34 protein-coding genes are annotated in these 44,657 nt (G+C 41.0%); 14 read left to right on the top strand and 20 right to left on the bottom strand.

All coding sequences use genetic code 11. The features are described from left to right. Positions 1–145 precede the first annotated feature (145 nt). Positions 146–2,266 (bottom strand): endonuclease MutS2, encoded by a 2,121-nt coding sequence (locus tag VK664_RS23005; protein WP_461401060.1) that lies wholly within the window; start codon positions 2,264–2,266, stop codon positions 146–148. 271 nt (positions 2,267–2,537) lie between these two features. Between VK664_RS23005 and msrA the strand changes: the two genes are divergently transcribed. Beyond that, positions 2,538–3,206: a peptide-methionine (S)-S-oxide reductase MsrA gene (gene msrA, locus VK664_RS23000; RefSeq protein ID WP_461401059.1), complete on the top strand. Its 669-nt coding sequence runs from the start codon at positions 2,538–2,540 to the stop codon at positions 3,204–3,206. A gap of 233 nt (positions 3,207–3,439) precedes the next feature. Here the strand turns inward: msrA and VK664_RS22995 are convergent, their stop codons facing one another. The 4 genes from VK664_RS22995 to VK664_RS22980 all read right to left on the bottom strand — a co-directional run bounded on the left by VK664_RS22995 (position 3,440) and on the right by VK664_RS22980 (position 12,358). Further along, positions 3,440–5,854 carry an ABC transporter permease gene (locus VK664_RS22995; RefSeq protein WP_461401058.1) on the bottom strand — a complete coding sequence of 805 codons (2,415 nt, stop codon included), beginning with the start codon at positions 5,852–5,854 and terminating at the stop codon, positions 3,440–3,442. 36 nt (positions 5,855–5,890) lie between these two features. After that, complete coding sequence (locus VK664_RS22990) at positions 5,891–8,254, bottom strand: ABC transporter permease (RefSeq protein WP_461401057.1); 2,364 nt, start codon at positions 8,252–8,254, stop codon at positions 5,891–5,893. Positions 8,255–8,402: 148 nt separating this feature from the next. Beyond that, positions 8,403–10,787 (bottom strand): ABC transporter permease, encoded by a 2,385-nt coding sequence (locus tag VK664_RS22985; RefSeq protein WP_461401056.1) that lies wholly within the window; start codon positions 10,785–10,787, stop codon positions 8,403–8,405. A 26-nt stretch (positions 10,788–10,813) separates the two neighbouring features. Next, complete coding sequence (locus VK664_RS22980) at positions 10,814–12,358, bottom strand: ABC transporter substrate-binding protein (protein WP_461401055.1); 1,545 nt, start codon at positions 12,356–12,358, stop codon at positions 10,814–10,816. 115 nt (positions 12,359–12,473) lie between these two features. On the opposite strand from VK664_RS22980, the gene VK664_RS22975 reads away from it, so the two are divergent. Both VK664_RS22975 and VK664_RS22970 read left to right on the top strand, forming a co-directional pair. Further along, complete coding sequence (locus VK664_RS22975) at positions 12,474–14,183, top strand: M1 family metallopeptidase (protein WP_461401054.1); 1,710 nt, start codon at positions 12,474–12,476, stop codon at positions 14,181–14,183. Between the two features lie 57 nt (positions 14,184–14,240). Continuing rightward, the gene (locus VK664_RS22970; RefSeq protein WP_461401053.1) at positions 14,241–15,746 is read left to right on the top strand and encodes a lipopolysaccharide biosynthesis protein; all 1,506 of its coding nucleotides are present in this window, start codon (positions 14,241–14,243) and stop codon (positions 15,744–15,746) included. On the opposite strand, the gene VK664_RS22965 is transcribed toward VK664_RS22970, so the two are convergent. The 3 genes from VK664_RS22965 to VK664_RS22955 form a co-directional block, all read right to left on the bottom strand. Further along, the gene (locus tag VK664_RS22965; protein ID WP_461401052.1) at positions 15,747–16,247 is read right to left on the bottom strand and encodes a GNAT family N-acetyltransferase; all 501 of its coding nucleotides are present in this window, start codon (positions 16,245–16,247) and stop codon (positions 15,747–15,749) included. Between the two features lie 54 nt (positions 16,248–16,301). Continuing rightward, positions 16,302–16,946 (bottom strand): C40 family peptidase, encoded by a 645-nt coding sequence (locus tag VK664_RS22960; protein WP_461401051.1) that lies wholly within the window; start codon positions 16,944–16,946, stop codon positions 16,302–16,304. A 163-nt stretch (positions 16,947–17,109) separates the two neighbouring features. Then, the gene (locus VK664_RS22955; RefSeq protein ID WP_461401050.1) at positions 17,110–17,601 is read right to left on the bottom strand and encodes a hypothetical protein; all 492 of its coding nucleotides are present in this window, start codon (positions 17,599–17,601) and stop codon (positions 17,110–17,112) included. Between the two features lie 178 nt (positions 17,602–17,779). On the opposite strand from VK664_RS22955, the gene dnaE reads away from it, so the two are divergent. The 5 genes from dnaE to VK664_RS22930 all read left to right on the top strand — a co-directional run bounded on the left by dnaE (position 17,780) and on the right by VK664_RS22930 (position 25,340). Further along, positions 17,780–21,418 carry a DNA polymerase III subunit alpha gene (gene dnaE / locus VK664_RS22950; RefSeq protein WP_461401049.1) on the top strand — a complete coding sequence of 1,213 codons (3,639 nt, stop codon included), beginning with the start codon at positions 17,780–17,782 and terminating at the stop codon, positions 21,416–21,418. Between the two features lie 184 nt (positions 21,419–21,602). Continuing rightward, positions 21,603–21,920 (top strand): thioredoxin, encoded by a 318-nt coding sequence (gene trxA, locus VK664_RS22945; RefSeq protein WP_458924545.1) that lies wholly within the window; start codon positions 21,603–21,605, stop codon positions 21,918–21,920. A 220-nt stretch (positions 21,921–22,140) separates the two neighbouring features. Then, positions 22,141–23,436 carry a NupC/NupG family nucleoside CNT transporter gene (locus VK664_RS22940; RefSeq protein ID WP_461401048.1) on the top strand — a complete coding sequence of 432 codons (1,296 nt, stop codon included), beginning with the start codon at positions 22,141–22,143 and terminating at the stop codon, positions 23,434–23,436. Positions 23,437–23,594: 158 nt separating this feature from the next. After that, positions 23,595–24,719, top strand: coding sequence for an aminofutalosine synthase MqnE (gene mqnE / locus VK664_RS22935; RefSeq protein ID WP_461401047.1), 1,125 nt, complete (start codon positions 23,595–23,597; stop codon positions 24,717–24,719). 162 nt (positions 24,720–24,881) lie between these two features. Further along, positions 24,882–25,340, top strand: a complete 459-nt coding sequence (locus VK664_RS22930) for a DUF1569 domain-containing protein (RefSeq protein ID WP_461401046.1) — start codon at positions 24,882–24,884, stop codon at positions 25,338–25,340. A 123-nt stretch (positions 25,341–25,463) separates the two neighbouring features. Here the strand turns inward: VK664_RS22930 and VK664_RS22925 are convergent, their stop codons facing one another. The 6 genes from VK664_RS22925 to VK664_RS22900 form a co-directional block, all read right to left on the bottom strand. Then, positions 25,464–27,953, bottom strand: coding sequence for an ABC transporter permease (locus tag VK664_RS22925; RefSeq protein ID WP_461401045.1), 2,490 nt, complete (start codon positions 27,951–27,953; stop codon positions 25,464–25,466). Between the two features lie 166 nt (positions 27,954–28,119). Continuing rightward, on the bottom strand, positions 28,120–28,980 hold the full coding sequence (locus tag VK664_RS22920) for a sugar phosphate isomerase/epimerase family protein (RefSeq protein WP_461401044.1): 861 nt from the start codon (positions 28,978–28,980) through the stop codon (positions 28,120–28,122). A 154-nt stretch (positions 28,981–29,134) separates the two neighbouring features. Next, positions 29,135–30,835, bottom strand: coding sequence for a GMC oxidoreductase (locus VK664_RS22915; protein WP_461401043.1), 1,701 nt, complete (start codon positions 30,833–30,835; stop codon positions 29,135–29,137). Positions 30,836–30,882: 47 nt separating this feature from the next. After that, a complete protein-coding gene (locus tag VK664_RS22910) occupies positions 30,883–31,404 on the bottom strand; it encodes a gluconate 2-dehydrogenase subunit 3 family protein (RefSeq protein ID WP_461401042.1) in 522 nt (173 codons plus the stop codon). Between the two features lie 117 nt (positions 31,405–31,521). Further along, on the bottom strand, positions 31,522–33,867 hold the full coding sequence (locus VK664_RS22905; protein ID WP_461401041.1) for an ABC transporter permease: 2,346 nt from the start codon (positions 33,865–33,867) through the stop codon (positions 31,522–31,524). A 322-nt stretch (positions 33,868–34,189) separates the two neighbouring features. After that, a complete protein-coding gene (locus VK664_RS22900) occupies positions 34,190–34,456 on the bottom strand; it encodes a DUF3601 domain-containing protein (RefSeq protein WP_461401040.1) in 267 nt (88 codons plus the stop codon). Positions 34,457–34,719: 263 nt separating this feature from the next. Here VK664_RS22900 and VK664_RS22895 point away from each other — a divergent pair, with 263 nt between their 5' ends. Together VK664_RS22895 and VK664_RS22890 are read left to right on the top strand one after the other, a co-directional pair. After that, positions 34,720–35,133 carry a helix-turn-helix transcriptional regulator gene (locus VK664_RS22895; RefSeq protein ID WP_461401039.1) on the top strand — a complete coding sequence of 138 codons (414 nt, stop codon included), beginning with the start codon at positions 34,720–34,722 and terminating at the stop codon, positions 35,131–35,133. Between the two features lie 17 nt (positions 35,134–35,150). After that, positions 35,151–35,537 (top strand): VOC family protein, encoded by a 387-nt coding sequence (locus VK664_RS22890; RefSeq protein WP_461401038.1) that lies wholly within the window; start codon positions 35,151–35,153, stop codon positions 35,535–35,537. Between the two features lie 42 nt (positions 35,538–35,579). On the opposite strand, the gene VK664_RS22885 is transcribed toward VK664_RS22890, so the two are convergent. From VK664_RS22885 to VK664_RS22875, 3 genes are all read right to left on the bottom strand, one after another. Next, positions 35,580–37,007 carry an L-serine ammonia-lyase gene (locus VK664_RS22885; RefSeq protein ID WP_461401037.1) on the bottom strand — a complete coding sequence of 476 codons (1,428 nt, stop codon included), beginning with the start codon at positions 37,005–37,007 and terminating at the stop codon, positions 35,580–35,582. Between the two features lie 35 nt (positions 37,008–37,042). Beyond that, on the bottom strand, positions 37,043–37,528 hold the full coding sequence (locus VK664_RS22880) for an FKBP-type peptidyl-prolyl cis-trans isomerase (protein WP_461401036.1): 486 nt from the start codon (positions 37,526–37,528) through the stop codon (positions 37,043–37,045). Positions 37,529–37,634: 106 nt separating this feature from the next. Further along, positions 37,635–38,117 (bottom strand): hypothetical protein, encoded by a 483-nt coding sequence (locus tag VK664_RS22875; protein ID WP_461401035.1) that lies wholly within the window; start codon positions 38,115–38,117, stop codon positions 37,635–37,637. A gap of 91 nt (positions 38,118–38,208) precedes the next feature. Between VK664_RS22875 and VK664_RS22870 the strand changes: the two genes are divergently transcribed. The 3 genes from VK664_RS22870 (at position 38,209) to VK664_RS22860 (ending at position 40,442) form a co-directional block, all read left to right on the top strand. Next, entirely contained in the window at positions 38,209–39,159 is a 951-nt protein-coding gene (locus tag VK664_RS22870; protein ID WP_461401034.1) for a hypothetical protein, read from the top strand. Between the two features lie 6 nt (positions 39,160–39,165). Then, positions 39,166–39,672: a cupin domain-containing protein gene (locus VK664_RS22865; protein WP_461401033.1), complete on the top strand. Its 507-nt coding sequence runs from the start codon at positions 39,166–39,168 to the stop codon at positions 39,670–39,672. Positions 39,673–39,842: 170 nt separating this feature from the next. After that, complete coding sequence (locus VK664_RS22860; RefSeq protein WP_461401032.1) at positions 39,843–40,442, top strand: 3-keto-disaccharide hydrolase; 600 nt, start codon at positions 39,843–39,845, stop codon at positions 40,440–40,442. Between the two features lie 167 nt (positions 40,443–40,609). On the opposite strand, the gene VK664_RS22855 is transcribed toward VK664_RS22860, so the two are convergent. The 3 genes from VK664_RS22855 to VK664_RS22845 all read right to left on the bottom strand — a co-directional run bounded on the left by VK664_RS22855 (position 40,610) and on the right by VK664_RS22845 (position 43,735). After that, on the bottom strand, positions 40,610–41,350 hold the full coding sequence (locus tag VK664_RS22855) for an SGNH/GDSL hydrolase family protein (protein WP_461401031.1): 741 nt from the start codon (positions 41,348–41,350) through the stop codon (positions 40,610–40,612). Between the two features lie 375 nt (positions 41,351–41,725). Further along, entirely contained in the window at positions 41,726–43,363 is a 1,638-nt protein-coding gene (gene groL / locus VK664_RS22850; RefSeq protein WP_461401030.1) for a chaperonin GroEL, read from the bottom strand. Between the two features lie 72 nt (positions 43,364–43,435). Next, positions 43,436–43,735, bottom strand: coding sequence for a co-chaperone GroES (locus tag VK664_RS22845; RefSeq protein WP_461401029.1), 300 nt, complete (start codon positions 43,733–43,735; stop codon positions 43,436–43,438). Positions 43,736–44,022: 287 nt separating this feature from the next. On the opposite strand from VK664_RS22845, the gene VK664_RS22840 reads away from it, so the two are divergent. Further along, entirely contained in the window at positions 44,023–44,343 is a 321-nt protein-coding gene (locus VK664_RS22840) for a hypothetical protein (RefSeq protein ID WP_461401028.1), read from the top strand. Positions 44,344–44,657: the final 314 nt, after the last annotated feature.

Here is a 44,657-nt window from a genome sequence, read left to right as displayed (position 1 = left end):
AAAAGGGCCATACAGTACCAGACTCACCAGTGAACTCAAAAGGTCCATTGGGGTAAATGGTATCACTGCATGTGGCTTTTTCACAAAGTTATTAATAAGGTGATATCGATGAAACCGATCGAAGACTCACCACTCACAACTTTTTTCACGGTTCCGTTTGCGCGGACTTTTCATTCACCGCTACCAGGTCACCTAAGTCCACTGTTATCGGGATCAGCCCCAATTTCACCACGGCCTTGCGTCCTTTTATTTCAATAACCTCCCCTACCTGGTGATTCTTTTTCATCAGCACCTTCTGCCCTACCAGGATATCGGCCTCTGACTGCTCGTATTTTGAACTAATTTTTTTCTGGGCCTTATCGGTGGATTGCTGTTGTTTTTGTTTAAACAGCAGCATCTGGAGCTGTTTGATCAGTTCGTCTTTTTTATCCTGTCCCGAAGCTTTCCGCCAGTCAAAAACTATCTGCTTCAGTTTCCGCTCCATATCTTTCAGATAGGCCAGCCGATCCTCCGTGATTTTGTTTTGATGACGAAGCAGCTCCACCTGTTGATTGTGTTTTTCTTTGTTGATATAGACTTCCATCTCCTTACGCAGACGCTCGTTTTCCTTAACCTGTTTCTGCAGTTCCTTTTTTTCCTTATCGATAGTCTGCAGATCCTGTTCAGTCGTGTTAAGCAGTTTATCTAAACGGAAATGATCCTCTTCCACAAGCGCCCGGGCCCGGCTTATCAACTTGGGATCGAGACCAATTCTTTCTGCAATGGAAAATGTATATGAACTTCCTGGTTTCCCGATAATCAACCGGTACATCGGCAACAGATTTTTTTCATCAAATGCCATGGCGCCGTTCACGATCCCCGGCGTTTTGTTTGCCATTACCTTCAGGTTCAGATAGTGGGTGGTCACAATTCCATAAGAATGTTTTTTTACAAGCTCTTCCAGGATAACCTCTGCAAAGGCGCCCCCAAGGTTAGGATCACTACCACTTCCCAACTCATCGATAAAAAACAATGTCCTCCCGTTTGCTGTTTCCATGAAATACTTCATGTTTTTCAGGTGAGAACTATAGGTAGATAATTCAAATTCGAGACTCTGGGTGTCCCCGATATGAATCATGATCTGCTTGAAAATACCCATTTCGGAATGGTCCTGGACGGGCACAAGCAGCCCGCTCTGAACCATCAGTTGCAGTAAACCCACTGTTTTCAGGGTCACAGTCTTACCACCCGCATTAGGGCCTGAAATTACCAGGATACGGCTTTTCTCATCCAGGGTAAGATTGACCGGATAGGTTGGTTTTCCTGATTTCTTGTTGTAAAGAAGCAGAAGCGGATGATAAGCAGCAACAAGATGTATATGCGACTTATCAAGCAAACGTGGAAGATTTCCGTTCATGTCAAATCCAAGTTTCGCCTTTGCTTTTATGAAATCATATTCTCCAAGTACATTATGATATGCCTTTAAAAGATCAGCAAAACGGGATAGTTTTGAAGTCAGCTCCCGAAGAATGCGGTATACTTCGCGGCTTTCATCGCTTTCCAGTGAATAGATTTCATTGTTCAGTTCGATGGTTTCTTCCGGCTCGATAAAAGCGGTTTTCCGGGTATCGCTTTCGCCATGAAGTATGCCTTTAACCTGTCTTTTCTGTTCGGCAAATACGGCAACAACCCGACGTCCATTCAAAAAAGCCTCTTCTATATCAGCTATATAACCCAGCTTGCCTAGTTTTTGAATGATCTTGTCAAAAGTGCGGCGCAGTTCATTCCTCCGACGGTATAGGCTCATACGGATACGTGAAAGATCATCAGAGGCATTGTCTTTTACCTGCCCGCTTTCATCCAATACCAGGTCGATCTCGTGTATAATCAGTTTCTCGTAATATGTGTCCTTGATAACATCTGCAAGTGCGGGATAAGCGATCCTTTTTTCATTATCGAACCAACGAAATATGCTTTGAGTGTTTTCGGCCAGCTTCCTGATATCTATAAACTGATCACCAGTAAGCAGTGCCCCCGGAATGCCAAGCATTTTAAGCTCTTTTGATAGATTCAGAATATAGTCGAGCGGAAAATACTGCCCGTTTTGTACGATTATTTTGAATTCGTTGGTTTGATTTAATTCGAGTTCGATAAACTCTTTTCGTGTGTGAATGCGCAGTGAGAGACTTTTGGATTTTGCATACTCCGTCTGGCAATGTGCTTCAAGCAAAGCCTTAATTTTATCAAATTCCAGTTGCACCAATGCCGAGTCCGGGAAAGCTCTGATCATCTTAAATTCGTCCTTTTTTTGCGTGCGAAGTTACAAAAATCCGGCGTAAAAGGTGATCGTGATTTTGCCTGGGCTCCATCATGTACTGACCCCTGGGGTGAATAAAGAATCAGTAATAACGCAGTTCGAACTGTATCTGGAAAAATTTCGTATCTCTGTTAATAGTTCGATAAATAGATTAATACTCACAACCCGTAAGAAGCTTTTACTGTTTAAGTTATGCGTCTGAATGATACTAATGAATGATGCTAAAAAAATGAAAAATAAGATGAATATTATTTTAACAGGAATTCTTGCACCGGTTTTGGCGCTGTTCTCCTGTACGCAAAACGAAAATTCAAATCCAGGCATGAGCACAAAGCTATCGACGGCTGTAACGGCTTCAGAAAATTTCTCAGGGATCAAAACCGATACCGCAACCTTTGGAACGGGCTGCTTCTGGTGCACAGAAGCCATTTTTCAACAATTGGATGGGGTGCTGAAAGTAACCTCAGGTTATAGTGGCGGTCATGTAAAAAATCCAAGCTACGAACAAGTTTGCGAAGGAACTACCGGACATGCCGAAGTAATACAAATGATTTATGATCCGGCAAAGATCAGTTTCGACGAATTACTGGAAGTTTTTTGGGAAACACATGATCCGACCACTTTGAACAGGCAGGGCAATGATGTGGGAACGCAATACAGATCTGCCGTTTTTTATCATAATGCCGAACAGAAACAAAAAGCAGAAAAATACAAAACTGATCTCGACAAGAGTGGAGCATTCAGCAATAAAATAGTCACGGAAGTAACCCCGGCTTCTGCCTTTTACGCAGCGGAGAATTATCATCAGAATTATTATAATCAAAACGGATCTCAGCCATATTGTAATTTTGTAATCAGGCCGAAGATGGAGAAGTTTCAGAAGGTGTTTAAAGACAAGATCAAACATTAATCGTTGAGCGATTTGATTGATATACATTACGAAATTCCGATTCTCGTAAAGCAGAATCCCGATCCGGCTTAAATCAATTCGTTTTTCAGTCTCATGAGTAAATAAAAAGGTTGCTACTTCCGGGTTAGCAACCTTTTCCAGTTCTTATCACACCTGCATTTGTTATCATTTGAATTAGTCGGATTCTAGTTAGTCGGATTTTAATTAGTCGGATTTAGTTATTCGGATTTTAGTTATTCGGATTTTAAACTTCTGGTAGGATTTACTCTTGCTGCTTTTATCGCCTGGATACTTACTGTAAAGAAAGCTACGCCAATTGCAAAAACACCCGAGTAAACAAAGATCCAGGTATCTATTGTAATTCTATAAGCAAAACTGTCAAGCCATCTACTCATGATCCACCAGGCCACCGGCCATGAAATTACGGTTGCAAGTAGTACCAGCCGGATGAATTCGTTGGTAAGCAAAAACGTTACATTATAAACCGAAGCTCCCAATACCTTTCTAATACCGACTTCCTTGAACCGGAATCGCGCTGAATATGCAGACAGACCAAATAATCCAAGACAGGAAATAAGAATTGCAAACCCTGCAAAAACTTTGAATATTTCACTCATCCGGTTTTCGGTTTCGTATAGCCTGTTAAGTTTATCATCTATAAATACATAAGTAAACTGGCTCGAAGGGGAAAGCTGTTTTAGTTTAGATTCGAGGGATTGCAACACCTGTTTAATTCTTTCACCTTCAACTTTTACCAACAGATAATTTGCCTGGTATGGATTATATTGGATAACCAATGGTTCCACCGGTGAGTGAAGCGATGCAAAATTGAAGTCATTAACAACACCAACAATGCTACCTGTATCTTTGCCAAGAACAACTGTTGCGCCAATGGGGGAGCTCAAATGAAGCGTCTTCGCGGCTGTTTCATTTATTATAAATTCCTGGGATCTGATGTTTGGAAACTGGTTGTTGAAATTTCTGCCACTTTTTATTGATATACCAAGGGTTGACAGCATCCTGTGGTCCGACCACAATATTCTCGTCGATTGTTCGATTGCGACATTAGCCTCGCTACCTATCGTTTCAAATGATTGCATACTAAATCTTTCACCAGGTAAAGTTGAAGTTCTTGCATACCCCTTAATGCTTTTATCACTTTCAATAAAGTCTATAAGGGGTACGAAGTTTTTCCACATCTCTTCATACATCGTAACTGCCAAAGTATGTTCCCTATCGAAGCCAAGATCTTTATTATGAAACAGGCGAATCTGCCTGTATATTACGATGGTACTAAAGATCATGAAAACTGCTACTACAAACTGGAATACAATAAGAGTCTTCCGCAAAGTATTTACAGGAGTTGCATTGTTTTTTCCTCCTTTGAGTGAATTGATGGTCTTAAAATTACTGATGGACAAAGCAGGGAAAATGCCCGCGGCCAATGAGATCAATAGCACCAGTGAAATAATAATTCCAAAATAGGGAACTGTGGTTAATTCCCGGATATCAAATTCTTTCCCCGTGATATCATTGTAAAAGGGGATACTTATTTTGAAAAGCAACAATCCGATAATCGTTGCAATCAAAGTAATCAGAAAAGATTCGCCCATGAATTGTGTAATAATCTGTTGGCGGGATGCTCCAATCACCTTACGAACGCCAACTTCTTTTACACGTTTAAGTGCGTGCGCTGTAAAAATATTGATAAAATTTACGACGGCTATTAACAGGATAAAAAATGCAGCAACCGAAAAAATGTAAACATAAGTCAGGTCGCTGTTTGCATTCATTTCCTTTTCCAGCTTTGAGCGAAGATGAATATCAGTAATAGGCTGCAGGTGTAATTTCCTGCTTGTCAGGATCTCGTTGTTTGTTTCGCCTGTAGGCCCGTAAAACTTCAACATAAAATCCGGAAACCTGGATTCAACCTGGGCCTTCCGGCCCTGGTCCTTTAGTAACACATAAGTGTAAAATCCGTTCCAGGTAAGTCTTTCCAATGATTCCTTATCGAGGTAATTTTCTATTGTACCCATCGAAAGCAAATAATCAAACTGTAAGTGAGTAGGATTAGCAAAATCTTTCACTACCCCTGTTACAGTCAACGGGATTTGGCCTCTTTGATCGTTGATTATTTTTCCAATAGCATTTTCATTTCCAAAATAACGCCTTGCTGTTTTCTCGGTTAGGATAATTGTATTTTTTTGTGAAAGGGAAGTCTTCGGATCCCCACTAATATATTCAAAATTAAAAATGTTCTGAATGTTTGAATCAGCGAAAAAACCACCTTTCTCTTCAAATCTTTTTGTTTCGCCTCCTGTTGGACTATAACTAAATACCTGGTAAGGGTAAGGCCTGTGAAGCCGCGCAGTTTGTTCTATTTCATGAAACCCTTGCTTTAAAGCCGCTGCAAGAGGTGGTGCAGTCGCGGCCCAATGACGGGTATCTTTTCCCAGACCCTCCTGTGTTACCCTGAAAATACGATCAGATTGCGCAAAACTCTTATCATAAGAAACTTCTTCCTTTACATGAAATATTATGATCAGTGCGCATGCAATGCCGAGGGAAAGACCCAGGATATTTACTGACGATAACATCTTATCCTTCCGGATATTTCGCAATGCTATTTGAAAATAATTTTTGAACATATTGTGTGTTTTAACTTAAAATCTTTATTACCGCAGCTACTCAGACCTTAAACTCCTTACCGGATTCGCGACTGCAGCCTTGATAGCCTGGTAAGCAATTGTGAGCGCTGCAATGAAGAATGAAACACCAATCGCCATCAGGAATATTTTTAATCCAAAACTTACCTGGTATGCAAAGTTCTCAAGCCAGCTATGCATCACGTAATAAGCAACAGGAGCTGCTATAACAAATGCAATTAAAATAAGTATGGCCGATTCTTTGGCAAACAATGACACTATATTAAAGATAGATGCACCCAACACCTTACGGATACCGACCTCTTTGGTCCGTTGAGCCGCAGCAAAAGCAATAAGCCCATATAAACCCAGGCATCCAATTAATATAGCAATAGAAGAAAACAATTTAAATGCAGTATAAACTTTTTCTTCCTGCCTGTAAGATGCGGCTATCTTATCATCCAAAAATTCATATTGGAAAAGTCTTTCCGGAAAAAGAGCAGACCATTCTTTCTCAATTCTTTCAATAGATTGACGCAGCTGGGGTGATTGTAGTTTTACACTGACCGAATAAAATCCATTAGTATCATAAACCAGTACACAGGGTCTTCTCAGTTTATGTTTTGATTCACTTTGAAAATCCTGTACCACACCGATGATGGTAGAATACTGACCCGATTGTTTAAAATGCTTTCCGATTGCCTGTTGCGGATCCTGGATGCCAAGTTTATGGATCAGGGTTTCATTAACCACAACATTTGCAATGGTATCTCCCACAGCTTTTTTACTCACTTTTTGCCCTGCAAGTAATTTTAACCGGAACATGTCCATATACTTTTCGTCTATGAATTTTAGTTCGGTTACATCGTCCTTAGGAACCCCCAGCTCTTCTGAAGAGAAAGGAGCAAAGGAGTTATTATAAATGGGTGCCCCGGAAGAAAAACTGAAATTGGTGACAGCAGGTATAGCCGAAAGTTTTTCACCCAGTACGTCCCTCTTGTCATTGCCAAAAATACGGAAATTGATGACTGCCTCTTTATCAAACCCGAGATCCTGGTTCTTAAAAAAATCCATCTGGAGCGCAACTACCAGTGTGCCCACTATTAAAATTTGAGAAATCGCAAATTGTACCACCACAAGGCCCTTGCGAAGCGTTAGTCCTTTTAGCGAAATGGCTGATGTTGCTTTCAGGGTTTTAATTGGTGCAAACGCAGACTGCACAAAAGCCGGATACAGGCCCGCCAATAAGATTACAGAAACTATCAACAAAGCTATAAGACCTAGTACAGAACTGTTTCCTAACTGCGAAGAAGCGATTTTTACATCCAGCCATGAATTGATCTGCGGCAACATTAACCAGGCAGCCAGGGTGCCTATAATAACAGACAGCATCACCAACAGGCTGGTTTCGCCCAGGCACTGACCGATTAGTTGTTGTCTTTTTGCACCCAGCACCTTTCTTACTCCTACTTCCTTTGCTCTTCGTATTGCCTGGGCCGTTGCGAGGTTAATAAAGTTTATACAGGCGATGATAATAATCAGGAATGCAACAGCGCCAAGTGTATAATATGTTTCCCTTGATGTGGTCGGACTAAATGCAGTATGCAGATATCGCTGGTCAAAATGGATATCTTTCATTGGCTGCAGTATCAATTTTGCTTCCTTGGCGATATCCTTACCCCAGGTTTTTTCAACAAATGCGGGCAATTGTTTCTGCAACTTTTCAGCAGAATAATTTTTGGGAATTACGATATAAGTATAGCCACCGTTGATATTATAAAAATGCCTGTTTTCAACATTAAGTCTCTTCCTGATACTTTCGAAAGAGATAATAAAATTGAATGGCAGATGCGTGTTCCCGGGCAGGTCCTTTATTAAGCCGGTTACTTTCAGATCCAGCTCATTTTGAACATTTAATACTTTTCCCATGGGGTCATTATCACCAAAATATTTCCGTGCCATTGACTCAGTGAGCACAACAGCATTTGGCCCGGATAAAGCTGATTGAGGATCACCGGCCAGCCACTCATAATCAAATATTTTCATGAACTGGTCGTCGCCAAAAGCAAATGCTTTTTCAGTGTAGCGATTCTCGCCGACCTTCACCATTCCTTCCTGTTGGAACCAGAATTGGGATACATGCTCAAGCTCGGGGAAAGCTGTACGAAGATTGTGGGTAACGACCATGGATACACTAGGATTAAAATCCAGCGCGTTCATTGTTACCCGGTATGTGCGATCTGCTTTTTGATGAAAGCTATCATAGCTCAGCTCATTTCTTACGAGCAGAAATATCAACAAACAGGAAGCAACACCGAGGCTTAATCCAAAAACATTGATAAATGAATAGGTAATGTTACGGCGGATATTACGGATAGCTACCAACAGATAATTTGTAAGCATAGATGGATTTGATTGTTGAACAAATTCACGAAAGGCTATGCCAAAATCATAAGATGTTGATCTCTAATAGATTAATACAGTCACAAAACTACGAAACTGTTCGGTTACGAGACATTTATCTGGGTGAAAACGGACATTGTGCAGTTCACTATTCTGATTTTAAAGTATTTACAGGATTCATACTGGCTGCTTTGATAGCTTTAAAACTGACAGTCAAAATCGTAACTAATAAACAACCGAAACCGACCAAAATAAAGATCGGCCACTCAATGGTCGTACGATATTCGAATTGCCGGAGCCAGCTGTTTACATAAAGCCAGGCAACCGGCGCAGCTACGAAACATGATAGTAACACCAGTAACACAAACTCTGAAGTCAGCAACACCCACAAATTAAATATGGATGCGCCAAGCACTTTTCGAAGTCCAATTTCTTTACTGCGTTGTTCTGCAATAAAAGTAGTTAACCCAAACAATCCAAGCGCGCTGATTAAAATGGCAAGACCCGAAAATAATTTTGATAGTTTATTGATTTGGGATTCGTCAAAAAACTTTTTATTGTATTCATCCTCCACAAATCTAAAATCAAACGGCTGTGAGGATGTGAATTTTTTAAAAACTTTTGCAATTTCATTTACGGTTGTAACATTATCTGCTGTTTCTTTTATCCTTATAAAAAGGAAATTATCATAGCCACGGGCCATACAATATATCGAAGGTCTTACCGGCAAAAAAGGAGATTCAACAACAATGTCCTTTATAACTCCAATTACAGTAAATGGTTTTCCATGCCATCTTATTATTTCTCCAACCGGGTTATTCAGGCCCATGAACCTGACCGCGGCCTCATTCAATATAAAACCAGCTGAATCTGAAGCATAGTTCTTTGAAAAATCCCTTCCATCCAGGAACTGCCAACGCATCGTTTTTCCATATTCAACCGAAACACCAGTATTCGGAAAATCAACAACAAGTTCAGGGTCCTTATTTTTCCATTCCAATGCATTATCCGTTCCCCATACATCGGTTACGGTGCTTTCAGACATTGCTACGCTTTCTACTTTTTGCGTATTATATAGTTCGTTCTGAAAAGCGTTGAAATGTTGCGAAATGTCCTTCGCTGGCAGGTAAACCTGCAATAACTTATCCGGGTCATAGCCAATCGGCCTGTTTTTTCCAAACTGTATCTGGCGTGAAATCATGATTGTTGCAAACAGCAGACAAATACAAATAGAAAACTGGAATACGACCAACACTTTACGCGGAATTGTTGAAGATTTGCCTGCCTTAAACTCACCCTTCAAAACTTTTATAGGTTTAAAGGATGACAGATATAGAGCCGGATAACTGCCAGCAAGAAATCCGGTAGTCAGAACAACAATAAAACAAAAGAACCAAAACAATACACTGGTCCATGGAACAGCCAGATTAGTAGCCATTGCGGTATTAAATACGGGCAGGAAACTAACGACTATTAGAATAGCAAAGGCAAGAGCAAGCAGAACAATGATAAACGACTCAAGATAGAATTTTGCAATAAGCTGATAACGGTGCGATCCGATGGTTTTGCGAATACCAACTTCCAGTGCCTTTTTCCTTGAACGCGCAGTAGTCAGATTCATGAAATTTATGCAAGCAAGAATTAAAATAAAGAAGCCAATAATTGCAAACATCCGGACGTATCGGATCTTTCCCCCGTTGATCATCCCGTTTTTGTAGTCAGCATATAAATGCCATTTATTCATCGGCTCAAGGAATATTTCGGGATAATCTTTTTTAGGATTTGAATTATTTTTTTGGGCAACAAGGTGTTTTATTAACCGGGAAACTTTTTCCATGTTTTGATTTCTGGCAATCTGCACATAAGTTTGTACCGGGCTTTTATCCCAGTTGTGCATAATTGGGGTCAGCCATTTCTCATGTGCCAGGTATAACGAAAACGGCGAAATGAATTTTACATTTGCAAATGTTGAATTTGATGGAAGGTCTTCGTATATCCCTGTTACTTTAACTTCAATATTATTATCGATAAACAAAATCTTATCCATTGGGTCCTCAGATCCGAAAAAAGCTTCAGCTGCAGAAGCGGTAAGTAAAATGGAATTCGGATCCTTTAACCCATACAATGACCCTTTTATCATTGTAAGACTGAACATAATCGGGGCTTCCGGTTCCATGAATACACCCTGTTGATTAAATGCCTTTCCTTCAAAAGACAATACATGGGTCATCCTGTGAGATGATCTGATAATGTGCTTAAAATAGGGTTTATAAACGGAGCGGAGTTCATCTGCAAGTGGTAACGGAACAACTTTATCAGTTACAATATTGTTGTTTACCTTAATGTTCTGCCGGACTTTTGCAATCGTTTCAAAGTTCTCATGAACCTTGTCGTAATTTAATTCACGGATTATCCATAAACCGATTAAAATACAGACAGACATTGCAAAAGCCAGGCCTCCGATATTAATTAATGAAGCAGTTTTATTTCGCAAAATCCCACGAAATGTAATTTTTAGTGTCTTAACCGGCATATGGCATTATTTGTTTTTGAAAACGCTCATTTCTCAATCCTCGCATATCTCAGCTCAAGCAAATTCAAACCATTCGGTTCAAATCCTTTCACATTCATCTGAACTAATCTTATCACCTCATCATACCAAAGTGGTATTACCGGGGCATCATCAATCACCATCTGGTCCATCTGCTGGTATAGTTTATTCCTTAAACTATCATTGTTTTCTTCGAGCGCAAGTTCATACAATGTATTAAAAGCAGGATTGTTGTACCGGGTATAGTTTGGAGGTGCAGGGTTTTTACCATAGAAAACACTCAGGTAATTTTCGGCTTCGGGATAATCAGCTATCCAGCTACCACGGAAAAACAAAGCCTGTGATTTCGCCGTCTGTTCAAGCAACAAACTTTTCTGAATCACTTCTACCTGCACATCAATTCCAACTTCTTCCAGTTGTTTTGCGATAAAACTACCAAGATCAGAATATATAGGAACCGTGAGTAACCGAACCTGGGGCAGTCCGCGTCCGCCAGGGTAACCAGCTTCGCTCAATAGCCTGCGTGCTTTTTCCGGGTTATAACGATAACCTCTCACAATGGTGGTATCATAAGCCGGTAAACCGGCGGGAATAAAACCGGCCTCTGCTGGGATACCGATCGAATTACGTAGATAAAGCATCATCTTCCTTCGGTCGATGCCATAATTCATTGCCTGTCTCAATTTTTTCGAACGCAAAGGAGAGTTTCGTCCGAATTCACCCGAACTATCAACCATGATACCCAGGTATTCTGTATTGAGATAAGGATGTTTTGAAAGCCGGATCTTTCCCTCCCACTCTTTTTTTAAAATTCCATTTTTGCTTAACACTTCATCTTTAAATGAAGCATCCAGGTCATTTGTAAAATCAAGTTCTCCCTGTCTGAATAATAGAAATTCGGTGGCTTTATTGTCATAAAAAGTAGTCTTGATAGCGTCGAGATATGGCAGTCGATTACCTGCGCTGTCAATTTCAAAATAATTTTCGTTTTTCAGAAGCACCATCACCTGTCCTTCTTCCCAGGACTTCAGTTTAAACGGCCCCGTGCCACAGGGATGACTACGAAAATCCTTACGCCATTTCTCAACCACTTCTCTTGGCACAACAGAGCAATATTGCATACTCAACAAACCCAATATAGGAGTGAATGGACGCAATAAAGTTAAGCGGAAAGTAGAATCGTCAAGAGCCTGAAAACCACTTAGTTTATCAACCCTGTTATTGAATATCCATGCCCCGCTACTCGCAGTTGCCGGATCCATGATCCTTTGCAGGCTATAAACAATATCTGATGCAATCATCTTCCGACCCTTACCGCCTGGGAAAACTTCATTGTCGTGGAAATAAACGTCTGGCCGCAAATGAAAAACATAAGTTCGCCGGTCTTCCGAAACATCCCAACGATATGCAAGTGATGGTCCGATATTAAGATCCTGGCTGGTCTCAACCAAAGTATTGAATACCTGGTGAACCGCCCACATGATTGACTGGTTTTTTGCAAATGCGGGGTCCAAAGATGCTATCCCGGTTTGCTCGTTATACCGAAAAACCATTTTCTCTTCATTTTGCCTGTCAACACATGATATGAACACAGAACAAAAAGTCAAGACAAAAAAAGAATTAATTATACCTTTCACCCAATTTATCATATCAATTTGAACGAGGCTTATGCGGTTTAAAAATAGTAATCATATTTATGTTCCGGCAGTTATATTTTTGGTAATCCTGCAACTACCCTTTTCATCAGCACTATTTAGCCAACCCCTGAATAAAAAGAACAGTTTTACGCGCCAGGATACACTGCGAGGTTCCATAGGCCCCGAACGAGCCTGGTGGAATGTATTGAGATATGATATTGAAGTAAAACCTGATTATCTCAAAAAGGAAATCAGCGGTTACTCACAGATAAGCGCTACAGTATTAAAACCAGGGAAAACTTTACAACTTGATCTGCAGGTGCCCATGGAGATAGACAGTATCATCTATGTAAACGAAACAAATGCATCGCAGGCTAAGCTAAATTATAAGCGCGACGGGAATGCCTGGTTTGTTGATTTTGAAAACGAACTGACATCAAAATCTTTTATTATACGGGTGTATTTTCATGGAAAACCCAAAGAAGCAAAAATGCCACCCTGGGATGGTGGATGGATCTGGAAAAAAGATAAAAACGGCGCTCCCTGGATGAGCGTTGCCTGCCAGGGTCTCGGTGCGAGTGTATGGTATCCCTGCAAAGATCACCAAAGTGATGAGCCTGATAAAGGTGCCAGCCTTACGATGATTGTTCCGGATACTTTGGTCGCTGTTGGCAATGGCAGACTAAAATCGCAAACAAAAAAAGGCAAACTTGCTATCTACACCTGGGAAGTGGTAAATCCTATAAATAATTATAATATCATCCCGTATATCGGGAAATATGTTCATTTCGGTGAAATATACAAAGGTGAAAAAGGCAAGCTGGATTGCGATTATTGGGTGCTAGCAGAAAACCTTGAAAAGGCGAAGGCCCAATTTACCCAGGTTCCAAAAATGTTAAAGAGTTTTGAATATTGGTTCGGACCTTATCCATTTTATGAAGATGGATTTAAACTGGTTGAATCACCACATCTTGGCATGGAACATCAGTCTGCTGTGGCCTATGGTAACCAATATAAAAATGGTTATCTCGGTAAGGATCTTTCAGGCACCGGCGAGGGCCTTAAATGGGATTTTATCATTATACATGAAAGCGGGCATGAGTGGTTCGCAAATAACATCACTTCCAACGATATTGCAGACATGTGGATCCATGAAGGATTTACGGCATATTCTGAAACCCTGTATACCACCAGCGAATTTGGAGTAGCCGCCGGGAATGAATACGTGATCGGCACCCGCAATCACATGGATAACGATATTCCCATTATCGGTAAATATGGTGTTCAACAGGAAGGTTCCGGAGACATGTACTATAAGGGTGCAAACATGCTGCACACCATCCGTCAGATTATTGATAACGATGAAAGGTTCAGATTAATTCTGCGTGGACTGAATGCTGAATTTTATCATAAGACCGTTGATACAAAAGACATTGAAGCGTATATCAGTAAACAAGCTGGCAAAAACTTTTCAAAGGTGTTTGATCAATACCTCAGAACAACACAAATTCCGGTACTGGAATATACTATAGACAAACAGATAATTACCTATCGCTGGACCAACTGTGTGAAAGGTTTCAATATGCCGGTAAAAATTATCGGAGAAGGAAAAACACAATGGATAATACCTTCCCCTGATTGGCAAACAGGTAAACTCGGACCTGAGTTTATCAATGGAATCACAACGGATCCGAATATGTATGTAACTTCAAAAAAAGTGGACGCTAAAAGCGTTTACTGATAGAAGAATACCCATAAAAAGCGTCTAATAAAAGTAGCATAACAACTATCCCAGCCCATGAGTGATATCCGAAGGCAAAGTATTATTTCATCATTCGTGGTTTACTTCGGTTTTGCACTGGGTTTTCTGAATACTTATTTGTTTGCAAGAGAAGGCGGATTTACCCAGGAACAATATGGTCTGACGGGAATATTCATCGCGATAGGAAATGTCATGTTTTCCTTTGCGAATCTTGGCATGCAGACCTATATTCATAAATTCTACCCTTATTACAATGAAAATACCGCACCCGCCAGAAATGACATGATGACCTGGGCGCTGCTTACAAGCTTCATGGGATTTCTTATTGTAATGATTAACGGCATTATTTTTAAAAACTTTATCGTAGCAGGTTATATCCGTACTTCCCCTGAAATAGTTAAGTACTACCATTATCTTTTCCCTTTTGGTTTTGGCCTGACAATTTATTCTGTATTGGAAGCATTTGCCTGGCAATTAAAGAAAACCATATTAACAAATTTCTTAAGAGAGGTAGTCTGGCGGTTCTTGTTAACCATACTGATTATACTATCCTTCGCAAATATTATTTCTTCATTCGATTTATTCATAAAGCTATATGCGTTTACTTATCTCGCAATCGCAGCGATATTAATGATCTATCTTCTGGCAACTAAACGTGTTCATTTCACGTTCCGGCCCAGCAAAGTCACCGTTAAATTCAGAAAAAAAATACTCACGCTGATAGGATTCGTATGGGGTGGCGGGCTGATTTTCAATATTTCAAATGTATTTGACACGTTGGTTATAGCTTATATAATGCCGAATGGTCTTGCTTATGCTGGTGTGTATACACTTGCTCAAAACATTGCCAGCCTGATACAGGCGCCTCAACGTGGTGTCATCTCAGCGTCGATTGCGCCACTTTCAAAAGCGTGGAAAGATAAAAATTTTGATAAGATCAAAAGAATTTATCATAGTTCTTCTATTAACCAGTTGATTTTTGCTTCTGGCATGTTTGTCCTTATCTGGCTCAACTTCACGGATGGCATTTTTACTTTCGGCTTGAAAAAGGAATATCTTGATGCAAAAAATGTTTTTCTTTTTATTGGGCTCATGCGCATATTGGACATGGGCACCGGGGTAAATGCACAGATCATCGGAACTTCTACTCAATGGCGTTTTGAATTCTTTACGGGAATAATTTTGTTAACCTTAACGCTTCCCATTAATTATTTTCTTACAAAAACGATGGGCGTTATAGGACCGGCAATTGCTAACCTGATCGGCTTCTCAATTTATAATGGCATACGATATGCTTTTCTCCTGAAGAAATACAATATGCAGCCATTTAACAGCAAGAGTTTTTTAACCCTTATACTTTCGGGCGCAGCATACGTGGTTAGTCATTACCTGTTTCACGATAAAATCGGGTTTGGCTGGATAGTACTGAGAAGCAGCGTCTTTATGACAATCTATATTAGCGGAATATTGTTGATGAACCTGTCCCCGGATATCTTGCCTGTCTGGGCTACGATCAAAAAGAAAATAGGTATAGGTCAATAATTAAATTGAAGATTTGCAGGAGGCTGGCCGGCGCATATCATATCTATCCAGACCCTTCGCATAAAAATCCGGCGTGATCAACTCAGTTCTGAATCCAAGCCTTTCAAAGAATCCGTAAGTATGCTGTGTAGTGTCCAACACGATATCAAAATCCGGATATTCACCTTCTATTATATTTATTCTGTATAGCGACAAGGCTTTTCCAAAACCTTTTTTATGATGCCTGTTATGTACAAGACCCCAGGCAAAAACAACCTGTTTTTTTTCTTTATCAATGGCAAATCCCCCGCAGCCAACTACCTGGTCATGAGACAGGATTACATAATAACTAAGTGCCTCATCCGGGGGGGTGCCGGAAACAGCATTCCACACCTCGTTTAACCATCTGCGATAGTCCTTTGTCTCCAATTCAGTAAAAAAGGTAGGAATGTTGCTTTGAAAGCATTGAACGCAGGCATCCGCATCGTATTTATCGTATGGTCTGATATGAAAAGGTTCCATAAATCAAGTTAAAAACAAATACCAGTACACATGCATCCTGCAAAACCAGGAGCACTATCGTACTCTCCCCGAACCAGCAAATCTTCTTGCGAAATAATCATCACCCAGGTCATTGATCATCACACCACCTGAGGTAGAAGCATGCACAAATTTATTGTTCCGGAGATAAACACCAACATGAGAAATACTACTGCCATTGGTCTTGAAGAATACAAGATCACCTTCTCTCAATTCTTTCTTCGAAATTCTTTTAGATTGATTGTATTGTTCAGCCGAAATGCGTGGCAGATTTAACTGGTAGATATTTGACATCAGCGCCTGGGTGAACCCGGAACAATCTACTCCATCCTTAGAAAAGCCTCCATAACGGTAAGGAGTACCGTACCAGGAGTCAATGAAGGAAAACAATTTTTCATCGTCTACTTCTTCTACAGGTACATCCAGTAAAATCGCATATTTAAACTGAAGCTGGCCAAAGGATTTTTCTGATTTTTCGCCGCGGGAATTGTCGCCGGGAGAAGGGCCTTTTTTTACTGTCTTCCTGGGTGCCGCTGAAGGTCCATCATCATCTGAATATTTGGGTTGCTTTAAACGAACAACAGGCTGAGTTGTTTCGCCGGATGTTGACGATTTAGCTTTTTTTGAAGATGAGCATCCCGCAATAACAACAATCCCAAATACCAAGGCCAGATTTTTCAAAAGCATTTATTTAGTCCCAAAAATAGCGGCAAAGTTAAATGATCGCTTTGTTAAAACGGTCAAAAAACATGCCTTATTGCTTGTACACTCAAATGAAAACAGCTCATAGACCTCAAATGAGGTCGACTATGGGATTTACCTCAAATGAGGTTCACTATGGGATTTAATGAACAGCAAGTGCTTCTGGTATTTCTTCTCGTATCTTTTCTACTAAAGTTTTCTTTTTCTGAAGTTGTCTTTGCACAAGTCCGGCTACAATACCTCCCGCAAGGTATATTGCTATAGTGAGTATCTGCGTTTTGGTCGTGGCGTTACTATATTTTTCATCCAGTCCTAAAGGCTCCGGCAATAACAGGGCGCCCACTCCTGCCGCAAAGCCAAGGGTAGCACCTGTAACAACGGGGTTCACCGGCAATCCTCCAACCATCGAATAATACATTGCGTTACCAGCTATATCACCAGCCATGGTAAGCTGAAACAAACTGTCTTTTGATGGCATATCATGCCCTGTTGATCCAATGATTTTTTGAATGGCCTGCTCTCCCAGCCTATCCATACGTGGAGCATTTTTTACTGTTTTCCTGAACACCTGGTGCAGAAAGGTGAGCGCAATGGCACCACTAAACCCGCTGATAATAGAAGATGGTATTTTCATAATCTTAATATTTATCTAAATATTGAGTGAACTTTTTGTTTATTAAATTTTACAAAACCCGGGCCACTCCCATTCATAACTATGGTTTCATAACTCATAATTCATAATTCATAACTCTCTTGAGGATTCCTGCTCCGCATGAACTAAATTTGCAGGTACAAAACCTGTCACTTTACACATGCCAAAATTCTCTCATCTTCACGTACATACTCAGTTTTCATTATTGGATGGGGCCGCCTCTATTCAAAGTCTTTATAAAAAGTCAGTTAAGGAAGGCATGCCGGCACTGGCCATCACGGATCATGGAAATATGTTCGGTGCTTTTGAGTTTGTAGCTGAAGCTTACAAACACAAAAACGATGATGGCTCGTTAAAGGTGAAACCAATTGTTGGCTGTGAATTTTATGTTGTGGCTGACCGTCATCGCAAGATATTTACCAAGGAACAAAAAGATCAGCGTTTTCACCAGGTTTTACTTGCAAAAAACCCGGTTGGTTATCAGAACCTGATTAAGCTTACATCTCTCGGCTATATCGAAGGAATGTATAGTAAATATCCCCGTATTGATAAGGAACTTATATCACAATATCATGAAGGATTAATCGCTACAACCTGCTGCATAGGTGCGCATGTACCACAGGCGATCTTAAAAGAAGGTGAAGAAAAAGCAGAGAAGGAATTTAAATGGTGGCTGGACATTTTCGGTGAAGATTTTTTTATTGAGTTGCAGCGTCACAACATGAAGGAGCAGGAAATCCTTAACCAGACCCTGATAAAGTTTGCGAGGAAATACAATGTTCCGATGATTGCAACCAACGACAGCCATTATACTGATCGTGATGATTACAATGCACATGATATCCTCCTTTGTATCAATACCGGTGAAAAGAAAAGCACCCCCGGTTATGATGATTATGTAAACGATGATGGAAATACAAAGGACAGGCGATTCAAGTTTCCGAATGACCAGTTTTATTTCAAGAGCAAAGATGAGATGGAAAAATTGTTCCATGACATTCCGGAGGCTATTGATAATACAAATATGATAGTCGACCGGGTTGAGGTTCTTAACCTGAAAAAAGACATTCTACTTCCGGCATTCCCTGTACCAAAAGAGTTTGCTATACATAACGACTCTAATCTTAACCAGTGGGAATTACTCAAACATCTCACTTATCTCGGTGCAAAAAACCGCTATACTGAGATCACTCCTGCCGTAGAAGAAAGATTAGCTTTTGAATTGCATACTATCAAAACGATGGGTTTTGCCGGTTACTTTCTAATCGTTAGTGACTTTATTAAAGCCGGACGTGAACTTGGTGTATTTGTGGGGCCGGGACGTGGATCTGCTGCGGGTAGTGTGGTAGCTTATTGTATCGCGATTACCAATATCGATCCGTTGAAGTACAATCTGCTTTTTGAGCGTTTTCTGAACCCGGACAGGAAATCCATGCCGGATATTGATACGGATTTTGATGATGAAGGAAGACAGAAGGTGATTGACTATGTCGTGCAGAAATACGGCAAAAACCAGGTAGCACAAATCGTTACTTATGGTACCATGGCAGCCAAAATGAGTATCAAGGATGTGTCACGCGCCCTTGATCTTTCATTGCCTGAAGCCAACGCGCTGGCCAAACTCATACCAGATCGGCCGGGTATAGAACTCAAAAGAGTCCTGCACGCGCCGCTTAATCCAAAAGAAGGCGAAAAATCGCTGGAGGAAAAAGATGGAGTCGGCCCGGAGGATATGGAGAATGTAAAGAGGCTTCGCGAAATATATAAAACTACCGGGCTTGAGAGCCAGGTCTTGCATGAAGCAGAGAGACTTGAGGGTTCTGTGAGAAACACCGGTATTCATGCCGCTGGTATCATCATCGCTCCTCGGGATCTCACCGAATTGATACCGGTTTGTATTGCCAAAGATTCTCCCCTATGGGTCACCCAGATCGAAGGAAACATTATCGAAGATGCTGGTGTAATCAAGATGGACTTTCTTGGATTGAAAACACTATCAATCCTTAAGAATGCGCTTGAACTAATCCGGCAAAACCATGGTATCAGCATTGAAATTGATAATATTCCGCTCGACGATAAAAAAACTTTTGAGCTCTACCAGAAAGGCGAAACAAATGGCACCTTCCAGTTTGAAAGTACGGGCATGCAAAAATATTTGCGGGACCTGAAGCCGGATAAGTTTGATGACCTGATAGCAATGAATGCCTTGTACCGCCCGGGTCCGCTGGCTTATATTCCTGACTTCATTGATCGTAAACATGGCCGGCAGGCAATCTCCTATGATCTCCCGGAAATGGAAGACATCCTGAAAGAAACCTATGGAATCACGGTTTACCAGGAACAGGTGATGTTGCTTTCCCAGATCATTGCAGGGTTCTCCAAAGGAGATGCCGATGTGTTGCGGAAAGCAATGGGTAAAAAACAGAAGTCAGTTCTCGATAAAATGAAAGCCCAGTTCATATCAGGAGCGTCAAAAAAATATCCTGATACGGCTAAACTTGAAAAGATCTGGACCGATTGGGAAGCATTTGCTCAATATGCTTTTAATAAATCGCATTCCACCTGTTATGCTTTTGTGGCTTACCAGACCGCCTATTTAAAAGCCCATTATCCTGCAGAATACATGGCAGCTGTTCTCAACAATGCCGGCAGTATTGAAAAGATTACATTTTTCATGGAAGAATGTAAACGTATGGGTCAGAAAGTTTACGGCCCGGATGTTAATGAATCAAAAAAAGGTTTTGCAGTAAATGATAAAAGTGAGATCAGGTTTGGTCTTGGCGGATTGAAAGGAGTTGGTGAAGCTGCTGTTGAAAGCCTCATCGCTGAACGTGAAATTAATGGCCACTATCCAACCGTTTTTGATCTGATCAAAAGAATCAATCAGCGCACTGTTAATAAAAAAACGCTGGAAAGCCTTGTTTATGCCGGTGCATTTGACTGTTTCAGCGAAATGCATCGTGCCCAGTATTTCCATATACCACAGGGTGATAATACTACGGGCATGGAAAAGATAATACGGTTTGGAAATGTATTTCAAACAAATTCAGCCGGCGCTTCCAATACCTTATTTGGCGACCTTGCTATGCCTGATGTGGTACCTCCTAAAATTCCAACATGTGAACCCTGGCCGCTGGTTGAACTGCTGGATCACGAGAAAGAAGTAACTGGTATGTTTATGAGTGGACATCCACTCGATAATTTCCGTTTTGAAATAAAACATTATGGAATAACCAGACTGGGCGAATTTAATGAGATCAAAGACGCAATCAATCTTTCTCCTAATGCCGGTCGTACTTTCCGGCTCGCGGGACTGGTAGTTGATGCCCAGCACAGGCTTACAAAAACGGGCAGGCAATTCGGTTCATTGATGATCGAAGACTATACCGGAAAAACGGAATTGATGTTATGGAGCGACGATTATACACGGTATGCTGCATACCTGGAAAAGGGAAAAAACCTGTTCGTCACGGGCTCATTCAAACCTCGCTTTAACAAAATCGAGTTTGAGTTTAAGATAGAAAAGATAATATTATTGGAAAGCATTAAACAAATGCTGACAAAACAGGTTATAGTTGACATCGAAGCCAGGTTTGTAGATGAAGGACTGGTCAGATTCCTGGAAAACAATGTTAAATCGAATCCCGGAAGAACCGGTCTGAAGTTCAACATCAGCGATCCAAGGGCACAAAACAAGATCACGATGTTTACAATGGAGACCGGGATTGAAATGAATGACGAATTGGCGGCTTATTTGTATGACAAACAGGAGCTGGAAGTACAGGTTTTAACTAATTAATATACAGAAAATTAGATAGCTTTGACGTTTAAACACAGACCAAATGTCAGAAAAACAGCTCCTAAAGTTGTTATCAACATCTGTGGGAATGTCAAACATGCCGTTATTGTCGATTGGATGTAAATTTGCCCTATAGCAGCATACTGATTGAAAGAATTAGAATAATAAAATAAAATATAAAACTATGGCATCAGAATTCAATGATTCAAACTTCCAGGATAAAGTGATTTCTTCAGAAAAACTTACTGTTGTAGATTTTTGGGCAGAATGGTGTGGACCTTGCCGTGCAATAGGCCCGGTTATCGAGGAGCTTTCCAAAGAATACGATGGAAAAATCAATATCGGAAAAGTAAACGTTGACCACAATCCGCAGTTATCTGTTAACTACGGTATCACTTCAATTCCGGCTATCCTTTTCATTAAGGGTGGTAAGGTTGTAGACAAGTTGGTTGGCGCTCAACCAAAATCAAATTTCGTTAAGAAAATTGAACAACATATCTGATTCGGTGTCAACTTTATCAGCCCTCCATATAATCTGGGGGGCTTTTTTTTTGTGTAAAAGCAAGTTTCATAGAGTAAACATAAGAATGAGCTTCCACTCAATATAGCGGTGATTTGCACTCAATAAAGCAGTGATTTGCAGGAACAAATTGATAAGTTTATGAGTTCTTAGCTTTATATTGCCGGCCATTGAATCCTGTTTGTTACCAAAAACTAGCTGAATGAATCTTCACGTCGATAACCTGCTTCGTGGTCTTCTGGGAATGTTCTTCTTGATTATGGTTTGTTTTGCCCTCAGCAATAACAGGAAAGCTATCAACTGGAAGCTTGTTCTTATCGGAGTAGTTGCACAGATCTGTTTTGCACTTGGTGTATTGAAGGTGAATTTTGTAAAGATCTTTTTTGGATGGTTATCAGCCAAATTTGTTGAGCTTATAAATATCGGGCATAAAGGCATCGAATTTATCTTCGGTAACCTTGCCGACCCTTCTGGTCACTGGGCCTATATTTTCGCCGTCCAGGTTTTACCAAATATTATATTTTTCTCGGCTTTGTCGGCTATGTTGTATTATCTCGGCATCCTTCAGAAGATAGTTTTTGTTTTTGCCTGGATGTTGAAAAAAATCGGGATCTCCGGCCCGGAAAGCGTTTCAACAGCAGCCAATATTTTCCTTGGACAAACTGAAGCTCCGCTGATGATCCGGCCTTTTCTTGATAAGATGACCCGGTCTGAAATTCTATGTATCATGGTTGGGGGTATGGCGAACACCGCGGGTAGTGTGCTCGCGGCCTATGTAGGATTTCTCGGTGGGAACGACCCGGATCAGCAAAAATATTTTGCGTTACATATGTTGAGCCAGTCAATTATGAGCGCACCGGCAGCAATAGTTGTGTCAAAGGTATTGTTTCCTCAAACTGAAAATGTGATCCGCGAACTCCATGTACCCAGGGAGAAAATCGGTGATAATTTCCTCGATGCAATTTCACTTGGAACTACGGATGGAATGAAACTAGCGGTAAACGTTGGGGCCATGCTGATCGTTTTCACTGCTTTGATGTATCTCTGTAACTGGATACTTGGTTCTGTTGGATACTGGTTCAGTATTAATGATGATATCGCCCGGGCAACAAATGGCCGTTATGATTCTCTCTCATTACAGATGTTACTCGGATATATCTTCTCTCCCGTAGCATGGCTGATAGGTGTAAATTCTAAAGAGATGGTTGCGGTTGGCCAGTTGCTTGGTGAAAAAACGATTCTAAACGAATTTGTTGCTTATGTTTCTTTTGGGCAGATGAAAAACGCCGGTACAATTGCTGATCCGAAATCCATCCTGATTGCAACTTATGCTTTATGCGGTTTTGCAAATTTCGCTTCAATCGGGATCCAGATTGGTGGGATTAGTCAGATTGCACCTTCGCAAAGAAAAAATTTAACTGAGCTGGGCATTCGAGCATTGATTGGTGGTACTATTGCTTGCCTCATGTGTGGCTGTATTGCCGGAGCCTTGTCTTAGTCTTATCTTAAGATGCCAAACATTACCAATTCAGTCTGTCCAATAATCCCAATTCAGTCTGCCTAACATTCCCGATTCAGTCTGCCCAACATTCTCTGTTCAGGCTTGTTATTCTGTAATACCTTTGCAACCGATTTTGTGACTGAACCCTCATTGAAATGAAAGAGAACATACAGGCAATAACAGCCCGGGAACCGAATAAAGCAATTGCCGCAATAGCGGAAAAAATAATAGGAAAACAGCGGATTAGCCCTGCCGAGGGATTAATGTTATTTGAGCATGGCAGCCTCCCGTTTCTGGGAGCATTGGCTAACCTGGTCCGCGAGCGGCTTCATGGTAATACCACCTATTTCAATCGCAACTTTCATATCGAGCCGACAAATGTTTGTGTGTTTTCCTGTAAGTTTTGCTCCTATTCAAAACTCTATGCTCATCGTGAAGATGGCTGGGAGCTGACGACTGCCCAGATGCTGGACATAGTTAAAAAATATGATGGTCAGCCTGTTACTGAAGTTCATATAGTGGGTGGTGTACATCCTAAGCTTACGATGGAGTTTTTTGCCGATCTTCTTCGAAAAATAAAATCACATCGTCCTGATTTACATATTAAAGGTTTTACTCCTGTTGAACTTGATTATATGTTCCGGAAGGCAAAGGTTACTGTAGAAGAAGGAATGAAATATTTGCAGGAAGCAGGACTGGATTCCCTTCCCGGCGGAGGTGCAGAAATATTTCATCCAGAGATCCGTCAGCAGATTGCTGATGACAAAGTAGATGCTGAAGGTTGGTTGCATATACATCGTGCAGCACATGAACTAGGTATGCATTCAAATGCAACCATGTTATATGGCCATATAGAAAAATACGAACATCGTATCGATCATATGGAAAGGTTAAGAGCCTTACAGGATCAGACAGGTGGCTTTAATACATTTATCCCGCTGAAGTTCCGCAACAAAGACAATGCGATGAGCAATGTGCCTGAAAGCAGCATCATAGAAGATATGAAGATGTATGCCGTTGCCCGTTTGTACATGGATAATTTTCCGCATCTGAAAGCTTACTGGCCGATGCTTGGCCGACAAAACGCCCAGCTTGCCCTGTCATTTGGCGTAAATGATATCGATGGCACAATTGACGATTCCACAAAGATCTATTCAATGGCCGGCTCCGAAGAACAAACTCCTTCAATGAGTACCGACCAACTGGTTTCCCTGATTAAACAGGTGAAGAGAAGGCCAGTGGAAAGAGACACTTTGTATAAGGAGTTGATGGTATATTAATTCTCTGATTGGTATATTAATTCACTGATTAGTATTACTAGTATTAAGATCCAATGTTTTTTAATGAACATATCCTGCTATAAATTCCTGCTATAAATCTATATGACTTAGTAAACAAACGGGGAAGAATACAAATCATTAAAATGCTTTACATTTAATTTTATGGCTCTCCCAAATATTTTTTCCCGCGAGGTAACTGAGAAATTAATCGAAAGGATCAACAAACTGCATGCGACTTCTACACCCGGCTGGGGTAAAATGACGGTCGCCCAGATGCTGGCTCATTGTAATGTTACCTATGAGATGGTTTACGAGAATAAACATCCCAAACCAAATAAGTTCCTGGGTTTCGTGCTAAGGTCTTTTGTCAAAAAATACGTAACCAACGAACAACCATACAAACGAAACATGAGGACTGCGGCACAATTTCTTATTCACGAAGTAAGAGATTTTGAAAAGGAGCGTTTGAGACTTATTGATCATCTCAATAAAACCCAACAACTGGGCGAGGCCCATTTTCACAACAAAACATCTCATTCATTCGGGAAACTTTCGAAAGAAGAATGGAACAACATGTTTTACAAACACGTTGACCATCATCTTACACAATTTGGCGTTTGATGATTGGGATTTCACCCCGGGCTATGCGAAGTCAACCCCTATCGGGGTTGTAAGGCCTTCGGCATCTGCGTTTCATAATTCACAACTCATCACTCATCACTCATAACTCATAACTCTCTTCCCCTATTCCGATTTCAAACTCTTGACTGGGTTTGAAATTGCTGCTCTGATTGCCTGGAAACTAATGGTAAAAAAAGCAACAGCGATCACCAGGATAGCGCCGGAAGCAAATAGTTTCCAGTTGAGCGGAGTTCTGTATGGATAGTTTTGTAACCATTGATTTGAAGCTATCCAGGCAAACGGCACCGACAATACCAGAGCAAGTATTACAAGTTTTAAAAAGTCGGTTGACAGAATACGAACCACTTGTTGCACAGATGCACCCAGCACCTTCCTGATACCAATTTCTTTAACACGTTTTTCAGCTGAGAGAACAGAAAGACCAAACAACCCGATACAAGAAATGAAAATGGTCAGTATGGCTGAGAAGAAAATGATTTGTTTCCATTTATCTTCCGACTCATATTTTTTGCGATTCTGTTCTTCCATGAAAGTATAACTATAGGGATTTAAAGGATATAATTTTTTATATAAACTTTCTATGAATTTCAAGCTTGCAGTTTCAGTTCCAGGCTGGATCCGCATGATGAGCTTACCATAATGTTTTCCAGAGGTCATCCTGAACATCTGTGGTTTGATTTTAGTGTTCAGCGCTTCATAATGATGATCCTTTACAACACCGACTACCTTAACCTTACGGTTATCGTACCAGAAATTAACTTCCTTTCCAATGGGATCTTTCCAACCAGTCCTTGTTACAAAAGATTCATTCACTAATACTGAATTTATCGAGTCGGAGGTGAACTGGGTAGAAAAATTCCGCCCTTTAACAACCGGAATTTTCATTATTGGAAGATATTTCTCATCCACTGTTTCATAAGCAAAGTTGATCTCAGTTTCACCATTTATTTTGGCAACGGTTGACCACATTCCATTGTTTTTGGGAGCCACCTCTATGATATTTTTGTTTTGTAGTAATTCTGCCCTGAATGTATTTACATCATTCAGCGACATCCCCCTGTTAGTTACAATGACCAGATTGTTATCATCATAACCGAGATCGGTGCTGGTTAGGTAACTTAATTGAGAATAGATTACCATGGTAGCTATGATAAGAAAAGAGGCCAGAAAAAATTGCAGTACGACCAGTGATTTCTGAAGATAATTTTTGCCTGACATTGTGAAGCGGCTGTACAAAGTCTGAACCGGCTGATACCCGGACAAAACAATTGCCGGATAGAAACCGGCCATTAATGATGTAATTAAGAACAAAACAAGGTAGGCTCCTACAAGCCAACCATCAACGAGATAAGCCAGGGCCAGCTTTTTATTTGACAGTTCATTAAACAAAGGCAGTGCTAGTTGTACAAGTAGTATTGCCAGGATAAAAGCGCCAAATGAAAGCACAAACGATTCGCCAAGGAATTGCAAAATCAATTGTTTCCGGTCCCCTCCTACTACTTTCCTGATACCGATTTCTTTCGCACGTTTTACGGACTTTGCTACAGTAAGATTGATAAAATTTATGCATGCAATAAGAAGTACAAAAATCGCAATGCCACTTAAGATATAAGAAAACATAGGATTGCTTCCACCTACCAGGCCGTTGTCTGCCTGGAAATCAGTACTCAGGTGCATTTCGGTAAACGGTTGTAATAACTGGGTAATATGGTCCTTCATACCATATTTTTCCCTTGCTTCTTTGATGGCTTCATTTGCATCCTGTTCGAAAACCTGCTGCATTTTCTTTTCAACTTTCCGCGCATCAACATCTTTACCAAGCACCACAAAAGTATTCATAAATGAATTTAACCAGTTCAGACTCCGGGCTTCTTCTTCTTTGCTCACATTTATCGGCAGCAATATTTCGAACTTTACAGATGAATTTTCAGGTTGTTTTTGAGCAATGCCAATTACGAGGTAAGATGAAAATTCTTCTCCATCTTTCAAAAGTAGCGTCTTACCTATGGCATCAGTCGATCCAAATTGTTTTATTGCCATTTCTTCAGAAAGAACTACCGAATTCGGATCCTTCAGTGCTTCCTTGCCATTTCCTTTTATTAATGGAAATGAAAAAACCGAGAAAAATGAAGAGTCAGTGTAAAAGACTTCCTGCGAACTTACTTCAGTGCCTTTTTTGAGATCAAGCCTGTCCGATTGCAGACGCGTGAAAGCAGTTATTTCGGGTACTGCAGCTGAAAAGCGTGGACCCTGGAAATACCCGGTATATGGATTCTTATGAACAACGCTATCCCCTGGAACGCTTCTTTTGCTCACAACACGGTAAATCTGGTTCACATCCCGGTGAAACTGATCATAACTTACTTCATCTTTTATATAAAGCATGATTAGCATAGCGCAGGCAAGGCCAATACTTAATCCGGAGATATTTATAAAAGAATAAGCTTTGTTACGGCTAAGATTTCTTAGTGCTGTTTTTAAATAACTTTTAAGCATTGTAACTGGTTTAAGTTTGGAGCGTAGTGTAAGATCTATACTTTCCTCAAGCCCTATGCCAACTACGAAACCGTTACTAAATAGCAATTTCGGCATCACTGTTTTGAGATACTGTCCGAAAACGGACAAGCTGATGTACGGTTCGGAGTGCGCAATCAATATCCCTGAAATAGATTAAACGCCTGAAGAAATCGACTTAAAAAAAAACCATGAGTACTTCTCGCAAAGTTATCATGGTGTTGGTCATTTGAGTTGGTTCTATTTACTCTTTCAGGCTCTTAAGATATTTTATACTTTGTGGTACCTGTCCGATCACATTACTACTTTCGTCTTCAATGAAATAGTGTTTTATTCCGACCTTTTTTGCTTCTTTCAGAATTGCCGGTAAGTCAAGTTCGCCGGTCCCCAGTGCCACATCATTTTCCTGTGAAGTTCCACCGGTAAGATCTTTTTTTGTTCCTTTTCTGAGATCTTTGAGATGCATCAGCTTCCAGCGATTACCGTATTTCTTTAACAAGGCCGCAGGATCGCCGCCGCCAAATTGTACCCAGAGAATATCCATTTCAAATGAAACATACTCCGGATTTGTATTTTTTATCAGATAATCCATCAACGTTCCATCTTCGTAAGGTTGAAACTCGTACCCATGTGTATGATAACAAAAAGTGATGCCTTGTTCCTTCAGCACTTTGCCTGCGCGGTTAAAATCTTCAACGGCTTTTTTTGCATCTTCAAGAGTGAATGTGTTATTTTTATGAGGTATCCAGGAACACATCACATAACTTGCCCCCAAAAGTTTTGCAGTGATTGCAACCGAATCGGGAGATTTTGCCAGCTGCTCATAACTGGCACCAGTAGACGGGATTTTTATTCCACGCTCTTCACATAGCTTTCTGAATTCTTGTGGCGATATACGTCCACCCCCACCTTCTATTTCTGTGAATCCCATCATCTTTATTGTATCCAGCGTTTTTGGTATACTGTTAGGGAAACTTTTTCGGAATGTATAAGCCTGCACTCCCAGCGGCGCAGTAAATAGCGGCTTACTATTTTGTGCCAGTGCAAAATCAGTTGCACATACTAAAAATGCCATTACCAGTCCCAGACAAAAAAATTTCTTCATAATTCAGCTTTATAATTAATGAACAAATATTAAACAAACTATTACGTAACCATGGTGAACAATTCCAACATCCTCTTACCAATAATACCCATAATTTACCATTCAATCACTCTCAACTAACTCATAACTCATAACTCATAATTCATATCTCTCTTCAAGTCGTGCCTCTCTTTAATTCTTCAACAGCGTGGTTCGCCGCTCTTGCGGTTAAAGCCATATAAGTGAGCGTTGGATTCTGCGTGCCTGTTGAAGTCATGCATGCTCCATCGGTTACAAATACATTTTTACAATGATGCAGCTGGTTGTAGCTATTCAGTAATGAAGTTGCCGGATCCAAACCCATTCTTACTCCACCCATCTCGTGTATATCAGATCCGGGAGGTGATTTTGTATCCTCAATTTTTATATTGATAAATCCAGCTTTCTGGAACATTTCTGTCATCTGGCTAACATAGTCAGCCACCATCTTATCATCGTTTTCATCCCATTCACAGGATACGATTAATTGTGGTATGCCATATTTGTCTTTCAGTTCTTTGTGAAGCCGCACATGATTTTTTTCAAGAGGTACACATTCCCCCATCATCCAGCTGCTTATCCGCCAGTTACCCAGCTTAGGATTTAAAAGGTTTTCACGAAGCTGATCACCAATCATACTTGTATCCGTTTCAGTTCCCCGGCCGCCGCCGATGCCAATAGCATAGCCACGAAGAAAATCCATTTCCTGTTTTTTCAGATTTCTGAACCTGGGGATATAACTATTACTTGGATTGCGTCCATCTGTTTTTTTATCGCGAAACCCTTCAAATTCTGCTCCGCCTTTGCCACGGTAATTGTGCCAGGATATATATTTTCCGAGGATGCCATTATCATTGCCAAGACCATTGGGAAAGCGGGATGAAACCGAATTTAATAAAATAGCGTTGCTGTTTAAAGTGGATGCATTTACAAAAATTACGTTGCTGTAATATTCAACCATCTCTTTGGTATTCGCATCAATTATCCGGACGCCGGTAGCCTTTCCCTTTTTTTCATCGTAGATGATGGAATGTACTACAGAATGCGGTCTTATGGTGAGATTTCCCGTTTTCAGTGCCCAGGGCAATGTAGATGCGTTAGAGCTGAAGTAACCGCCATATACACAACCGCGATTACACATGGCCTGGTTCTGACATTTAGTTCTTCCCTGCTGTGTATGTATTGGTTGCGGATCTGTTATATGTGCACATCGGGCCTGGATCAGGTGCCTGTTCTGGAAATTCTTTGCAAGACTTTCTTTGAAATAACCTTCAATATGGCTCATTTCAAAACCCGGCATCACTTCACTATCCGGCAGTTCAGGCAGACCATCTTTATTACCAGCTATACCTGCAAACTTTTCAACATAGCTGTACCATGGTTCAAGATCTTTATAACGTATTGGCCAGTCAACAGCAAAACCATCCCTGGCTGGTCCTTCAAAATCATAATCACTCCAGCGTTGAGTTTGTCTTGCCCACATAAGCGATTTCCCACCCATATGATATCCCCTCACCCATCGAAAAGGTTTTTCCTGTATATAAGGTTGTTCATCGTCTTTCAGCGCAAAGGGCAATGTTTCAGCTCTTAACATACGTGCGCCCTGGTAGTCTTTTCTTCCTGAAAGAGGAACATTACCCCTGTAGTCAAGTTGCCATGGGGCTTTTGATGCAGTAGGATAATCTTTGCCGTGTTTCACTTCCCTTCCACGTTCAAGTACAAGCGTTTTAAGTCCTTTATCACAAAATTCTTTCGCAGCCCATCCACCGCTTGCCCCGGAGCCAATAACAATTGCTTCGAAATTCCTTTCTTCAGGATTAATTAAAATACCAGGCATATATTCAGCATTTACTTTTGATAAACTTGAATGGTCTTGAATTCAATTCAGGCTTTTACATTAACAGAACCATAATAGTGACCAGGAGCTGTTTTATAGCCAAGGTAGTTCACCATCACTTTCTGAGAAGTAGTAAAACCACGAATCGTTTCCGATTTTATCAGCTTGAAAAACTCCAGTTCATCTTTGTTTGTGGAAGCGGATAGTTTCTTCAATGACTGAAGTCTGAGTTCGGGTGACAGGTCTGTAAATGTTTTGCCATCATTAGCCGCGCCCGATGATTGCAAGGCATGCAATTGTTTTTTCACATTCGACTGCATATCCGGCTCATAACAATCATCAATTAGCTTTATCAGGTATTTGTCTACGCCAACTGAAATTGCACCGACCGAATTCCCGGCAGGAATGATGGTATCACAGATTTTTGCAAGAATTTCATGTTCTTCGGATGTAAAACTTGATTGGAAAGTTGGATGTTCGCTCAACCCTAATTTTACCATCCAGGATGGAAGTGTAATCAATGCGCCGGATGCTAACGCAAAATTTTTAACTGCAGTTCTGCGGTCCATAAAACAAGCTGTATTTATATGACAAGAATTGGCGATACCGGGGTTGAATATAGGTAAATTTTCTTACCACAGACGCTGGTGAAGAGATTAAAAAAACGCATAAACAGAATACCGGAACTACTCCGCTTTCAGACTGCGGGCCGGATTTGCTACAGCAGCCTTGATTGACTGAAAACTTATAGTGAATACTGTAATCAACAGGATTGCTACCAGAGCTACGACGAATATACCAGGCCCGAGGTTAACTTTGTAAACAAAGCCACTTAGCCATTTGCTCATGACCCACCATCCAACCGGGAAAGCAATCAACATCGAAAGCGCAACGAGTTTAAAGAAATCTTTTGAGAGAAGCAGCACGACGGCCCCGGTTGTAGCACCAAGCACTTTTCGTATTCCAATCTCTTTGGTACGCACCTCCGCGTTAAAGGCGGCAAGACCAAATAAACCCAGGCACATGATCAGCACTGCGAGCCCCGCGAAATACTGCGCAAGAACAGAAATCCTTTCTTCAGAAACATATTGTGCCTTGTATTCATCGTCCAGGAAAGAGTATTCAAATGGGATCCCGGGATTATATTTTTTATATAATGTTTCAATACTGCTTAGAGTTTCTTTTTCTTTTCCAGGTTTTATTTTCGCAATCACCAGCGATGTATGGGAAGGATTGTATCTGAATACCAGGGGTACAATAGCTTCATGAAGCGAAGAGATATGAAAGTCCTTTACAACACCAACAATGGTCATATCATTATCCCACATCCTGATAGGTGTGCCGATCGGATTTTTTAATCCCATCACGCGAATGGCAGCTTCATTAAAAATAAGGCTGCTGCTATCAGAACCAAACTCACTGGAAAAACTTCTTCCGTCTTTCATTTTTATACCTAAGGTCTCTATAAGACCATAATCCACGGACCGCACTGCAAAGTCTATTTTTTGCTTTTCATCTTTACCAGGCCAGCTGATTCCGTATGTGGATGACCCGTTGCCAGCTTGTGCCAATCGTGATTCGAGGGTAGAAGCCCTTAACACACCCGGAGTTTGTTTCAATTCATTTAAGAAAACGTCGGTGTTCTTATTAATGCCACCCGATCTTTCAAAAGAAATCATCGAAATGCGGTCATAACCCAGGTTTTTAGACTGGATAAATTTCATCTGCTGATAAACAACAATCACGGAAACAATCAGCAATAACGAAACGGTAAACTGAAATACCACCAGGCCTTTCCTGGCCAATAGTTCAGAGATTGAATTTTTAGGTCTTCCCTTAAGAACTACCACTGGGTTAAAGCCAGACAAATAAAAAGCAGGATAACTTCCGGAAACAAATCCGGTAACAAGGGTAGCTGTGAGTAACATCAGTATCAACTCAGCATTAATATTAAGCTCTATCTGTTTTCCAGTAAGATTATTAAAGTAAGGTAATAGTATCGCGACTATCAGGCATGCGGCCAACACTGAAAACAGGACCATAAACATCGCTTCACAAAGAAACTGAAACACCAATGCACGACGGGATGAGCCAACAGCTTTTTTGATACCAACTTCTTTGAGACGCCTGGATGCTCTTGCGGTGGAAAGATTCATAAAGTTGATACAAGCCACTACGAGGATGATAATGGCTATAACTGAAAATAATTTAACGTACTCAATTCTTCCGCCAACCTGCTTCCCGTTTTCATAGTTCCCGTGCAGGTATGCACCCGAATAAGGTCTTACGAACAAGGAGTAAATATTGCCCTCGTTGTATTTCTGGAGGAAGTGCTGAATCTTTTTATTAAACTTAGCAACATCGGTTCCTTTCTTTAACTGCAGATATGTGGATGGGCCGGTATTCCACCACTTCTGGCCATTGGTCCAGATTTCGTTGATTAATATTTCATGAGTAAGAAGGATGTCAAATTTCATCGAAGTATTGGACGGCAAAGTCGCAAATACGCCGGAGACAGATGCCTGCTTTTTGTTTCCGAACATTTCATAGCCCAGTCTTTTGCCTATAGCATTTTCAGGTGAGCCATATAAACTTATAGCCAGTTCCTTTGAAACAACAACGTTGTTCCGATCTTTAAATACCTGGCTTTTATTTCCCTGTAAAATCGGGAATGTAAACATTTCAAAAAAGTCTTTGCTGACAAATGAACCATATGCTTTTAAACTTTTATTTTCAAGCCCCACATCCATCCTCATTCCCTCTTCATATAATGACATGATAGGAGTTGCAAGTTCAACTTCCGGCAGATCTTTTGCCATTGTCTCAGCGAGCATTCCCTGCGTGCCATCGTGAACAATCATCTCACCGTTTTCCTTGCTTAGCTCCATTACCTGGAACAATTGCTTGTCGTTTTTATGGAACTTATCAAAATGCAGTTCTTCATTGATCCACAGGTAAATAAAAAACGCGCAAACAAGCCCAGTTGTCAACCCGAGGAAGTTTATCAGGAATGAAGTTTTAAACTTCTTCATATTCCTGAACGCAATAAGTAACTGGTGCCTTATCAAGAGAGTTATGAATTATGAGTTATGAATTATGAAAGGTAGTTGTGAATTATGAAATGGTTTTTAGGATCTGCATAGTGTACAGACAAAAAAATGCCAACTAATTAATTAGCTGACATTCAAATGTTTACTTATTAATTAGTTTCTGCGCCTGTCCGATTCTGAAGGCTGACTGTCCGAAAATGAACGCAAAGAGAGATATGAATCACTTCAAGAGAGATATGAATCACTTCAAGAGAGATATGAATTATGAGTTATGAGTTATGAAAGTAGTTATGAGATAAGTCAATTATGAAATGTTTACTGGTTCTACGTATTGCGTGAAGTTTTCGATGAGGTCAGCTTGTTGCTCCTGTCGCCATTGGAACCGGCATATTAATTCTTTTGGATTGTTGTCGAGGAAGACGTGGAGGGTAAGACCGTCTTCATAGGGCAGAAAATTCGTGCGACTGAAGGTGAAGGTCTCGCCAACCGGGTGAACGTTTTTGTCATAGTCTGTGAAAGGTTTTACGACTACATATTTCTGACCTGGGTTCAGGTTTAGGGGATTGCTCATGTTGATGTTTTATTTTTGATGATTTATTTTTGATGTTTTCTGAATTGTGTTCTTAACTTATCCGAAGTTATAGGGATTTGTAAAGGATACTTATAGACATTCAGTGGTTGGAAGATTTCTTTGAGTAGATGGCACTGGAGTAAATAGCACTGGAATAGATGGGATTTGAGAAGGTAGTATTTTGAGTAGATGCCATTTGAACAAATTGCATTGAGTAGATGGCATTTGAGTAGATTGCATATCGACAACTATTAACTTTTTCTATGAGCCTCTATACAGATCATTTAGAGATATACAAAAGGTCCATGCTGGCGCCGGACTATGTTATTCAAAAGATCATAGTTGCAAAACATTTTATAGATAATAATTACCAGGGCGACATTTCGCTCAACGAAATTTCCAGGGCCTCACTTATCTCAAAATTTCATTTTATCAGGTTGTTCAGGAAAACTTATGGCAGAACGCCCAATCAATACCTGGTAGAAATCCGGATAACAAAAGCAAAACTTATGTTGAAACAAGGCTACGCGGTCTCGGATGTTTGTGTCGCGGTCGGGTTTTGCAGCATAACATCTTTTACCTCCCTATATAAAAAAATCACTGGTCATACACCCGCCTATTTTAGAAGATTGTCGTCAATCAAAAAAGCAATTCCGGATAATAATTTCCAAATCTGAACCCGGATATTTGTCGCATGAAAATCAAGATTACCAGCCTGCCCGTTAAAAACCAGGACGAGGCACTAAAGTTTTATACTGAAATACTCGGATTTGTGAAGAAAACAGATTTACCCCTCGGTGAGCACAAATGGCTCACGGTTGTTTCCAATGAAGAACAGGATGGTGCGGAACTACTTCTTGAACCAATGGGATTTGAACCGGCCCGTGTTTACCAGAAAGCATTGTTTGAAGCAGGTATACCGTGGACCGTATTCAATGTAGAAGATGTTGACAAGGAGTTCGAGAGATTGTCGGGGCTGGGAGTAAACTTCAGTGTAAAACCAATAGCAATGGGCCCTGTAAAAATCACCGTTTTAGATGATACCTGCGGTAATAATATCCAGCTGATCCAACTTCTTTGATACATCTGCTGTAAGACTATGAGCAAGAGGCCAATGAACCGTTCAACATTCGCTGAGACTGATTGGAATATGAACAGCGAGTCCTCCCTCAGAAGTTTCTTTGTATTTATTATTCATGTCTTTTGCAGTATCCCACATTGTTTTGATAACTCCGTCCAGGGAAACCTTTGCAAAATCTGGTGAGCTCTGCAGTGCGAGTTGTGATGCCGTTATTGCCTTGATGGCTCCCATGGTATTACGCTCAATACAAGGAACCTGGACCAGGCCGGCAATCGGATCACAGGTAAGACCAAGGTGATGCTCCATAGCAATCTCGGCCGCCATCAAAACCTGTCGCTGTGTTCCGCCCAGTACTTCCGTGAGAGCTGCCGCAGCCATAGCAGAGGAGACCCCCACTTCTGCCTGGCAACCACCCATGGCCGCAGAAATAGTTGCTCCTTTTTTGAATATGCTGCCCATTTCAGCCGCGGTCAGCATGAACTGAACAATCTTATCCTCGTTATAACCATCGCAAAAAATTGTATAGTATTGAAGTACTGCCGGTATTACTCCTGCGGCACCATTGGTTGGAGCTGTTACTACCCTTCCGAAAGATGCATTTTCTTCATTTACGGCCAGCGCAAAACAGCTAACCCAGTCAAGCGTGTATTTAAAATCATTGCCGCCTGCCCTGATTTTCATGAGCCATGAATCGTAATCTTCGTAAGTCCTGCCACCAAGTAGTTTTGCATTTAATTCGGCCGCACGCCGTTTTACATTCAGCCCACCGGGTAAAGTCCCCGAAGTATGACAACCACGAAAAGTACATTGTTTCATAACTTCCCAGATCGCCAACAATCCTTGCTTCGTTTCGTAGTCCGGTCTCCAGGTATTTTCGTTTTCAAGCACCACGTCACTTACAGCGAGACCCGTGCGCCGGCACCAGTGTAACAAATCATCAGCACTGTCGATGGGAAAAGGCAACTCGATCCCTTTTCTGACCAGCGCAGGTTCATCTTCTTTTTTAATAAACCCACCACCGATAGAATAGAAAGTTTCCGCAATCTCACGGCCATCAATAAACGAAGCAAGAAATGTAAGAGCGTTCGGATGATAAGGTAAGGCTTCGGTCTTCAGAAACTCTATGTCTTCTCTGGGATCAAAATCAATCTCATGTTTGCCCGCCAACACTAGAATTTTCATCGAAGAAATATCAGTGATCTTTGGTGCAATGGCGTTAACATCAAAGGTTACCGGGTCATCGTTACAAAGTCCCAGTTGAACTGCTATGTCAGTGCCATGTCCAATGCCTGTTTTGGCAAGAGATCCATAAAGCAATACACGAACAGATTTGATATTAAACAAGTCGCCGGCTGCTTCAATATTTATTATGAAACGTTGTGCCGCTCTCCATGGACCCAGTGTATGTGAGCTTGAGGGACCAACGCCAATTTTGAAAATATCGAATACAGAGATGGCTTCGTGTGGCAAAGAAAAGATTTAAGGAATTGAACAACTTTCAGATCTTACTTAATATCGACGACGTTAATATCGAAAATTAAAACCGAGTTACCTGGTATCGTAATATTACCGTTAGCATCTCTCTGGGGCTGGCTACCATAGGCTAAAGACGGGGGTGCGAACAAACGTATACTTCCGCCTTCCTGAACGAGCGGAATACCCTGAATCCAGGCAGGGATAAGGCCCTGCAAGTTGAAAACCTGGTTGCCAGGAGACTGCGGGATTGTATTGCCGTTAGTTAGTTTAAGATTATAGCCAACTTCGACAGTTGAGCATTGATTTGGGAAAGCACCAGTTCCGGGTGTCAATATTTGGTAGTACATGTTGCTTTTATATTTTGTGGCTGTAATTCCATTTGCTGTAAGATAGTCCTTAACCATTTGCTCTTCGACGGCCGGAGCTACATCATTATTTTCCGGACACTCACTTTTTTTATTACATCCCGTTGACATTAATAGGATCAATGCAAGTCCTGCCACTAATTTTCTCATTTTCTTTTTTTGATTTGATTATTTTGTTTTGATTTTATTTTATTGTTTTGGTTTTTTAACTTGATAAGACTCATTCACCAACCTTAGCGCTGCACTGACACAACATTCATTCTAAATCTCCCTTGCTATCAGCACTGCTTCCTTCAGTTAAGCCGGAACGCCTGGTACTCAATCTGTCAGAAATCCGACCTTCAGTTTTGTCAGAAATTCCACCTTCAGTTTTGGCGGAACTCAGGCCTTCGGTTTTGACAGAATTTCCTGCTTCGTTTTTTACCCGGTTTTCAGCCCTTGCCTTAAACTCAAGATACTGCTGTTCCTTCATATCCCATTGGTGCCTTTTGTAGATTACAGCCACGAAACCGGCAATTAAACCAACCGCGGTTATCAGCAGCGCTGGACTAAGTGTACTGTTCGCTGCCATATCTGCACGCTTATACCAAAGTCTTGCACTTATCAGGATCACCAAAACCGGCACCGAAAAAAGAATACCAACCGGGATACCGAATAATAACTGAGTAATCAGCTTGCCTTCCCGTTCGCGGTTAGCCTCCCAGTATTCAATATAAAGTCGTTCCTGTTCACTATTCATAACGGCCGCAAAATTAAGAATACTAATTAACTATCATGGATTTATACTGAAATCAGCATTTTTAATTTACCTTAGGACCAAAATCCATAATTTGAAATTATCCTCTGTATTTGCACAATACTTCTACCAAAACAAAAAACTGAACCTCCCGGGGATAGGCAGTTTCGAGATTGATCCATCCATCCCCATCACGGATTCTTCAGATAAAAATTCTCCGGACTTTAAACAACATATTCGCTTTACAAAAAAGACCATCCAAAAACCGGATGACGATTTTATAGATTTTATCCGCATACAGACAGGTAAAATCCGCCCCCTGGCTGAATCTGATCTTGAATCCTATTTGTCTGATGGAAAACTCCTGCTGAATATTGGAAAACCGTTTTTCCTGGAAGGGATTGGAACATTGCATAAAGTGGGTGAAGGCGATTATGAGTTTGCAGCCGGGGCACCTGTGCTGGAAAGACTGGAAGGGGATAAAGCTGGTGAAAAGATTATCAAAAAGCGTCCGGCATTTGATAGTGGATATTCGCAAATTGAACCAGATAACAACAGCAATCGCAAAGCATTACTTGGCATCGGGCTTGCGCTCGGGCTTGGAGCCGTGATCTGGGGTGGGTATTACTTATATAATCGTAATACAGAACCACTCACCCCGGCAGCAATCGAAGACAATCAACCTCCCGAAGCGGCTTCTACCCCCGCTCTTGATTCGGCTACTGTACATACCGTTGATACAACAGCCAGGTTAACCTTAACAGATTCTCTTCCTGTATCATCTGCTCCGGTTGCCCAGGCATCGGTAACGCCGGGTACATTCCGTTATATTTTGGAAACGCCGGCGACTAAAACAAGGGCTTTGAAACGAATCGGTCAACTTGCCCTGGTAAACCCGAAAATGAAAATGGAAACCGCAGACTCAAGCACGTTTAAGATATATGTAGATCTGCCAGGCACCCCGGCAGATACTGCAAGGATCAAAGATTCGCTCAATACCTGGTATTGGGGCAGGAAAGAAATGAAGGTCTCAATACAACAATAAAGCTCTATGCGTCCCGATGCTGCTTATTGGATTCAACATCTCAACCTTTCAAAACACATAGAAGGCGGTTCATTCCGTCAAACATACCGCTCGCCGCTCATCCTCGAAAGAGAATGCCTTGGAAATAATTTTGAAGGGCCCCGGCCTGTTTCAACCAGTATCTATTTTCTATTGGAACAAGGGCAGTTTTCAGCTTTCCATAAAATTTCCAGTGACGAAACCTGGCATTTTTACGAGGGAGATCCATTGGACATTTTCGAATTTGATGACAACGGCCAGCTAATTACGCATAAGCTAGGCCGTGATACCCAGAAAGGCGAATCATTCCAGGTGCTGGTAACAGCGGGCAGGTGGTTTGGCTCAAGGATTGCCGGTAATGGCATCTATTCACTCGTAGGATGCACGGTGGCTCCGGGTTTTGATTTCGCTGATTTCCAACTTGCTGTTCGTGCTGAACTTTCAGCATTATATCCTGAACATAAAACTCTCATTGCAGAAATGACTTATAAGTGAAATCTGAGTTAATATGATCCTTCAACACTTTATATAACCTCGATAAATTGCTTACATTTAAAGCCTAATATAAAAAGAACATATGAAACGCCCGGCTGATGATATTTACACATATAGTGATGTTTACAGGGCGTTCCGTATGACCAACAACAAAAAATTAAATTGAACATATGAAACATCTTTTGCTGCTTTCCCTTTCTGTTATCTTATCTGTTACGATTTACTCTCAAAAGAAAGCCGTTTCGATATTTAACGGTAAAGACCTTTCAGGCTGGACTGTTCACGGAACCGAAAAATGGTATGTTGAAAATGGCGAACTTATTTGTGAAAGCGGACCCGACAAAAAATATGGTTATTTGTCAACTGACAAAAACTACCAGGACTTCGAACTTGATGTTGAATTTAAACAGGAAGCAAATGGTAACAGTGGAATTTTTATTCGTTCAGGTATAGAAGGTGTAAAAATTTCCGGCTGGCAAGTTGAAGTGGCACCTCTTAATCATAACAGTGGTGGTATATATGAATCTTATGGCCGTAACTGGTTGATCAAACCAAAACCAGAAGACGAAAAATGGCTTAAAACCGGCGAGTGGAACCAGATGAAAATAAGAGCAAAGGGCGATGAGGTGACTACCTGGCTGAATGGTCATCAAATGGTGAACCTAAAAGACGAAAAGATTGGCCAGGGCAAAGGTTTTATCGCTTTGCAGATCCACGATGGTGGTGGTATCAAGGTTCGTTGGAAAAACATGAAAATAAAAGAGCTATAAGTTGATAATTGTTTAATAAGGTCCGGCTAGTGAAGTAGCCGGATTTTTTTTTGAACATACTCATTCATTAATGAAACAACATACTCATTCATTAATGAAACAACTTACTCATTCGTTTATGAAACTACATGTGGGGCAGGATTTTGATGTGGCTAAGGATTTTGATGTTAATCGAGGTTACTCTTTATCATGGGTGCAAGTTGTTCTGCCCATAGCCTGTACATTCTGCCGGAGAAATGCAAACTGTCTGCCGCCACAAGCGAAGCATCGGTTAGTGCTTTTTTCGAATCTGCTGTGATATCAAGATAATTCACTTTTAAAGCTTCGGATACTTCTTTGTTAACTGTGTTGTACTGATCGATTTCTTTTGCTATCCTTTCCGGATCACCGCGCTGTCCAAAGGGTGTGGTACCATAGTCGGGTATAGACAACACAACAACATGATTGGTTTTACCACCGGCCAGGACAATAGCATTTTTCAGGTTTTGCTCAAACTCCTGCCTGTACAAGTTGAGTGAGCCACCACGGTACTGGTTGTTCACGCCAATCAGCAGGGTTACCACATCATAGGTATATGCAAATTTCGTAGCTGTAATAGCCGATTGAAGTTCGCCGGCTGTCCAGCCCGTCCGGGCGATTATCTCGGGATCAGCTAAACTCAACCCCATGGCCCTCAGCATTTCCGTGACAATCACAGGATATCGGTCTGAAAGCGGTACTGACTCACCGATAGTATAAGAGTCTCCCAGGGCGAGGTAATGTTTTAAGCCGGTATCTATAACTCCAGATGCAGGTGCTATTGTTATATTGATGTTGCCCGCTTTCGCGGGTGATTGTTTGTTGCACGCCAGGATAATTCCTAGAACAGCCACTTTTATCAGCATTGAAAAAGATTCAATTCCTGTCATACATCTATATACGCATTTTCTCGCACAGAAGTTCGACACTACAAATGGAGTTTAAAAAACCAGCTGCCTTTCAAACACCAATTGCGTTAATACCTTTTTTACTGCCGTCATCTCAAATCCAATTCCTGGGATAAACAACGCATCCATCCAGTTCAATAATTCCAGAAACAACTCAATCAGAAACAATAAATACCAGAAACAACTCAATCAGAAACAATAATGGAAACCGGGTAAAATATTTGAGGTAGAAGATGAAATGCTTAAGGTGCCAAAATCCCGATGTTTTTAAAATGCGAAAAGGCCCTGCGGGAAAAACCAGTCAGGACCTTTTCTATATTGAGCCAATGACAATTAAACTTGCATCGACGCCGGGAGTTAATAACCCATTCCACCCATATCAGGAGCACCACCACCATGGTTGTGAGCTTCTTCTTTCTTAGGTTTGTCTGCGATTACACATTCGGTTGTAAGAAGCATACCTGCAATAGAGGCTGCATTCTCAAGCGCGATACGTGAAACCTTAGTTGGATCGATAACACCAGCTTTGTAAAGATTTTCATAAACTTCAGTACGGGCATTGAAACCGTAATCAAGTTTACCTTCTTTTACTTTTTGAACAACGATGCTACCTTCGATACCACTGTTTACAACGATCTGGCGAAGTGGTTCTTCGATAGCGCGTTTAACAATAGCTATACCGGTATTTTCATCTTCGTTCAAACCTTTCAGTTTTTCGAGAGACTCGATAGCACGGATAAAGGAAATACCGCCACCTGGAACGATACCTTCTTCAACAGCTGCTCTTGTTGCATGCAAAGCATCGTCAACACGGTCTTTCTTTTCTTTCATTTCAACTTCAGTAGCTGCACCAACATAAAGAACTGCAACACCGCCGCTTAATTTAGCAAGACGCTCTTGTAATTTTTCTTTATCGTAATCAGAAGTTGTAGTTCCGATTTGTGTTTTGATCTGATTAACACGAGCCTGGATCTGATCTTTCTTACCCTTGCCACCAACAATAATAGTATTGTCTTTATCAATGGTAATTGAAGAAGCCTGACCCAAAGAAACCAGTTCAACAGCTTCCAGTTTGTGACCCATGTCTTCGCTGATCAAAGTACCACCGGTAAGGATTGCGATATCCTGTAACATTTCTTTTCTACGATCGCCAAAACCAGGAGCCTTAACAGCAGCCACTTTCAAAGTACCGCGTAATTTATTTACAACAAGTGTTGCAAGTGCTTCACCTTCCAGATCTTCAGAGATGATCAGCAATGGACGACCACTTTGAGCAACTTTTTCAAGTACAGAAAGAATGTCTTTCATTGCAGATACTTTCTTATCATAAATAAGAATGTATGGGTTCTGCAATTCAACTTCCATTTTTTCGCTGTTTGTAACGAAGTAAGCAGATACATATCCACGATCGAATTGCATACCTTCTACAACATCAACTGTTGTATCAGTACCTTTTGCTTCTTCAACAGTGATAACGCCTTCTTTACCAACTTTGGTGAAAGCCTGGGCGATCAGTTTGCCGATATTGTTATCGTTATTAGCTGAAATGGTAGCAACCTGTTCAATCATTTTGCTGTCGGAACCAACTGCTTTTGATTGTGCTTTCAGGTTTTCAACCACTTTAATTACGGCTTTATCAATACCACGTTTCAGATCCATAGGATTTGCACCGGCAGCAACGTTTTTCAAACCTTCGCTGATGATAGCTTGTGCAAGAACAGTAGCAGTTGTAGTACCATCACCTGCAATATCGGCAGTTTTGGAAGCTACTTCTTTAACCATTTGAGCACCCATATTTTCGATAGGATCTTCCAGTTCAATTTCTTTTGCAACAGTAACACCATCTTTAGTTACAATTGGAGCACCAAATTTTTTCTCTAATACCACATTGCGTCCCTTTGGACCTAGAGTAACCTTAACGGCATTTGCAAGGACGTCAACGCCCCTTTTCATCTTATTACGGGCTTCGATATCGAAGAACAATTGTTTTGCCATGATTATATTGTTATTTGTTTATTTGATTTTTATTGTGACAAGTTGAAGACATCAGTACTGAACTGACGATAATTAAACTATTGCAAGAATGTCACTTTCTCTCATGATGAGGAGATCATCACCTTCAATCTGAATTTCAGTTCCGGAGTATTTGCCATACAAAACTGTATCGCCGACCTTAACTGTTACAGGTTCGTCTTTTTTACCAGGTCCTGCTGCTACTACTGTACCACGTTGTGGTTTTTCTTTTGCGGTATCCGGGATGATGATACCACCGGCGGACTTTTCTTCCGCTTTAGCTGGTTTCACTATTACCCTGTCGTGTAAAGGGGTAACATTAACTTTTGGCGCGGCAATTTTAGAATTAGCCATAATTATCAATTTTTGATTTAGTGAATTGTAAGAAATTTACCATTCAGGCGCGTAAGGCTGAAGGCTGGCAAATGTAGGCGAATTTTGTACCAATTCATTTTTAAAAGCCAATTTTGCAGGGTCAGTGTAAGCATTGTCAGACATATGGCCGCCCCGCCACCTATATTCTCTCCACTGTGTCATTTTTACAGTTCAAGCCAGGTATTTGGTTTTAAACAGACTAATCGCCCCGAAACTACGTTTAGGTCTTAAGACCCCAATTGAATCCCAGCCAAAATCCCAAACTGATGAAAAACTCCCTACTGGCATTGCTACTTGCCCAACTTTTGTTCATATCCTGCTCAAAAAGCAAGGACGAATCTAATCTTATCTCTGAAACTGCCACTATTTCAAAAACAAAGTTCCCTTGCGGACCTGCATGTACGGCAGAAGCCTGGCTTCTGATTACTGACAATTCTGTGAGCTACGAACCTGTAAATCTTCCTGATAATTACAAGGTATCACAACTGGCTGTCAGGGTGACCCTCAAAAAAACAGGATCCCGGTCTAATGCCTGGGAAGGTACGGGGGAAGAAAAAGTAGAAGTAATTAATATTGTGCAAAGATGATCCTCGTGTCGACTGTTGCCTGAATTTTACATTGTTCATTTTGCGCGTTCATGGCGTTCACTCGGTTCTTCCCTTCGCCGGATGGGCCTGAGGTTGGTTTGATTTGCCACTGTGATTCCTGGTTAATACCATTGTTCATTCCGGGTCTCTGCTGTTGTCTCCGATCGGCTTTTGTTCCCTGATCGGCTTTTAGTTCCCTGATCGGCTTTTTTAGGTATTCATGTTGTGCTAGGGATTGATGGGCCCTGATGGACTTCAGTAACTCCGAACAGGTCTCATGTATGAGAATGGTTTCTGCAAATGTGTAAATTTAA

Origin of the sequence: Flavitalea sp. (genome assembly GCF_035489435.1) — a bacterium.
GTDB lineage: Bacteria > Bacteroidota > Bacteroidia > Chitinophagales > Chitinophagaceae > DATHKG01.
The sequence above is the reverse complement of the archived record's forward strand: the minus strand, read 5'-3'. Positions and strand labels throughout refer to the sequence as shown.

Coding starts and splice junctions, on each gene's coding strand:
- mqnE (WP_461401047.1), top strand. CDS start 23,595: ATGAAAGAGAACATACAGGCAATAACAGCCCGGGAACCGAATAAAGCA.
- VK664_RS22895 (WP_461401039.1), top strand. CDS start 34,720: ATGAGCCTCTATACAGATCATTTAGAGATATACAAAAGGTCCATGCTG.
- VK664_RS22905 (WP_461401041.1), bottom strand. CDS start 33,867: ATGAAGAAGTTTAAAACTTCATTCCTGATAAACTTCCTCGGGTTGACA.
- VK664_RS22840 (WP_461401028.1), top strand. CDS start 44,023: ATGAAAAACTCCCTACTGGCATTGCTACTTGCCCAACTTTTGTTCATA.
- VK664_RS22965 (WP_461401052.1), bottom strand. CDS start 16,247: ATGGAACCTTTTCATATCAGACCATACGATAAATACGATGCGGATGCC.
- dnaE (WP_461401049.1), top strand. CDS start 17,780: ATGCCAAAATTCTCTCATCTTCACGTACATACTCAGTTTTCATTATTG.
- VK664_RS22860 (WP_461401032.1), top strand. CDS start 39,843: ATGAAACATCTTTTGCTGCTTTCCCTTTCTGTTATCTTATCTGTTACG.
- VK664_RS22925 (WP_461401045.1), bottom strand. CDS start 27,953: ATGCCGAAATTGCTATTTAGTAACGGTTTCGTAGTTGGCATAGGGCTT.
- VK664_RS22915 (WP_461401043.1), bottom strand. CDS start 30,835: ATGCCTGGTATTTTAATTAATCCTGAAGAAAGGAATTTCGAAGCAATT.
- trxA (WP_458924545.1), top strand. CDS start 21,603: ATGGCATCAGAATTCAATGATTCAAACTTCCAGGATAAAGTGATTTCT.
- VK664_RS22980 (WP_461401055.1), bottom strand. CDS start 12,358: ATGGTTTTTCGGTATAACGAGCAAACCGGGATAGCATCTTTGGACCCC.
- VK664_RS22940 (WP_461401048.1), top strand. CDS start 22,141: ATGAATCTTCACGTCGATAACCTGCTTCGTGGTCTTCTGGGAATGTTC.
- VK664_RS22865 (WP_461401033.1), top strand. CDS start 39,166: ATGCGTCCCGATGCTGCTTATTGGATTCAACATCTCAACCTTTCAAAA.
- VK664_RS22990 (WP_461401057.1), bottom strand. CDS start 8,254: ATGCTTACAAATTATCTGTTGGTAGCTATCCGTAATATCCGCCGTAAC.
- VK664_RS22845 (WP_461401029.1), bottom strand. CDS start 43,735: ATGGCTAATTCTAAAATTGCCGCGCCAAAAGTTAATGTTACCCCTTTA.
- VK664_RS22930 (WP_461401046.1), top strand. CDS start 24,882: ATGGCTCTCCCAAATATTTTTTCCCGCGAGGTAACTGAGAAATTAATC.
- VK664_RS22875 (WP_461401035.1), bottom strand. CDS start 38,117: ATGAATAGTGAACAGGAACGACTTTATATTGAATACTGGGAGGCTAAC.
- VK664_RS22900 (WP_461401040.1), bottom strand. CDS start 34,456: ATGAGCAATCCCCTAAACCTGAACCCAGGTCAGAAATATGTAGTCGTA.
- msrA (WP_461401059.1), top strand. CDS start 2,538: ATGAATATTATTTTAACAGGAATTCTTGCACCGGTTTTGGCGCTGTTC.
- VK664_RS22890 (WP_461401038.1), top strand. CDS start 35,151: ATGAAAATCAAGATTACCAGCCTGCCCGTTAAAAACCAGGACGAGGCA.
- VK664_RS22975 (WP_461401054.1), top strand. CDS start 12,474: ATGCGGTTTAAAAATAGTAATCATATTTATGTTCCGGCAGTTATATTT.
- VK664_RS22855 (WP_461401031.1), bottom strand. CDS start 41,350: ATGACAGGAATTGAATCTTTTTCAATGCTGATAAAAGTGGCTGTTCTA.
- VK664_RS22910 (WP_461401042.1), bottom strand. CDS start 31,404: ATGGACCGCAGAACTGCAGTTAAAAATTTTGCGTTAGCATCCGGCGCA.
- VK664_RS22880 (WP_461401036.1), bottom strand. CDS start 37,528: ATGAGAAAATTAGTGGCAGGACTTGCATTGATCCTATTAATGTCAACG.
- VK664_RS22995 (WP_461401058.1), bottom strand. CDS start 5,854: ATGTTCAAAAATTATTTTCAAATAGCATTGCGAAATATCCGGAAGGAT.
- groL (WP_461401030.1), bottom strand. CDS start 43,363: ATGGCAAAACAATTGTTCTTCGATATCGAAGCCCGTAATAAGATGAAA.
- VK664_RS22920 (WP_461401044.1), bottom strand. CDS start 28,980: ATGAAGAAATTTTTTTGTCTGGGACTGGTAATGGCATTTTTAGTATGT.
- VK664_RS22970 (WP_461401053.1), top strand. CDS start 14,241: ATGAGTGATATCCGAAGGCAAAGTATTATTTCATCATTCGTGGTTTAC.
- VK664_RS22955 (WP_461401050.1), bottom strand. CDS start 17,601: ATGAAAATACCATCTTCTATTATCAGCGGGTTTAGTGGTGCCATTGCG.
- VK664_RS22985 (WP_461401056.1), bottom strand. CDS start 10,787: ATGCCGGTTAAGACACTAAAAATTACATTTCGTGGGATTTTGCGAAAT.